Annotated in this window: 60 protein-coding genes, 1 rRNA gene and 1 riboswitch (1 of these 62 only partly in view); of the genes, 3 read left to right on the top strand and 58 right to left on the bottom strand. The window is 50.3% G+C overall.

Annotation, left to right across the window (positions count from 1 at the left end; genetic code table 11):
- From lysS to pth, 33 genes are all read right to left on the bottom strand, one after another.
- Nucleotides 1-1,205 carry the 5' portion of a lysine--tRNA ligase gene (lysS, locus tag ACE5LO_RS22130; RefSeq protein WP_375522137.1) on the bottom strand. Its footprint begins 325 nt before the window's first position, so 1,205 of the gene's 1,530 nt are visible here — the first part of the coding sequence; it begins with the start codon at nt 1,203-1,205; the stop codon falls past the left edge of the window.
- A gap of 106 nt (nt 1,206-1,311) precedes the next feature.
- Nucleotides 1,312-1,788 carry a transcription elongation factor GreA gene (gene greA / locus ACE5LO_RS22125; protein ID WP_355325948.1) on the bottom strand — a complete coding sequence of 159 codons (477 nt, stop codon included), beginning with the start codon at nt 1,786-1,788 and terminating at the stop codon, nt 1,312-1,314.
- A 220-nt stretch (nt 1,789-2,008) separates the two neighbouring features.
- Complete coding sequence (dusB, locus tag ACE5LO_RS22120; RefSeq protein WP_375522136.1) at nt 2,009-3,001, bottom strand: tRNA dihydrouridine synthase DusB; 993 nt, start codon at nt 2,999-3,001, stop codon at nt 2,009-2,011.
- 3 nt (nt 3,002-3,004) lie between these two features.
- On the bottom strand, nt 3,005-3,181 hold the full coding sequence (locus tag ACE5LO_RS22115; RefSeq protein ID WP_375522143.1) for a helix-turn-helix domain-containing protein: 177 nt from the start codon (nt 3,179-3,181) through the stop codon (nt 3,005-3,007).
- A gap of 5 nt (nt 3,182-3,186) precedes the next feature.
- Nucleotides 3,187-3,735 carry a 2-amino-4-hydroxy-6-hydroxymethyldihydropteridine diphosphokinase gene (gene folK / locus ACE5LO_RS22110; RefSeq protein WP_375522135.1) on the bottom strand — a complete coding sequence of 183 codons (549 nt, stop codon included), beginning with the start codon at nt 3,733-3,735 and terminating at the stop codon, nt 3,187-3,189.
- Nucleotides 3,736-3,746: 11 nt separating this feature from the next.
- A complete protein-coding gene (gene folB, locus ACE5LO_RS22105) occupies nt 3,747-4,109 on the bottom strand; it encodes a dihydroneopterin aldolase (protein ID WP_375357319.1) in 363 nt (120 codons plus the stop codon).
- A 73-nt stretch (nt 4,110-4,182) separates the two neighbouring features.
- Nucleotides 4,183-5,040, bottom strand: a complete 858-nt coding sequence (folP, locus tag ACE5LO_RS22100; protein ID WP_375522134.1) for a dihydropteroate synthase — start codon at nt 5,038-5,040, stop codon at nt 4,183-4,185.
- Nucleotides 5,037-5,927 carry an aminotransferase class IV gene (locus ACE5LO_RS22095; RefSeq protein ID WP_375522133.1) on the bottom strand — a complete coding sequence of 297 codons (891 nt, stop codon included), beginning with the start codon at nt 5,925-5,927 and terminating at the stop codon, nt 5,037-5,039. Before ACE5LO_RS22095 ends, folP begins: the two co-directional genes overlap by 4 nt.
- The gene (gene pabA, locus ACE5LO_RS22090) at nt 5,928-6,503 is read right to left on the bottom strand and encodes an aminodeoxychorismate/anthranilate synthase component II (RefSeq protein ID WP_375522132.1); all 576 of its coding nucleotides are present in this window, start codon (nt 6,501-6,503) and stop codon (nt 5,928-5,930) included.
- A complete protein-coding gene (locus ACE5LO_RS22085; RefSeq protein ID WP_375522131.1) occupies nt 6,500-8,077 on the bottom strand; it encodes an anthranilate synthase component I family protein in 1,578 nt (525 codons plus the stop codon). The genes pabA and ACE5LO_RS22085 overlap by 4 nt, the downstream gene beginning before the upstream one ends.
- Before the next feature lie 120 nt (nt 8,078-8,197).
- Entirely contained in the window at nt 8,198-9,136 is a 939-nt protein-coding gene (gene cysK / locus ACE5LO_RS22080; RefSeq protein WP_375522130.1) for a cysteine synthase A, read from the bottom strand.
- Nucleotides 9,137-9,298: 162 nt separating this feature from the next.
- Nucleotides 9,299-10,249: a peptidylprolyl isomerase gene (locus ACE5LO_RS22075; protein ID WP_375522129.1), complete on the bottom strand. Its 951-nt coding sequence runs from the start codon at nt 10,247-10,249 to the stop codon at nt 9,299-9,301.
- Between the two features lie 37 nt (nt 10,250-10,286).
- Complete coding sequence (gene hslO, locus ACE5LO_RS22070) at nt 10,287-11,171, bottom strand: Hsp33 family molecular chaperone HslO (RefSeq protein WP_375522128.1); 885 nt, start codon at nt 11,169-11,171, stop codon at nt 10,287-10,289.
- A 148-nt stretch (nt 11,172-11,319) separates the two neighbouring features.
- Nucleotides 11,320-12,087, bottom strand: a complete 768-nt coding sequence (locus tag ACE5LO_RS22065) for a type III pantothenate kinase (RefSeq protein WP_375357311.1) — start codon at nt 12,085-12,087, stop codon at nt 11,320-11,322.
- 170 nt (nt 12,088-12,257) lie between these two features.
- Nucleotides 12,258-14,291, bottom strand: coding sequence for an ATP-dependent zinc metalloprotease FtsH (ftsH, locus tag ACE5LO_RS22060; protein ID WP_375522127.1), 2,034 nt, complete (start codon nt 14,289-14,291; stop codon nt 12,258-12,260).
- A gap of 97 nt (nt 14,292-14,388) precedes the next feature.
- Entirely contained in the window at nt 14,389-14,928 is a 540-nt protein-coding gene (gene hpt / locus ACE5LO_RS22055; protein WP_375522126.1) for a hypoxanthine phosphoribosyltransferase, read from the bottom strand.
- A gap of 44 nt (nt 14,929-14,972) precedes the next feature.
- On the bottom strand, nt 14,973-16,439 hold the full coding sequence (gene tilS, locus ACE5LO_RS22050; RefSeq protein ID WP_375522125.1) for a tRNA lysidine(34) synthetase TilS: 1,467 nt from the start codon (nt 16,437-16,439) through the stop codon (nt 14,973-14,975).
- Between the two features lie 45 nt (nt 16,440-16,484).
- Nucleotides 16,485-17,423 (bottom strand): serine/threonine protein kinase, encoded by a 939-nt coding sequence (locus ACE5LO_RS22045; protein ID WP_375522124.1) that lies wholly within the window; start codon nt 17,421-17,423, stop codon nt 16,485-16,487.
- A complete protein-coding gene (locus ACE5LO_RS22040; RefSeq protein ID WP_375522123.1) occupies nt 17,407-18,156 on the bottom strand; it encodes a vWA domain-containing protein in 750 nt (249 codons plus the stop codon). The genes ACE5LO_RS22045 and ACE5LO_RS22040 overlap by 17 nt, the downstream gene beginning before the upstream one ends.
- A 142-nt stretch (nt 18,157-18,298) precedes the next feature.
- Nucleotides 18,299-20,800: a stage II sporulation protein E gene (spoIIE, locus tag ACE5LO_RS22035; protein WP_375522122.1), complete on the bottom strand. Its 2,502-nt coding sequence runs from the start codon at nt 20,798-20,800 to the stop codon at nt 18,299-18,301.
- 380 nt (nt 20,801-21,180) lie between these two features.
- Nucleotides 21,181-21,672 (bottom strand): S1 domain-containing RNA-binding protein, encoded by a 492-nt coding sequence (locus tag ACE5LO_RS22030; protein ID WP_375522121.1) that lies wholly within the window; start codon nt 21,670-21,672, stop codon nt 21,181-21,183.
- A 122-nt stretch (nt 21,673-21,794) separates the two neighbouring features.
- A complete protein-coding gene (locus ACE5LO_RS22025; RefSeq protein WP_375522120.1) occupies nt 21,795-22,127 on the bottom strand; it encodes an FtsB family cell division protein in 333 nt (110 codons plus the stop codon).
- A gap of 3 nt (nt 22,128-22,130) precedes the next feature.
- Nucleotides 22,131-22,709, bottom strand: coding sequence for a spore cortex biosynthesis protein YabQ (yabQ, locus tag ACE5LO_RS22020; protein WP_375522119.1), 579 nt, complete (start codon nt 22,707-22,709; stop codon nt 22,131-22,133).
- A complete protein-coding gene (gene yabP, locus ACE5LO_RS22015) occupies nt 22,706-22,990 on the bottom strand; it encodes a sporulation protein YabP (RefSeq protein WP_375357301.1) in 285 nt (94 codons plus the stop codon). Before yabP ends, yabQ begins: the two co-directional genes overlap by 4 nt.
- A gap of 150 nt (nt 22,991-23,140) precedes the next feature.
- Entirely contained in the window at nt 23,141-23,419 is a 279-nt protein-coding gene (locus ACE5LO_RS22010; RefSeq protein ID WP_375522118.1) for an RNA-binding S4 domain-containing protein, read from the bottom strand.
- Complete coding sequence (locus ACE5LO_RS22005; RefSeq protein WP_375357299.1) at nt 23,419-23,691, bottom strand: HU family DNA-binding protein; 273 nt, start codon at nt 23,689-23,691, stop codon at nt 23,419-23,421. The genes ACE5LO_RS22010 and ACE5LO_RS22005 overlap by 1 nt, the downstream gene beginning before the upstream one ends.
- A 208-nt stretch (nt 23,692-23,899) precedes the next feature.
- A complete protein-coding gene (yabN, locus tag ACE5LO_RS22000; RefSeq protein ID WP_375522117.1) occupies nt 23,900-25,399 on the bottom strand; it encodes a bifunctional methyltransferase/pyrophosphohydrolase YabN in 1,500 nt (499 codons plus the stop codon).
- 108 nt (nt 25,400-25,507) lie between these two features.
- Nucleotides 25,508-27,244, bottom strand: a complete 1,737-nt coding sequence (locus ACE5LO_RS21995; RefSeq protein ID WP_375522142.1) for a putative polysaccharide biosynthesis protein — start codon at nt 27,242-27,244, stop codon at nt 25,508-25,510.
- Between the two features lie 178 nt (nt 27,245-27,422).
- Nucleotides 27,423-27,965 (bottom strand): stage V sporulation protein T, encoded by a 543-nt coding sequence (gene spoVT / locus ACE5LO_RS21990; protein ID WP_375357297.1) that lies wholly within the window; start codon nt 27,963-27,965, stop codon nt 27,423-27,425.
- 398 nt (nt 27,966-28,363) lie between these two features.
- The gene (locus tag ACE5LO_RS21985; RefSeq protein WP_375522116.1) at nt 28,364-29,512 is read right to left on the bottom strand and encodes a peptidylprolyl isomerase; all 1,149 of its coding nucleotides are present in this window, start codon (nt 29,510-29,512) and stop codon (nt 28,364-28,366) included.
- Nucleotides 29,499-33,023, bottom strand: coding sequence for a transcription-repair coupling factor (mfd, locus tag ACE5LO_RS21980; protein ID WP_375522115.1), 3,525 nt, complete (start codon nt 33,021-33,023; stop codon nt 29,499-29,501). The genes ACE5LO_RS21985 and mfd overlap by 14 nt, the downstream gene beginning before the upstream one ends.
- A 120-nt stretch (nt 33,024-33,143) precedes the next feature.
- Complete coding sequence (gene fin / locus ACE5LO_RS21975) at nt 33,144-33,374, bottom strand: anti-sigma-F factor Fin (RefSeq protein ID WP_375522114.1); 231 nt, start codon at nt 33,372-33,374, stop codon at nt 33,144-33,146.
- Between the two features lie 95 nt (nt 33,375-33,469).
- Entirely contained in the window at nt 33,470-34,030 is a 561-nt protein-coding gene (gene pth, locus ACE5LO_RS21970; protein ID WP_375522113.1) for an aminoacyl-tRNA hydrolase, read from the bottom strand.
- Between the two features lie 107 nt (nt 34,031-34,137).
- Here pth and ACE5LO_RS21965 point away from each other — a divergent pair, with 107 nt between their 5' ends.
- The gene (locus ACE5LO_RS21965) at nt 34,138-34,341 is read left to right on the top strand and encodes a hypothetical protein (RefSeq protein ID WP_375522112.1); all 204 of its coding nucleotides are present in this window, start codon (nt 34,138-34,140) and stop codon (nt 34,339-34,341) included.
- 78 nt (nt 34,342-34,419) lie between these two features.
- Here the strand turns inward: ACE5LO_RS21965 and ACE5LO_RS21960 are convergent, their stop codons facing one another.
- From ACE5LO_RS21960 to ACE5LO_RS21900, 13 genes are all read right to left on the bottom strand, one after another.
- Entirely contained in the window at nt 34,420-35,373 is a 954-nt protein-coding gene (locus ACE5LO_RS21960; RefSeq protein WP_355325854.1) for a ribose-phosphate diphosphokinase, read from the bottom strand.
- Nucleotides 35,374-35,484: 111 nt separating this feature from the next.
- Entirely contained in the window at nt 35,485-36,882 is a 1,398-nt protein-coding gene (gene glmU, locus ACE5LO_RS21955; RefSeq protein ID WP_375522111.1) for a bifunctional UDP-N-acetylglucosamine diphosphorylase/glucosamine-1-phosphate N-acetyltransferase GlmU, read from the bottom strand.
- A gap of 314 nt (nt 36,883-37,196) precedes the next feature.
- Nucleotides 37,197-37,481 carry a septation regulator SpoVG gene (gene spoVG / locus ACE5LO_RS21950; protein ID WP_305756792.1) on the bottom strand — a complete coding sequence of 95 codons (285 nt, stop codon included), beginning with the start codon at nt 37,479-37,481 and terminating at the stop codon, nt 37,197-37,199.
- Nucleotides 37,482-37,647: 166 nt separating this feature from the next.
- On the bottom strand, nt 37,648-38,472 hold the full coding sequence (gene purR, locus ACE5LO_RS21945) for a pur operon repressor (protein ID WP_375522110.1): 825 nt from the start codon (nt 38,470-38,472) through the stop codon (nt 37,648-37,650).
- Between the two features lie 186 nt (nt 38,473-38,658).
- On the bottom strand, nt 38,659-39,513 hold the full coding sequence (ispE, locus tag ACE5LO_RS21940; protein ID WP_375522109.1) for a 4-(cytidine 5'-diphospho)-2-C-methyl-D-erythritol kinase: 855 nt from the start codon (nt 39,511-39,513) through the stop codon (nt 38,659-38,661).
- A gap of 142 nt (nt 39,514-39,655) precedes the next feature.
- Nucleotides 39,656-39,841 (bottom strand): small, acid-soluble spore protein, alpha/beta type, encoded by a 186-nt coding sequence (locus ACE5LO_RS21935; protein ID WP_375357288.1) that lies wholly within the window; start codon nt 39,839-39,841, stop codon nt 39,656-39,658.
- Nucleotides 39,842-40,001: 160 nt separating this feature from the next.
- Entirely contained in the window at nt 40,002-40,271 is a 270-nt protein-coding gene (gene veg, locus ACE5LO_RS21930; protein WP_375357287.1) for a biofilm formation stimulator Veg, read from the bottom strand.
- Between the two features lie 178 nt (nt 40,272-40,449).
- Nucleotides 40,450-41,340 (bottom strand): sporulation peptidase YabG, encoded by an 891-nt coding sequence (gene yabG, locus ACE5LO_RS21925; RefSeq protein WP_375522141.1) that lies wholly within the window; start codon nt 41,338-41,340, stop codon nt 40,450-40,452.
- 86 nt (nt 41,341-41,426) lie between these two features.
- A complete protein-coding gene (gene rsmA, locus ACE5LO_RS21920) occupies nt 41,427-42,311 on the bottom strand; it encodes a 16S rRNA (adenine(1518)-N(6)/adenine(1519)-N(6))-dimethyltransferase RsmA (protein ID WP_375522108.1) in 885 nt (294 codons plus the stop codon).
- Between the two features lie 5 nt (nt 42,312-42,316).
- Nucleotides 42,317-42,862 (bottom strand): ribonuclease M5, encoded by a 546-nt coding sequence (rnmV, locus tag ACE5LO_RS21915; RefSeq protein WP_375522107.1) that lies wholly within the window; start codon nt 42,860-42,862, stop codon nt 42,317-42,319.
- Nucleotides 42,863-43,024: 162 nt separating this feature from the next.
- Entirely contained in the window at nt 43,025-44,164 is a 1,140-nt protein-coding gene (locus ACE5LO_RS21910; protein ID WP_375522106.1) for a resuscitation-promoting factor, read from the bottom strand.
- Nucleotides 44,165-44,447: 283 nt separating this feature from the next.
- Nucleotides 44,448-44,703, bottom strand: a riboswitch (cyclic di-AMP (ydaO/yuaA leader).
- Nucleotides 44,704-44,905: 202 nt separating this feature from the next.
- Nucleotides 44,906-45,682, bottom strand: coding sequence for a TatD family hydrolase (locus ACE5LO_RS21905; protein ID WP_375522105.1), 777 nt, complete (start codon nt 45,680-45,682; stop codon nt 44,906-44,908).
- A 114-nt stretch (nt 45,683-45,796) separates the two neighbouring features.
- On the bottom strand, nt 45,797-47,077 hold the full coding sequence (locus ACE5LO_RS21900; protein WP_375522140.1) for an HD domain-containing protein: 1,281 nt from the start codon (nt 47,075-47,077) through the stop codon (nt 45,797-45,799).
- Nucleotides 47,078-47,416: 339 nt separating this feature from the next.
- On the opposite strand from ACE5LO_RS21900, the gene ACE5LO_RS21895 reads away from it, so the two are divergent.
- Nucleotides 47,417-47,671 (top strand): AbrB/MazE/SpoVT family DNA-binding domain-containing protein, encoded by a 255-nt coding sequence (locus ACE5LO_RS21895; RefSeq protein WP_018888060.1) that lies wholly within the window; start codon nt 47,417-47,419, stop codon nt 47,669-47,671.
- Nucleotides 47,672-47,798: 127 nt separating this feature from the next.
- Here the strand turns inward: ACE5LO_RS21895 and rsmI are convergent, their stop codons facing one another.
- The 10 genes from rsmI to ACE5LO_RS21845 form a co-directional block, all read right to left on the bottom strand.
- Complete coding sequence (gene rsmI / locus ACE5LO_RS21890; RefSeq protein ID WP_375522104.1) at nt 47,799-48,695, bottom strand: 16S rRNA (cytidine(1402)-2'-O)-methyltransferase; 897 nt, start codon at nt 48,693-48,695, stop codon at nt 47,799-47,801.
- A 34-nt stretch (nt 48,696-48,729) separates the two neighbouring features.
- Nucleotides 48,730-49,515, bottom strand: coding sequence for a tRNA1(Val) (adenine(37)-N6)-methyltransferase (locus ACE5LO_RS21885; RefSeq protein WP_375522103.1), 786 nt, complete (start codon nt 49,513-49,515; stop codon nt 48,730-48,732).
- Nucleotides 49,516-49,587: 72 nt separating this feature from the next.
- Complete coding sequence (locus tag ACE5LO_RS21880; RefSeq protein WP_375522139.1) at nt 49,588-49,932, bottom strand: initiation-control protein YabA; 345 nt, start codon at nt 49,930-49,932, stop codon at nt 49,588-49,590.
- A 66-nt stretch (nt 49,933-49,998) separates the two neighbouring features.
- On the bottom strand, nt 49,999-50,799 hold the full coding sequence (locus ACE5LO_RS21875; RefSeq protein WP_375522102.1) for a PSP1 domain-containing protein: 801 nt from the start codon (nt 50,797-50,799) through the stop codon (nt 49,999-50,001).
- A gap of 120 nt (nt 50,800-50,919) precedes the next feature.
- The gene (gene holB / locus ACE5LO_RS21870; RefSeq protein ID WP_375522101.1) at nt 50,920-51,915 is read right to left on the bottom strand and encodes a DNA polymerase III subunit delta'; all 996 of its coding nucleotides are present in this window, start codon (nt 51,913-51,915) and stop codon (nt 50,920-50,922) included.
- A gap of 163 nt (nt 51,916-52,078) precedes the next feature.
- Nucleotides 52,079-52,522: a YaaR family protein gene (locus tag ACE5LO_RS21865; RefSeq protein ID WP_375522100.1), complete on the bottom strand. Its 444-nt coding sequence runs from the start codon at nt 52,520-52,522 to the stop codon at nt 52,079-52,081.
- A gap of 2 nt (nt 52,523-52,524) precedes the next feature.
- A complete protein-coding gene (gene darA / locus ACE5LO_RS21860; RefSeq protein ID WP_355325804.1) occupies nt 52,525-52,854 on the bottom strand; it encodes a cyclic di-AMP receptor DarA in 330 nt (109 codons plus the stop codon).
- A gap of 79 nt (nt 52,855-52,933) precedes the next feature.
- Entirely contained in the window at nt 52,934-53,575 is a 642-nt protein-coding gene (gene tmk / locus ACE5LO_RS21855) for a dTMP kinase (protein WP_375522099.1), read from the bottom strand.
- A gap of 114 nt (nt 53,576-53,689) precedes the next feature.
- Entirely contained in the window at nt 53,690-55,198 is a 1,509-nt protein-coding gene (locus ACE5LO_RS21850; protein WP_375522098.1) for an aminotransferase class I/II-fold pyridoxal phosphate-dependent enzyme, read from the bottom strand.
- A gap of 124 nt (nt 55,199-55,322) precedes the next feature.
- Nucleotides 55,323-55,505, bottom strand: coding sequence for a sigma factor G inhibitor Gin (locus ACE5LO_RS21845; RefSeq protein ID WP_375357274.1), 183 nt, complete (start codon nt 55,503-55,505; stop codon nt 55,323-55,325).
- 240 nt (nt 55,506-55,745) lie between these two features.
- On the opposite strand from ACE5LO_RS21845, the gene ACE5LO_RS21840 reads away from it, so the two are divergent.
- Nucleotides 55,746-56,270, top strand: coding sequence for a hypothetical protein (locus ACE5LO_RS21840; RefSeq protein ID WP_375522097.1), 525 nt, complete (start codon nt 55,746-55,748; stop codon nt 56,268-56,270).
- A gap of 100 nt (nt 56,271-56,370) precedes the next feature.
- On the opposite strand, the gene ACE5LO_RS21835 is transcribed toward ACE5LO_RS21840, so the two are convergent.
- Nucleotides 56,371-56,790, bottom strand: a complete 420-nt coding sequence (locus tag ACE5LO_RS21835; protein WP_375522096.1) for a hypothetical protein — start codon at nt 56,788-56,790, stop codon at nt 56,371-56,373.
- A 197-nt stretch (nt 56,791-56,987) separates the two neighbouring features.
- Nucleotides 56,988-57,060: ribosomal RNA gene (gene rrf / locus ACE5LO_RS27940) — 5S ribosomal RNA — on the bottom strand; the annotation flags it as partial.

The raw sequence follows: 57,060 nt of genomic DNA, 5'->3' as shown, positions 1-57,060 counted from the left end.
AGCGGAGAAATTTCTACCGGATGCCCTGTCACAAAGGTCGGTTGAATCAGCGTTTCCTCTACAAATTGCTCGAAGAAGGCGTTCAGGATATGACCGAAGGTCATATGCGGCTCCACACCTCCGACTTTATGTTCCTTAGCCAGCCGGTGCGCCTCTTCGTTCGTCATTTGCACACTGAAATCAACACCTGTCACTTCCTTCACTGCATCAACCATCGATACCCGGCGCCATTGTGGAGTCAGATCAACTTCCTTGCCCTGATACATCATTTTATACGATCCAAGCACTTCTTTCGCAATGTGAGCGATCAGATTTTCCGTCAGCTTCATAATATCCTTATAGTCGGCATAGGCCTCATAAAGCTCAATCATGGTGAATTCCGGATTATGACGGGTGGAAATCCCTTCGTTCCGATATACCCGGCCGATTTCATATACCTTCTCCAAACCGCCAACGATCAAACGTTTGAGGTGCAGCTCGATGGCAATACGCATATACAACTGCATGTCCAGCGCATTGTGGTGGGTAATAAACGGCTTGGCCGCTGCCCCGCCTGCAATCGCATGTAATGTCGGTGTTTCTACCTCCAAGTATCCGAGGGAATCCAGATAACGGCGCATGGACTGAATAATCCGCGAACGGGTGATAAACGTCTTCTGCACCTCCGGATTCATGATCAAGTCCACATAACGCTGACGGTAGCGCAGCTCGACGTCCTTCAAGCCATGGTATTTCTCTGGCAAAGGATACAAAGACTTAGAGAGGACCTCCAGATCCAGCACCTTGACGGTCGTTTCGCCTGTTTTAGTTTTAAAGAGTACCCCTTTAACACCGACAATGTCACCCAGATCCAAAATGGTGAACGCTTTATATTTCTCCTCAGGAACGGTGTCTTGACGAACATAAATTTGAATTCGTCCACTCAGGTCCTGAATATGGGCAAAGCTGGCTTTCCCCATCCCACGTTTGGCCATAATGCGGCCCGCGATGCTGACTTCGATATTCTTTTCGTCAAGCTCTTCCTTGGTCAAAGCATCATACTTATTCAGAAGCTCGCCCGCTTCACCCGTTCTGATGTATTTGCGGCCGAACGGGTCAATCCCGAGCGCCCGCAGCTCGTCCAATTTGGCACGGCGAATCTGCAGGAGCTCACTTAATTCCTCGCGGCTTTCCTGCGGTTCCTGGTTCATGTTTTCATCCGACATTGTAAGCTTTCATCTCCTTCTTCTAAGTAGCGGAGCTACCCGCTATATATCCTAGAGAAAAAAGCTTCCCTAAGGAAGCTTTTTTTGTTAACTAAAGTCAGTTGCCTTATTTCTTGATATCCACGATTTTATATTGGATGACGCCTGCAGGCACATTTACGTCAACGATGGTTCCTTTTTTCTTGCCCAAAATCGCTTTACCGACGGGGCTTTCATTGGAAATTTTATTTTGAAGCGGATTGGATTCGGCGGTGCCGACAATCGTATATTCCACGATATCCCCGAACTCCAGATCTTCAACCGTAACGATTGCACCGACTCCTACAGTATCCGTGTCAATCTCATCGCTGTTAATAATGCGTGCGTTACGCAGCATTTTCTCCAACGTAATAATACGGCCTTCGATAAACGCCTGCTCATTCTTGGCATCTTCATACTCGGAGTTCTCGCTGATGTCGCCGTATCCGATGGCTATTTTGATCCGCTCCGCGACTTCGCGGCGCTTAACCGATTTCAAATTCTCAAGTTCATCTTCGAGCTTCTTGAGACCTTCCTGTGTCAGAATGACTTCTTTATCGCTCATCTCAACCGATTCTCCTGTCATGGAAAAAGTTAAATGTGCACGAGCATGCACGCTGTTTACACACTATATGCCGATCTGGAAGAATGAGAACATCCCCTCTGTTGATTGGGTGATCCACGTGCATCAAAGCAGCGCAATCAGAATTTTATACTGAAAGATTATATGGCAAGCATATGGAAAAGTCAATTAAACCCAGATGTTTGTCCATCCGATTACACAATCAGGATACAAGGATCGCCGGGTTGTCGAGCTCCGCAACGAAATTTTCCAGAATTTGCACCATTTCATCACGCCTTGTCTCTTCCATCACCATGTCTTTAATACGCGCCGAGCCCTTCAGCCCCTTGAGGTACCAGGCAAGATGCTTGCGCATTTCCCGTACTGCCACCGCTTCGCCCTTCAGTGCAACGAGACGGTCCATATGCAGGATAGCCACGCGGATTTTCTCTTCCGCTGCAGGGTCTGGCAGCAGTTCACCGGTCTCCAGGTACTGAATGGTGCGATACAGCATCCACGGATTGCCGAGGGCGCCCCGCCCGATCATAACACCGTCGCATCCGGTTTCGTCCAGCATGCGACGGGCATTCTCTGGTGTAACGACATCGCCGTTGCCAATGACCGGAATGGAGACCGATTCCTTCACCTGCTTGATGTAGCTCCAATCCGCATGACCGGTATAGAGCTGCTCACGGGTGCGCCCATGAACGCTGACAGCCTTGCCGCCCGCACGCTCCACCGCTTTGGCGTTTTCAACCACATAAATATGCTCGCTATCCCAGCCGATCCGCATTTTGACGGTGACCGGTTTATTTACGGCATCCACTACAGCAGACACCATTTCGTAAATTTTATTCGGCTCCAGAAGCCAGCGTGCGCCAGCATCACATTTGGTGACTTTGGGAACAGGGCACCCCATATTAATATCAATAATATCGGCATTGGTCTCCTGATCGACCACTTTGGCAGCTTCCACAAGCGATTCACGATCACCGCCGAAAATTTGCAGGCTGAGCGGCTTTTCCCGCTCATCCACGAACAGCATCTCACGAGTGCGCTTATTGCCATGAACGATGGCCTTGTCGCTGACCATTTCAGCGCAGACAAGACCGGTTCCGAATTCCTTGGCAATCAGGCGGAAAGCCGGGTTGCACACACCGGCCATCGGCGCAAGCACGACCTGGTTTTTCATTTCAATATCGCCGATTTTCAGCATGACTCAATACCCACTCCTTTTTACATGATCCGTATGAGGTTGAAGCTCTTGAGTGGTCACTCCCAGAGCTTGTGCAATTGTGTCTAATGTATCTTGACCGGCCACCCGGTTGCCTCGCTCTATAGATCCCAGCACTGCTAGGGAAATGCCTGTCTTGCGGGCCAGCTCCTGCTGGGTCAAGCCCTTCAGTTTCCGGAAGGCGCGGAGGCGATGCGCCAACTGCAAGTTTTCCAACGCTGTATGCCGTCCTTTCCATCCAGTTTTCTCATCGCTGACTGTACGATATCTGTGAAACCAGACAGATCGTCTTCAATCAAGATATCTGCTAAAGGGATCAGGACAAAAGCCCGCTCCTCCATTCTGGGATGGGGCAACACCAACTCAGAGGTCTGAAGCGTAACCCCCTCCATAAACAGCAAATCCAGGTCAATTGTCCGGGGACCCCAACGTACGCTCCGTACACGGCCAAGCTCCTGCTCAATAAACAGCATGTAACGAAGCAGTTCCAACGGGCTTAATGCGGTTCTTACGGCAATAGCCATATTTATAAAAGATGGCTGATCCACGTATCCCACCGGTTCCGTTTCATAGAGATCGGAGCAGCGCTGTACCTGAATATCCGGATGAGCATCCAGACGCCCAATCGCATCGAGCAGGGTATGCTCCCTGTCTCCCAAATTAGCCCCTAAAGCAATATAAGCCTCTGATGGCTCAGAGGTCGTATGAGCGTTCATGTCGTCCACCTTCACTTTCTTGTCCGATGGAGCTCCACAGTAACACCCTTGAAGTGAATATCAAAAGGCGGATGCGGCTTCGTGACTTTAACTGTCAGTGCATTGACACTAGTATAAGTGTCCAGTAGGGAAGATGCAATATGCTCTCCTAAGGCTTCAATTAATTGGAACGATTGCTTTTCCACGATTCCCTTGACCAGCTCATGCACTTCCGCATAGTTCACAGTTTTGTCCAAATTATCGTGTTCACCGGCTTCCCGCAAATCCAGGTTTAACTCCAAATCGATATAAAATCGTTGGCCCAGTTTGCGCTCTTCGGGGAACACCCCATGATACCCGTAATATTCCATGCCTTGGAGTATGATTTTATCCATAACACGCCTCCACCTTTTAAAGGTTCGATTATTTTGCACGACTGATCTTTTATTCATACATATTTTTCTATGTCTATCTTCTCTGCAGGTCGGGAGACGCATACAGCATGGCATCACACATTTGTACCGCGCGCCGGATCAGACGGACATCATGTACCCGGACGATCTGGCAGCCCTGGGCAATGCCGAAGGCAACCGTAGCGGCTGTTCCTTCTACAACGTCATCAACCGGGAGATCCAGTACGGTGCGGATAAATTTTTTGCGGGACGTCCCCAGCAACAGTGGATATCCCAGACCGCCCAGCTTGTACAGCGAGGCCATTGTCTGCAGATTCTCATTAAAATCTTTGGCAAAGCCGATGCCCGGATCCAAAATGATCTGTTCCGGCCTTACGCCGGCTTCTTCAGCGATTCGAACGCTCTCCAGCAGATCGGACTGTATGTCTGCCATTAAATCCGTGTAATCACGGTTGGTGCGGTTGTGCATCAAAATGACCGGACAACCATAGGCAGCTGCCACTCCCGCCATATCGGGATCAGCCTTGAAGCCCCATACATCATTAATGATATGGGCCCCTGCTTCGAGCGACCGGCGGGCCACTTCCGCCTTGTAGGTATCAATGGACAGCGGAATATGCGGCGCCTCGCGGCGCAGTGCCTCCACGACGGGGATCACGCGCGCCAGCTCCTCATCCAGACTGACCGGTTCATGTCCCGGGCGGGTCGATTCCCCTCCAATATCGATCAGATCAGCTCCGTCCTCCATCAGTTGCAGGGCATGCCGAACCGCCTGTTCTACCGTAGTATGCCGCCCTCCATCGGAAAAAGAGTCTGGCGTTACATTGAGAATGCCCATAATTAGCGTCGAGTCGCCCAAGGAGAGCGGAATATCCCCACACACATAGTTGCGTTTGTAGATCATTGGCTTCATACTTTAACCCCTGCTTTCTGATGGTAAACCTTGAGAAGATGCTCTGTAACCGGGCCATACTGCCCGCCCCCGACCTGCCGTCCCTCCCCGTACGGTTCAACCAGCCTCGTCACAGGTGCGATCTCCTGAACTGAGCCTGTCAAAAATACTTCATCCGCTTCCAAGAGATCATTCCAGACGTACAGTCCCTCCAAGGCATGTATTCCACTGCTGCGCGCCAGCTCAAGAACGAATTCGCGGGTAATGCCGCCCAGTGCTCCTGTCGACAGCTCCGGTGTATGCAATACTCCATCCTTGACAAAAAAGACATTGCTTACAATACCTTCGCATAAAAAACCATCAGCTGTCAGCATCAAACCCTCCGCCGGAAGGGGAGAAGCTCCCTCATATTGGGCCAGCTCACGTTTAGCCATAATATTGTTCATATAATGCAGTGATTTCAACCGCACCCCGCTCTCCGGGGTGCTGCGGCGGGTATGAAGCAAGTACAGCGCTTTGCTGCGCTTGGCAGCCGGGTCCAGAGAAAGCGGCGGCAGTGCCCGGGCAAACAGAACGTGATTCGGACGGCTATAGCCCCCGGATGGCAGGCCAAATGCCTCCTCACCCGCCGAAACCGTATACCTTATATAGGCATCCACTAACCCGTTGGCTTTCATTAGGCGGCTGATCAGCTCTGCCAGTTCTTTTTCATCGGTTTCAAATGAAATACCAAGCATTCTGCAGCCCTCGGACATTCTGCGCAAATGCCGGTCGAGCAGAAATGGCAGACCATTGTACGTACGAAAGGTCTCGAACAGGCCCATGCCGTACAAAAAGCCGTGATCACTTACGTGAACCACGGCAGCGGCGGCATCGGTCAAAACGCCGTTCATTCCGATATATTTCATTCAGGCGCCTACTTTGCGCTTCAGAAAATTGCGCAGAATTTGATGGCCGTGATCTGTAATGATAGACTCCGGATGGAACTGCACGCCTTCCACATCAAATTGTTTATGCCGCAAGCCCATAATTTCGCCTTCTGCCGTCTCGGCAGTGATCTCCAGGCAATCCGGAAGACTGCTTCTCTCCACCAGAAGTGAATGGTAGCGGGTGGCGGTAAACGGAGACGGAAGCCCTTCGAAGACCGAACTGCCTTTATGCAAAATCGGTGATGTCTTGCCATGCATCAGCCGTTCCGCCCGGATGACATTGCCGCCAAATGCCTGTCCGATGGCCTGGTGTCCAAGACATACGCCGAAGATCGGAATTTTGCCCTTAAAATGCGAGATGACATCCAGCGTAATTCCTGCCTCATTGGGCGTACATGGCCCAGGGGAGAGCAAGATATGATCCGGAGCCATATCCTCAATCCCCTGCAGATCAATTTCATCATTGCGCTTGACGGTAACTTCCTCGCCCAATTCACCCAGATACTGCACCAGGTTATACGTAAAGGAATCATAATTGTCGATCACCAATATCATGTTCCGTCATCTCCCTGTTCATGTCGCTTGCTTAAAGCGGATTCTTCTTCACTGTACTGCACAGCCTTCATGACGGCTTTGGCTTTATTGCGCGATTCCCTGTACTCCCGGTATGGATCAGAATCGATGACAATACCGGCGCCAGCTTGTATATATGACATGCCGTCCTTGACGGCGAGCGTTCTAATAATAATATTTAATTCCATATCGCCGTTATAGTCAATCCACCCTATCGATCCGGTATAGGGGCCACGGCGGACTGGCTCCAACTCTTCGATAATTTCCATCGTGCGGACCTTGGGTGCTCCTGTAATTGTTCCGCCAGGGAACATAGCCGCAACGACATCGAGAGCATTGCGTCCCTTGGCCAGCCGACCTTCCACCTGTGAAACGAGATGCATAACATGCGAATAGTATTCAATGGTCATCAGCTCGGGAACGTGAACGGTGCCATACTCGGCGATCCGCCCGATATCATTGCGCTCCAGATCGACAAGCATAATATGCTCGGCCCGCTCCTTCTCGCTGCTCAACAGCTCTTCTGCCATCGCCGCATCCTCGGCAGCCGTGCGCCCGCGCCGCCTTGTTCCCGCAATCGGCCTGGCAGCTACCCTGCCTCCGTCCAGCTTTACGAGCAGCTCGGGCGAGCCGCTGGCCAAGGTGAAATCTGGAGTCCGCAGCATTCCCATATAGGGGGACGGGTTCAACAGACGCAGCCACTCATAGATGTCTTCAGGCGCGGCTGTCAGCCTGCGCTGCTGGCGAAGCGACAGATTCACCTGAAACACATCGCCCTGACCGATATATTCCCGAATGCGTTGTACCGCCTGTTCAAATTTGTCCTGCGGAAAGACCGCTTCCCAATCCCCCAGCCCTGCATGTCCACCGGCGTCCGGGTCCTCGCTAATCCGCTGAAGACGAGTATCTCTGCGCAGCTTCCCGCTCTCTCCGTTGAACAGCTCCTTCCACAAATCCAGCATCCGTTCCGTGCGTTGTTCCGCTTCAAGGTACAGCTCGGGCAGCCGAGCTTCCTCTGGGGTGGTCGGAACCGGGATATGAACGGCACAGTAAAGCTTCCGCTCCTGATGATCATAAATCCATACCTCATCCATCCGCATCCACACATAATCCGGTAATCCGGTATCATCAGCGGCCAACACAGGGAGACGCTCCAGGGAACGGGCTACGTCGTAGGCGAGAAAGCCCGCGAAACCGCCATGGAAAAACGGAAGCTGCTCCAGACGGGGCGTTTTGAAGGGGGAAATCCATGTCCCCAGGACATGCAGAGGCTGGCCTGTCAGCCTGCCTTCCTTTCCGTCGTCCAACTCAATCCACTTCGCTTCCTCGTCCTTGCCGGTCAGAACCGCCGCAGGTCTCAACCCCAAATAGGTATAACGCCCCTCTTTCCCGCTCTCCAGCACAAAAGAATAGGGAGAAGCCGCCTGCCACGCCTTCATCCATTCCACAGGCAGCCCTTCCTGCCAATCGGTTTCCATAATCAACGGCAGCATGGTCCAGCCTTCCTGCTGCCATGCCTGCCAGTCGGTGATAGGTATGGTCATCTTTTTTGTCATTCAGATAAATCCCCTATTCTGCATTGCTTCTTGTAATATGGTATGTCCCGCTTTTGAATATCTAAAAAAATCCCCCGCCCCTGCCCTGCAGGAGTGAGGGATTTCATTAGCATTTGCTGATTATGCTTCAAAATTGTATAGAGGAGTGCTGAGATAACGTTCGCCGTTACTTGGAACAATGACAACAACACGCTTGCCCTTGCCCAATTGTTTAGCCACCTTCAAGCCTGCGAAAACAGCCGCCCCCGAGGAGATGCCGGACAGAATGCCTTCTTCCTTGGCAAGCTTGCGGGCCGTTTCAAAGGCCTCCTCATTCTCGACATGAATGATTTCATTATAGATATCCTGATTTAAAATTTCAGGGATAAAGTTCGCTCCGATACCCTGGATTTTATGCGGGCCCGGTTTGCCACCCGCCAGAATCGGGGAAGCTGCCGGCTCAACCGCTACAATTTTAACATTAGGAAATTCCTGCTTCAGTGCTTCCCCGGCACCGCTGATCGTACCGCCTGTACCGATACCTGCTACAAAGGCATCCAGCGTTCCGCCGATGGATTGAATGGCTTCCACGATCTCAGGGCCTGTAGTTTCCCGGTGGATCTTGACGTTCGCTTTATTCTTGAACTGCTCTGCGGCGAAGTAATCCGGGTTCTCCTTCAGAATCTCCTCCGCTTTCTTAACCGCACCGTTCATACCTTCAGCCCCCGGTGTCAGCACAAGCTCCGCTCCGTAAGCACGCAGCAGATTGCGGCGCTCCAGGCTCATCGTTTCAGGCATAACAATAATGGCTTTGTAACCTCTGGCTGCCGCTACCATCGCCAGACCGATGCCCGTATTGCCGCTGGTTGCCTCAATAATCGTTCCGCCCGGTTTAAGAAGACCTTCCTTCTCCGCTTCATCAACCATGCTGAGAGCGATGCGGTCCTTTACACTGGATCCAGGATTCTGATATTCCAGTTTTACATAGATTTCCGCACTGTTTTCCGGCACGATGCGGTTCAGACGGACAAGCGGTGTTCCTCCGATAAGTTCTGTAACGTTATTGACGACTTTAGGCATACTAAGTACCTCCTTGGCAGATGGCTATATTTTCACTTCTGATTTCCGAGTAAAAAGGTAGGTTTTACTAGTAATCATATCAATCCCACCCGGATTTGTCAACCATGCTTCTTGAAAAAAACATACGGCAGACCGGGATGAGACCGGCACAGCTTGTGTTCATCAAGATGACGGGAAATCAGCCGTGATCTGTGCGCCATACTTTGAACGGAGGTTCTTTTCCAGCTCCTCAAGCGGCCCTGCCTGCTGCAAGGCGAGCTCACGCCGGACCTCCTGACGGATTTCCTGCCGAGGCTCGGAATCCTCCGTTCGTATACCCTGGACATACACGATGGCATATCCATCAGGCACCTGCAGCGGCCCGGCGCTTTCGCCAGCATTTAAGCTTCTGGCTGTTTCCATGACGGTCACAGGGAGAAAGGGATCATCTTCATCTGTCCAGCCCAAAGAGCCGCCGTTATCCCTGGAGAATTGATCTGTAGAGTAAGAACGCGCGAGCTTCGCAAAATCCTCGCCTTTATCCAGACGGTCCAATATTTCTTCCGCCTCATCCTGCTTGTCCACCATGATCCAGGCCAGATCCATTTGCTTGCGGGAGCTGTATTCATCCGGATGCTCCCGGATATAGCTATCCACCTGTTGATCATCAATATGAATTCCCAGAGTCGCAATCTTCTCCAGACTGATCCTGTACATCGCTTCAAGGGTTAAATCGTCCCGGGAAAGGCCGAACTGGTTTTGCATTTCTTCATAATAGGCTTCTTCCGACACGTATCCTTCCATCTGCTTTTCCAATCTTTCCTGAATTTCTTCCTGTGTAACCCGAATGCCTTGCGATTTGGCTTCCAGAGCGATCGCTTTGCGGTTTAGCATTTCCAGAAGCATACTTTTCCCATATCTTTTTTTTAACTCTTCTGCCCATTCCTGTTCAGATATCGTGTCGTCACCGATGATGGCAGCAGCATGCGATCCCTCATCCTTGAGATCCGCATCAGTCTCGCCGTTATCCCGGTCGGGCTGCAGTCCTTTGTAACCTATTAAACCGCCCAACACCAGAACGCTGATGGTCAAGACAACGACAGCCGCCAGTAACCCCTTCTCCTGTCTTGTCATCCCAATCGCTCACTCTTCCCCGAGTTATTGTACTTCTTTACGCTTTGACTTGATCCAAAAGCCGCTGCAAATGATCTTTATCGAAACGGTAGGCCTCATTGCAAAATTGGCATACGACCTCTGCCTGTCCATCTTCAGCAATCAGTTGTTCAAGTTCATGCTGTCCCAGGCTGATCAGTGTCTTTTCTACCCGCTCTTCAGAGCACTGGCACTGAAAACGAATATCCATGCTGTCCATAATCTGAACATCAGGCAGCATCCAGCGCAGCATTTCTTCCAGATCCAAGCCCTGGTCGAGCAAGGAGGTTACCGGCGGAAGAGCGCCTACAGCGTTCTCAATCGCCGTAATTTCATCATCGTTCAGCCCTGGCAGCAGTTGAATGATAAATCCGCCCGCAACAATCACGGAATTGTCGGTATCAACCAGGACACCCAAACCTACGGCAGACGGCGTTTGTTCCGATTTTGCAAAATAATAGGTGAAATCTTCCCCAAGCTCGCCCGAAATGATAGGTATGCTGCCCCGATAAGGCTCCTTCAGCCCCAAATCCTTTGTGATGTGGATGAAGCCACTCGTACCTACAGCGCCTGCTACGTCCAGCTTGCCCACACTGTTGCTGGGCAGGTGTACATGAGGCTCTGCTACGTATCCGCGCACCTCCCCTTTGGCATTCGCATCTGCCACGATCTGACCGATGGGACCATCGCCTTTGACCTGCACCGTCAGTTTCTCTTCACCTTTCAGCATGGCTCCCATCATGGCAGCCGCCGTAACCGTCCGGCCCAGCGCGGCAGTCGTTGTAGGGTAGGTGTCGTGTCTGCGGCGCAGCTCTTCCGCAAGCTCTGTCGTGCGGATGGCAAAAGCTCTGACCCGGCCTTCCATCGCCGTTCCCCGGATCAACCGGTCCTGTAGTTTCTCCATTATGTGTTACAGCTCCTTTTTATGTGAAAAGCCATTCTGGCTTTTACGTGTTGTTATTCTTTTTCCAATTATAGACGAAAAACGCCGCCAATCCAAACCGGGCACAGGCCGGCAGGTTTGAGCGGCAGCCAACTTTCCTTCATGCACACTAATCCTGATTCCGTTCGTAGATAATTCGCAGTCCTTCCAGGGTCAGCAGCGGACAAACCTCCTGTATGGACTTCGTTTCCCCGGCGATCAATTCTGCCAGCCCGCCGGTCGCGATGACCTTCAGCCCACCCCCCATCTCCTGTCTGATCCGCTCTACAATTCCGTCCACCTGCCCGGCATAACCGAAAATAATCCCGGCCTGCATCGCATGTACGGTATTGCGGCCGATCACCTTCTTCGGCTTCTCCAGCTCAATACGCGGCAGCTTGGAGGCCCGCTGATACAACGCCTCGGTAGAAATCCCGATCCCGGGCACAATGACACCACCCAGATAATTGCTCTGGCCATCAATGCAATCAAAGGTTGTGGCCGTGCCGAAATCAACAACCACGAGTGGTCCCTTAAATTGATCCACCGCCGCCACGGCGTTTACAATCCGGTCAGCGCCTACCTCGCGCGGATTTTCATACTTAAGATTCAAGCCTGTCTTGATGCCGGGACCCACCAGAATCGGTTTTTTCCCAATATATTTTGCACACATTTGCTCCAGCACCCTTACCAGTGGAGGCACGACAGAAGAAATAATAACTCCTTCGATCTGGTTGACGGAGATGCCTTTCATGTGAAATAAATTATAGATCAGCACACCATACTCGTCCTCCGTTGCCTGTCTGGACGTACTGATCCGGTAATGTTGAAGCAGCTCACGGCCACGGTATACACCTAATACGATATTGGTATTTCCTACATCAACTACAAGAATCAATAGGGATCACCCTTCTTTCTTCCCGTTCTAACAACAGTAAACCTAAACATCCTTCAAATGTACACAACGTTACGCAGTCTGTCAATTTCTTCAGTGCGTTCATAAACCGCAAAAAAGGAGCCCCAGGTCAATGGACCTTTTGGGACTCCTCTGCACCCAGAGAACCTGGTTTATGCGTTGGTTGGTGGTGTTCCGCCGCCCGAATTACCTTGGTTGTCAGGATTTTGGCGATTAGGCAGATCATTCGGAATGCCGTTCGCATTTCCGTCTGCCTTCTCATCCTGGCTTTGAATTCGTATGCGGACATCTCCGATGCTGTCGATGGTTGGCTGCCCACTTTCAGGCTTTCCACCCTCGCCTCCATTTCCGTCCAGGGAACCCGTTTCAATCAGCTGCTTGATTTGATCCAGCTCCAATGTTTCTTGCTCAAGCAAGGTTTGGGCAATCAAATGAACCTCTTTGGAATGCTTGGTCAGCAATTCTTTGGCGCGTTCATAAGATTCCGTAATGAAACGGTTCATTTCCTGATCGATCTGGTAAGCGATCTGATCACTGTAGTTCTGTTCATGGCCGATATCACGGCCCAGGAATACCTGGCCTTGGGATGTGCCGAACTGCATCGGACCAAGCTTCTCACTCATACCGTATTCCACAATCATGCTGCGGACAATGCCTGTTGCCTGCTGGAAGTCGCTGTAAGCGCCTGTTCCGATTTCACCGATGAACAGTTCTTCCGATACACGACCGCCAAGGAGACCGGTAACCTTATCCAGCAACTCCTGCTTCGTAGTCAGCATGCGGTCTTCCTTCGGAAGCATGATCACATATCCTCCGGCACGTCCGCGCGGAATGATCGTCACTTTATGAACCATATCGGCATGTTCGAGGAAATAACCGACAATGGTATGACCCGCTTCGTGGTATGCAACGATCCGCTTCTCGCGGTCACTGATGACACGGCTGCGTTTTTCGGTACCGACGATAACACGGTCAATGGCTTCATCCACCTCGATCATGGAGATATCCTTGCGGTTGCGGCGTGCTGCAAGCAGCGCGGCCTCGTTAAGCAGGTTCTCCAAATCTGCTCCTGTAAAGCCTGTAGTTCGCTTCGCAATGACGTCCAGCTTGACGTCCTTGGTCAGCGGCTTGTTGCGCGCATGAACCTTCAGTACCGCTTCGCGTCCTTTAACATCCGGACGGTCGACGGTAATTTGACGGTCAAAACGTCCCGGACGCAGCAGGGCAGGGTCCAGGATGTCAGGGCGGTTGGTCGCAGCAACGATGATGATGCCCTCGTTCGCTCCGAATCCATCCATTTCCACAAGCAGCTGGTTCAACGTCTGTTCGCGTTCGTCATGGCCGCCGCCAAGGCCTGCGCCCCGCTGGCGTCCGACAGCGTCAATCTCGTCAATGAAAATGATACAAGGCGCGTTCTTCTTGGCGTTCTCAAACAGGTCACGCACACGTGAGGCACCGACACCGACAAACATCTCAACAAAGTCAGAGCCTGAAATACTGAAGAACGGCACGCCCGCTTCGCCGGCAACAGCTCTGGCAAGAAGCGTTTTACCGGTACCCGGAGGGCCTACAAGCAGGACACCTTTCGGAATACGTGCGCCCACCGCTGCGAATTTGCGCGGATCCTTCAGAAACTCCACCACTTCGACAAGCTCCTGCTTCTCTTCGTCTGCTCCGGCAACATCCTCGAACGTTATCTTTTTCTTCTCTTCGTTGTACAGACGGGCACGGCTCTTGCCGAAATTCATAACCTTGCCGCCGCCGCCCTGGGCCTGGTTAAACAGGAAAAAGAAGAGAAGGAACATAATGATAAGCGGAATGATAGATGTCAAAAAGGTCAGCCAGATACTCTGTCCTTCCATCGGCTTCATCACAAAACTAAAGTCGTTTTGATCACTCAAACCAATAAGTTCGTTGACCGCCGCTTCGGTAGGAGGAATATACACTGAAAAGTTTTCGGAAGTAGCATCAGCCGGCTTTTGTTTATACGTACCGGTTACGAGATAGGCATTACCGTCAAATTGAACTGTGACACTTTTGACGTTGTTGTCTTTTATTTCTTGCCGCAGCTCATCATATCTAGGGAGATCGGCAGCTTCGTTACCATTGCTGACAAAATGTACGATGCCCACCACGACTAAAAAAAGAATCAAATAAAAACCAGAATTCCGGATGAACCGATTCATCCCCTACCTCCTCTCAAGACGCTCAAGTTATTTTACCATAGCCTGTCAGGGCTTCTCAACAAACACTCCCCTGCCGGTCCTAGGACCTCAGGCCGGGTTAGTTGGTATAGATCTCCGGCTTCAAAATTCCAATAAAGGGCAGGTTGCGGTAACGCTCGCTGTAGTCCAGCCCGTAGCCGACCACAAACGCATCCGGAAGGGTGAAGCCGGTAAAGTCAGCTTCCAAATTGACTGTGCGGCGGGCCGGTTTATCAAACAATGTGACCACCGTCACCGAACTGGCATTGCGGTTCTTCAGCAGCTCGATCAAGTGGCTGAGTGTCAGCCCGCTGTCGATAATGTCTTCAACAATCAGGACATCGCGTCCTTCAACGGATTGATCCAGGTCCTTGATGATCTTGACGACGCCTGATGATTTGGTCGAATCCCCGTAGCTGGAAACAGCCATAAAATCAAGTTCAAGGGGGACAGTAATGGTTTTAACCAAATCAGCCATAAATATAAACGCGCCTTTAAGCACGCAAATGACCAGAGGGTTTCTGCCCTCATACCGTTTGCTGAGCTCGGCGCCCAGCTCCCTGATTTTATTTTGTATTTCTTCCTCGCTAATTAAAACTTCCTGAATATCATTGTGCAACTGAGTGAACCTCCTAAATGTATACTTATGAAATCCGCAACCGCTCAATCACCGGTCACCGTCCCACCTTCGGGTTGCCAAGACATATAAATAACCGAAGATGTATTTGCTTGCACGGCGGCATGAGACGAGCGCCGGACACCCGGAATCCACAATACAGGTCCGGAACCGTCACATACCAAAGGAATAAACGACCGCAGGGAAGGAGGTATCTTGTCGTCGATAAAAATATCTTTCACCTTTTTCCTGCCGTTTAATCCCATCAATTGCATCGTGTCCCCCGGTGCGCGCGTTCGTATAGTCAGCGGAAAGGTCAGAAATGCTTCATCCAGCATGGCCTCGTAAGGACCTGCGGGAATGCGGAATTCAGACGAATCTGTAAGCCTTACCCAGGAAATCACACCTCTGGCCTCGGGAAGCCGGATAAAACCACTGTCCTGAGAACCATGGATTTCATAATGAAATACAGCCAAAGCTGTCATGGTCTGCTTCCGTTCACGGGTAAAAAAACTCGCCGTATCATATTCCCTTGCCGCTACGGTCGTGCCGCCCAAATCAAGGCTCCATGTCGTCGGATGATTTTGGATCATCCCTTGCCTCACCGCTTCAATTTTGTGAAAATCCACATTTTCACTGTCCGAAGGCAGGTAGTTTAATATTAGTTTAATCAACCTCCGTTGTAAAGCGACGGTTAAATCCCGGAATGCGGCCACCCTTATCGCTGAACGGCCTCCCTCTTTGTGAACAAGCGCTTCGTAGGCCAGGTGAGCTTCAGTATCCATATGTTCGTCCTCGGCACTCATGATTTCAGCCAGACGGTTCAGGGAAGGCACCAACTGCTCATTATATTGCCCCAAAAAAGGCAGCACATCCAAACGAATGGCATTGCGCCTGTACTTTCGCTGCTCGTTGCTGCTGTCGATGGCATAGGGAAATCGCTTCTCCTCACAGGCCCGGATCAAATCCGTCTTGTACATACGAAGCATTGGCCGAATGAGTTGCACCTTTTTTTCGCGGCGTACAAAACGCATTCCGGACAACCCCCCCGGCCCGCTTCCCCGCAGCAGATGCAGGATGACGGTTTCCGCCTGGTCATCCGCATGATGTGCAAGAGCAATACTGTTCGCCCCGTAGCGCACTGCGATCTCGTGCAAAAAACGGTATCTCAGCTCACGTGCCGCCTCCTGCGGCCCTTTGCCGGTGTCCCTCATATACCGGGGAACATCCACCTGCGCCAATTCGAACGGGATGTTCAGCCCGTCCGCCAAATCCCGGACCAGCCCCGCCTCCCTATCGGATTCCTCCGGTCTGAAGCCATGATGGACATGCGCGCAAATCAGGCGCAGCGGCATATGCAGCCGCGAGATTTCCTCCATGGCATGCAAAAGAGCCACAGAATCCGGTCCACCGGAAACTGCGACTACAATGCTGTCCCCAGGAGCCCACATCATATGCTCTGCTGAGGTATTCAGCACATGTTCAATGATGCTGTGCCACGATCGTCCTTCCATTCCTAAATCCTCATTTCTGCCAATCGGTTATGTATTTCAGCGCTGTCAGCGCAGCGCCATCCAGATTGCTCCGGCAAGTAACACCAGAGAAGCTGCGAATGCGAAGCCAAGCCAGTGCGGCTTATTTTTACGCCCTGCCGCCTTCTGTCCTCCGGCTCCGGCCAGTTGCGACCAGGCCAGCGCAGCCCGCCTGGTATTCTTATGCTCACCGCGCAGGGCTGAGCTCAGCCAACCCGCGTAGGGCCGCAAGGCGCGGCTGCGGGCAACGATGCCCGTCAGCTCTGAGATGCTGCGCAGCTGCGGCAGCTTGGCGGCCGCAGCCTTCAATGCATCCCCTTCAAGGATATGAAGCGTAAGCAGGGCAAAGGAGAAAAGATCGTACTGCGGATCGGCGCTGCGGCCTCCCGCATTCCAGTACCCGCGGTCGTACCACTCCGTAAACTGCTTTACACTGTTGCCTGTTCTGGTCACTCCCCCGTAATCAATCAGCTCGGTTTCAGCGAAGGAAGCCACCATGATATTCTGAGGCTTCAAATCCCCGAACACCCAGCCGCTCTCATGAAGCTCTGCCAGCCGGTTCAGAACGCCGAGACCGGCCACGCCATACCACTGTGCGCCATGTCGCGCAATGAAAAGATGCAACGGCTCCCCTTTGACATATTTCATTACATAAAAAGGAACATCCCTGTCCTTCAATATGAAATCGTCAACCTCGTACAGATAGGACGGTACTCCGTTGGTTTGAAGTGCAGCCTGCTTCCCCTGGTTCTGCAGTGTAGTCAGCACATTGATTTCGGACTGAAGATCAAGCGCATCTTTCCCCAGCTTAAGTGCATACTGGCGGCCTTGTCTGGCATCCCTTACCAGGTATACGGTTCCGTTTGCTCCGCGTCCCAGCATCCGCTGAATCACATAGCTTCCCCGCTTCCATTTGCCCAAGATGACTGTGCCGGGTGCCAGACCAGGATCAGACGACGTAGTCACCGGATATCCTTTCTCCTTTGCCGTAAGTTTCTGCCAATCTTTGTTCTTTTTCTAGTGTAACATATCGGAAATAATCAATCACTTCCAAAATCGCAGGCCCTGTTGGCGTAGCCCCTCGCATCGGAAGCCGCCCGAACAGGGATTTTATTTTCCCCAAATCGTCCGTCCACTCCACATCGCAAACTGCGCCATCTCCATACGGCGAACCCGGAAAGTGAAAAACCGCGATACGGCTAGGTCCCGTTCTGGCCTGCAGGCTGAGCATCAAATCCCGAATTGCCTCCTCAACCGCAGGCAGCTTCGGTTTCATGCTCGCACTGGCATCAATGACAAGCGCTACGTCCAGCTCACTCGTCTCTGTCAGCTCATCAACCACTTCCACCACCCGCGCCCGGTCATCAGGTGGCAGCTCCTCGATGGTCCCCGCGCCTCCAGTGCCAAGAATGTTCTTTAACTCCTTGTTTACCGCGTGCTGAATGGTCTGAACCACGGTTTTCCGTGTCATCATCTGCATCGTGTGAGCAAGCTGGCGTGTACCGACAATGCGGCTGAAGCCACCTCCTGCCTTGGCGATGTCCTCAATCTCCCGGCTCCCCCATTCGCCGATCGTTCCGTAGTCAATAACACCGGCCACATTAACCGTAATGCCTTGCTGAAGGGCTTGAGCCGCCGCTGTCACCGGACTCGGACCGACATTGGAACATCCGTCAGTGATGATTAGCATCTGTTTCATACAGATCAGCCTCCCGTTTGAACTCGATTCTTCCTCTATGACTCTATCATTGCCTGGTTGAATCGATCTCAAACGGGAATTTCTTTATTTATGCGTCAGCTGATCACCATTTCCCGGGTAATGGACAATATGACGGTGTGGGTCAGCTTACTGTCCGTGGTCTTTCCATTCGCTGCAGGCCAGGCATATGAAGGGTTGACCATTCCGGCAGGAAATGATGGACCTGGCTGACCACCACGGTCATATCGTCGTGTACTTGGTGCTGCTGCTCCCGAAGCACCTTGTCCAGCAAGGCATCGGCCATTTCCTGCGGGGTATCATCCTCCAGCTCCAGAATCAGCCGCTTCATCCACAGTTCTTTATTTACGGCATAGCCAGGGGCATCATACACACCATCCGTCATCATGATCAGAATATCTCCCGCCTGCAGCTGAACCGTAATTAAATCAACATCAATGTCCTGAATAATGCCGATCGGAAGGTTGCTGGCGGATATCGGGATCACCTCTTTCCCCCGCTTGATGAAGCTTGGAGTGGAGCCTATTTTCATAAATGTGGTTTTCGCGGAATACTGATCTATTAAGGCCATATCCACCGTGGCATACATCTCTTCCGGCGAACGCAGCATCAGCACGGAATTGACGGATTTGATCGCAAGCCGCTCATCCATTCCGGACTGAAGCAGTTGCTCCAATATATTAAGCGCGGCACTGCTCTCCTGCCGGGCCCGCTCCCCGTTGCCCATGCCATCGCTGAGCGATACGGCAAAGCTACCATTTCCAAGCTCGACCGTACTGAAGCTGTCCCCTGACAGCAGATCCCCTTCTTTGGCCGTATAGGATACTCCCGTACTTACTTCGTACGTTTTGGCCGAGCCAAACGTTACCGTCGTAAGCCCCTGTTTTGAATGGGCGGGCGCTTCATGCAGAACGGTAATATGCTCATCCAAAATATCTGAAAGCAGAGGTGCTATAATTTTTCGGCATTCATCATATCCCTTCGTGTAAGCGTGAATAATCTCAATTTCTACTTGCCCGGCATCAAGACTGACAATTTCAATGCCGCAAATGGACAATCCGAGCTGCTCGAGCGCTTCACGGATCTGATCCTCCTGCCGGTGCATGGCGCGGTTCTCCCGCTTGATTTCCCTCGCCAGGTCGTCCATCACCTGGGAGACACCCGACAGCTGTTCTGCAACCAGCAGCCGGCTGTCATAAATCTGACGCTTCCACTGTATATTATGCTGATGCAGTCCGTACTGCTGTTTCATGACATTCAGCACCGCATCCGTCTTGGCACAGGTCCTGCTCCAATGTGCAGGCATTTCCTGCGGTTGGAGGTCAGGTTTCTCTTCGATGGAGCTCATCATTTCAGTCATATATTGATAGGTTTGCATAAATTTTTTGTCCCAACACTGCTCTCTCTTGAAGCAGGAGGCACAGGTGCTTTCGGCTACCGCGTTCATAAAATGCCCCATCTCCCCGTCCCCGGTGGCCCCCGCTCTGGCAGATACCTGCTGAAAGCTGCGCGCCAGCTGACGGAATACCTCCGAGAACTGACTGACACGTTCGGCCGTAAGGTCCCGGATCCGCTTCGCATATTCATGCTGGGAACGGGCGTGCTCCTGCGTTCCGGGAATGTACCTTCCAATGCGAAGATACAGGCTTTTGGGGGTCAGCAGAAATAGAAGGATCGCGGCACTGCTTTCCCAGGTTGAGCGCATGACATCCCCGCTGCCGTCCATGTAAATGGAGAGTATGGAGGAGCCAAGCAGCATTCCCAGCGCTACCGCAGGCTTGCGGCCGTCGCGGAGCATACCGGCCAGCAACCCGGAAAAGCCGAGCAGACTCATCTGCATTACGGCACCCATGTCGGCAAGACTCAGAATAAGGCCTGTAATGACACCGACAGACGCCCCAAGCGGCGCTCCTCCTACCAGTGCAAAAACGAGAATCAGATAACGGGAAAGAATATGATCCACCGACAGCCCCTGGAGGCTCCACCCTACCGCTCCAGTCATCATCGAGGCAAGCAGGATGATAAGACACAGAATCTCTTCATTCTTGAGCTGGCCTGTCCGCTTCGAATGTGTAAGCAGCGGAATCGCCTGAATGAACACCAGGGTAAGCATAAAGCTTAGCACAGCGTCAGTAGTCATCATCAGTACAGAGTACCAGGTAAAAGACGGACCAATCACGACACGAAACAAGTTCACCATAAACACGGAGATAAACACCATAATTGGAGTAAAGGACAGATCAAGCTTGCCATATATATTAAGCCCCCGATGAACCAGGTAAAAGAGCAGTAGCTCGCCTCCAATGACAAAAAAGGCGGGATAAGGAGCAAATAAAGTGCCAAGCAGCACGGAAGCCGCGACAGGAAGCATAAGATCCCGGCGTAAAAATGATATGACAGCAAAATAAGCGGCGGCAAAAGGAGCCAGTTCATTCAAAATGGTGGCTCTGCCAAGAAGAAACCCCATTGCAGAGAACATGAGAATCCATCTTTGTGCGTACACTGCCTGAACCGCTTTATTGGATTGTATGCGTTCTGAGAATCTGTTCAGCCAGCTTACGCGATGGCCGGCTTTACGCTTGTCCGATTTGGTTCCAGGAAATTGTACGACATTCCACTTACTCATTGTCAGGCACCCCATTCATCAATTTGATGTTTCCTATCTTACCCTGCCTTTCCGGGAAAGTTTGTCAGAACCCCACGGACGCAAATAAAAATATTCCGACAAAAAAGCAGGGTCCGCGAAACAAGGAGGAAAGCATGGCGAAGCATTGCCACCGCCGCGTTTCATCGCTCCAGGGCCTCTGCCAAACAAAACGATGGCCTCCTTCCTCTGACTCTCTTAAACTATTCATGCTAGCGATTGGCCCCATGTTTACTGGAAATGAGTTGGAAGTTGTCGGACGGTTTGGCCAGCACGACAAAAAAACCGCAGCTGCCTTTCGGCGCTGCGGTTCTTCGCTATATATTCATCGGGACACCTAGCTACAGAAGGTCATTAAGGGGTTAGACGCGTTTGGCACCTCTACCGCCGCGTTTGCCTTCCGTATTCTTCTTCAGTGAAGAAATGCGTTCCTCACTATCTTTCAGGAAGCGTGACATTTTATCCTCAAATGAAGGTTTACTTGCTGCAGGCTTAAATGGTCTGCCTCCACGATCACGGTTAAATCCGCCACGTCCTTGGCCGGAACCTCCACTGCCAAACCGGTCTCCACCACGATCCGGCCGTGGACCTCTCGGTGCCGGAGCCTCCGAAGCCGGTTTGTCTACAGCCTGCTTAATCGAAAGACCGATCTTGCCGTCCTTGTCGACATTAATGACCTTAACCGTAACAACATCATTGATCTTCAGGTGGTCGTTAACATCTTTAACGTAATTATCGGCGATTTCCGAGATGTGAACGAGACCCGTGACACCTCCAGACAAATCCACAAATGCTCCAAAATGCGTGATGCCTGTCACTTTGCCCTCTAACTTGGTGCCCACTTCAATTGCCATAGAATAAAATGATCCTCCCTTAAAAATATACAACCCGATTTTTCGCAAAAAAATCCCGCTGTGGTGATTTGATTATACAGAAAGGCGCAAATAAGGTCAACTAAGCAAATGCCTTATTCCGCTTATTCATCACCGCTGATAATAGGCGTTTCTTCAGGCAGGTAGAGGCCGTATTTGCTGCGGGCCATCTCACCGATGTATTCAGGGTCCTGTAGGCGGTTGACTTCATATTGAAGCTGCTTGTGGGATGCATCAGCCGCTTGCCGTTCCTTTTCCTTCTGGGCAAGTACCTTATTCTGTTCCGCCATGCTGACGGCCTGAGTGAAAAAGGTGATAATCGCCCAGATTGCGAACAGCAGCACGACAATCAGCCAAATCATGACCCGTCTCCGCCCGCCGGCTTGCGGATTAGACGATGAAGAGACCGATGAGTGATTTGCAGACGAGTAGCGCATGATTTACCTCCTAACGAACCAACGATCTATAATTCCTTTGACAAACCTGCCTGCACGGATAAGCCAGACGGGTGTTTTCCAACGGGAAGCAATCGGCCTTAACATCCACAGCAGCAACCGGCCGAAGGGCCTTAGCAGAATGAGGACCATTTTCCCCAAATATAATAGGAGCGTTCCGATTCCAACCATGCAGGCTAAAATGAATCGGTAAAGCCCGAACAGCGGCAGAAAAACCAAAACTCTGAATATATGATAAACAATAGCTGTAAGCTTGCGAACAATCTCTATTAACTTTACCACAATTAGTTGTACTATAGCACTTAGAGTCCAAAAATAGAGCAATGCTCCTAAAATCAGCCCTAAAAATACATAAAACCGCAATTCACCGTGATTGCTGGCATACAGCATACGGAAAATGAACACAGCCGAAAGCACCCAGTACAGCAGATCAATGAGATGAATGGACCAGCGGGTCAACCGCAAACGGTAAGACAGCACCCGGTAACTGTCAAACACCGCCCCCATGGCCGCTCCGGAGAACAGCATGTACATCAGTGTAAGCCACTGGCTGTAGGGGCTCATTTAAACAGCTTGCCCAAAAGACCTTTGCCGTTTTTGGTCTGGGATCCGGGATCCAGATAAGCAAGAGAGCTGATCAACCCTTCAATAGAGAGCAGTCCCTCTTCCAGATTAAGATTTTTGATATGCAGGTTCTGTCCGCGGATCGTCAGATGACCGAGCTCGGTTTGCAGCAGAAACTCTTCACTGTCGAAGCTTTCTACGTTTAAAACCCCGGTAAGGTCGAGCTGTTTCCGATTTTGCATCCGCAGATCATGCTGTTTCGGCTTCCCATAGTCCGTCATGGCATGTACCCCTCCTTCTGTTAGATAGCTTATGAAGCAGGGTACAAAATAGAACTGTTTTATTACGCCGGCCGAATTATGCAAAAAAGCATTCCTTCACCGGAATGAAGAAATGCTCCTTCTTGGAGTCATCGGTTGAGGATGCAGGGCTTACCACTCAAGGCCATTGTCCTTGGGAATCGGCTCTTCCTTAATCAGGGTATACATGCCTGCGGCCTCATCTTTCCGTGTCGTATCCGCAAGCTTCTCGACCCGGACCGTTACCAGCTTCTGACCAAACTGAACGGTAATCTCATCGCCCACTTTAACTGCACTGCTAGGTTTGGCTTCACGGCCGTTGACTACGACTCTTCCCTGCCCGGAAACATCCTTGGCCACCGTACGCCGTTTAATCAGCCGTGATACTTTCAGAAATTTATCTAGACGCATTAATTAACGGCTTCTTTAAGCTTGTTGCCAGCTTTGAACGCAGGCACTGTGGATTCAGGAATTTCAATGGTGTTGCCTGTTTGCGGGTTGCGTCCTGTACGGCTGGAGCGCTTGCGTGTTTCGAAAGTGCCAAAGCCGATCAGCTGAACCTTGTCTCCGCTAGCCAGAGCATCGGTGATTTCACCGATAAAGCCATTCAGTACGTTCTCCACGTCGCGCTTGCTCAGACCGCTCTTGCTGGAAATGTTGTTGATCAGATCTGTCTTGTTCATAAATTAAAAGCCTCCTAGAATTCAAAAAATAAGGTTTGCACAAGAGACATGCTTCAAAAGCATTAATCTTGTATTCTTGCTGGCCAAAGAAAATCCTGCTAAACACCATACTTTTTTTGCAATTTGCGGGTAAAAGCAGCCCATTTCTCTTATCTACAGCATGGACCGCTGCAAATATTCCCAAACATGTGATAGAGAAAATATTTTTTTAGCCGTTCCCCAGGACCTTCTTGGCCTCCTGCCAGTACAACTCCATTTCATCAACTGTGCTGTCCTGCAACCCCCGCCCCTGCTCCCGCAGGCGGTCTTCAATGTAACGGAACCGTTTCGCAAATTTGCGGTTGGTCATCGTCAGCGCTTCTTCAGGATCAGCCCCGATGAAACGGGCCGCATTGACGGATGCAAACAGCAGATCTCCCAGCTCCAAAGCCTGGTTCTCAGGGGACTGCTCTTCCCGTACCGCCTCCTGCAGCTCTTCCAGCTCCTCATGGATTTTGTCAAACACACCATCAATGCTGTCCCAGTCAAAGCCCGTTTTGGCCGCTTTCTTCTGCAGCTTGTACGCCTTCATGAGCGCCGGCAGATCACGCGGAACACCGTCCAGCGCCGATTGCTGCGCAGTCTCAATCCCCTTAAGTCGCTTCTCCTCCGCCTTCATTTGCTCCCAATTTTGCAGGGCAGCTTCCGCGTCCCCCGCTTGCTGATCCCCGAAGACATGTGGATGCCGGAAAATAAGCTTGTCATTCAATCCTGCAAGGATATCATAAACCGTGAATGTGCCAAGCTCCTCCTCCATCTGGGCATGAAGCAGGATTTGCAGGAGCAAATCGCCCAGCTCTTCCTTCATGTGGTCCGGATCGTCATCATCAATCGTTTCAAGCACCTCGTAGGTCTCTTCGATTAAGTTTTTACGAATGGACTGATGCGTCTGTTCACGATCCCACGGACAGCCCTCGGGGCTGCGCAGAATCGCCACAATCTCATGCAGACGGTCAAATGAATGCCTGCGCAGCCGCTCGTCCAAGCTCCGTGGTACGTACACCAGGGAGAGATTGCCGTAGTCTTTAACACGATCCAGCTCGTATAGCGGAACCTTATGTATGGCTTCTTCTCCCGCTACGCCCAGTGCGTGGCCCACAATGACCTCGTAATCATCGGGATAACGCTCCATCAGGCAGAGCTTCACGTCCGAGGCAGTAAAACTGTCATAGACCTGTCCGATCAGGGTGTGAAGCTGTGGCTGCAGCCAGTCCGGCTTCAGGTTACCGGCATCCAGCAGCTGAAAGCCTTCAATGGGATCAAAGCCGAGCCTGACGAACGCCTCATCCAGAAAGCTTTCCCCGCCCAGGATGCTCAAGGGAATGCCCTGCTCGTCGCACTGCTGCTTGAGCAGCCCCACGGTAGCTTCAGCCACCATCGGGTGTCCGGGCACAGCATAGACAATCTCCTGCTCCGGTTGTCCTGCCGCAGCCATACTCACCAAACGAGCGGCAATCTCCTGATACACTTCCGGGAAGGAATCCTTGGCCTCGTAAATTTCATCAAAGGATTCAGCCTGCACGCCGTACTCCTCAAGAGCAGCCAGCACCGGGTGCTCCTTTGTGCGTAAATACAGCGTATCCGCCTTCCGCAGTTTATTTAAAATACCGACTGTAAGCTGGTCCGGATCTCCCGAACCGAGACCGACCACTGTCAGGGATGCGCTCATCCTAAACCCTCCGTTTCGCGGCACGTAATCTGCCGCCTGATCATCGGCTCTACTATAACATATCGGAACTATTTACACGAATCCGGCGCTGCTTCGGCAGTCTGCTCGCTAGCTCAACAGCCGCACTTTGTGCAGCAGCTGCACCAGCGGCGGCCCGAGCTTCGGCAGGGCGGCCAGCTCCGCCTCTGTGAGCAGCCGCAGCCTGACGGCGGCAAGCATGAACACGGCGGCGCCTGCGAGCACGCCGAGCAGGCTTGCCGCCGCCGCGGACGTACGCCCGCCGTCCGCGGCTCCCAGGGCGCCGAGCACAGCGCCGGCGCCCCAGGCCGTGCCCGCCGCCGCCATAGCCATGGCGGCGAGGGCGAGCGCCGGCTTCAGCACGGCGGCGCTCCAGGTCAGGCGCAGCCCCGCCAGGCGGGCGAGCAGCGCGATGTTGAGCGCAGCCGCCAGCAGGTAGGCGGCTGCGCCCGCGATGGCGGCGCCGGTCGTGCCAAGTGAGGGCACGAGCAGCCAGTTAAGCGCCGCCTTCGCCGCCGCAGCGGCAAGCATGTGCGCCGCTGGCGCGCGCACGGCGCCCAGCCCCTGCAGGAGCGCCGCCGAGATAATGCTGACCGATCCGCCGGCTGCGGTCAGCGCCATCCAGCTCATCACCGTACTGCCGCTGTTGTCGGTGTAAAGCATAATATTAATGGGCTCGGCCAATACGGCAAGCCCAGCCGCAGACGCCAGCCCGAGCAGCCAGAACCAGCGCAGCGACAGCTCGCATTGCTTCCGGACCAGCTCGTGTTCCCCTCTGAGCTTCGCTTCCGCCAGCGAAGGAATAAAGAGCGCTGACAGCGTGGTCGCAAACATCATGACCAGCTGCACGAGCGGCAGACCACGGTTGTATACGCCGAACAAGACCATAACCCCGGCCTCATCCAGGCCTTCCCGTTTTAAAAGGCGGGGAACGGTAAAGGAATCGACCAGATTGATCAAAGGCACCGCCAGAGCGCCGAGGCATACCGGGAGCGCATAACGAAGCAGTGCGGCGATGAGCTCCCGGTTGTCCGCCGGGCGTGAACGTTCCCCGTATTCGGATTCGGCTAAACTAACCGTGATTTCTACCCGTGCGGCAGCCTTTTCTGCCAGCGTTACGGCAGGTTCCCCTCCGGAAGCCGCCGTCTGATGAACATCCGCAGCTAATCGACCAGGTCTCCTGATATGTGCTTTCCAGTAAAGCAGCATCACGACCAAACCTGCTGCACCTCCTGCCGCCGAGCCGAGAATGGCTCCCGCTGCAATCCATTCAGGCCCCCATCCCTGCCTGACCATAAATAACAGCAGCACGATCATCACCGCTACCCTGACCATTTGCTCCGTCACCTGGGAGACGGCGGTCGGCACCATATTTTGCAGCCCCTGAAAATACCCGCGCAGCGCCGACATCACGGGAACAAACAGGAAGGCGGCAGCAGCAGCCCGGATGGACGGAACAACATGCGCATTGTCAATGAGTCTCCCCAGCAGCGGAGCTCCTGTGTAGGTAAGCAGGCCGATCAGCAAACCGAAGCCCCCAAGCAGCAGCGAGGACAGCTTGATGACCCGTTGGCCTGTCTCCCTGTCCCCTGCCGTCTCATACTCTGCCACAAATTTGGAGATCGCTACGGGGAAGCCTGCTGCCGCAATGGTAATAAGTATGGTATAGAAAGGGTAAACGGTGTTATATATCCCGAATACACCGTCCCCCCCAATGTTCTGCATCGGGATTTTCTGCAAGGTGCCGATCAGCTTCGTGATCACTGCCGCCGCGCTTAAAATCAATGCGCCCTTCAGCAGTTTGCCCGCCGTATCCCTGTCTTTTATGATAACCACCCGATTCCCATCATCCATTGTGCCAACCCGAAAAGCACCCTTTTGCTTCCGAGCCGTCCGATAATTATTGATTATCTTACTATACCCGTTCCCCTGCGGCAAACAAAACTCCCGGGCGTCCGCGTGCTTTTAGCACCTCGCAGACAATCCGGGAGCGCGATTTTACTTCTTACTGTTCCATCTGCTTTCCAAGGAAAGCAGCGGCGGTTTCCGACATTTTCGTTTCCATTTCAGACATGGTTACCTGATCATCCTTATTGAAGAGGACAACGGCACCAATCGGGTCTCCTCCCGAAATAATCGGCGCTGCGACAAAGGATGAGATCTTTTCGGCATGATCTTTGGTAATTTCATAACTTCCGCTGTTGGTTTCCAGGACCGTTTTACGGTTATCCATGCAGCTCTCAATAATCGAACCGATCGATTTTTCGAGGTAATCCTTTTTGGAGCCCCCAGCCACCGCAATGAAGGTATCGCGGTCAGAAATCAACGTTATATGGCCTGTCCCCTCATACAAAGATTCTGCATACTCCTTCGCAAAGTCGCCCAATTCCCCGATCGGCGAATATTTCTTCAGGATGACTTCGCCATCCCGGTCCACAAAAATCTCCAACGGATCCCCTTCACGGATTCGTAATGTACGGCGAATTTCTTTAGGGATAACCACGCGACCAAGATCGTCAATGCGGCGAACAATACCAGTAGCTTTCATTTCACAAGTTGCCCCACTTTCTCTGGAAGATTTGTTAAAACTACTGATTCTGCGGCCATAACATCCTTTCTGAAGCCCGTTAAAGCGCCAGCCGGCCTATGCATATCAGCGTCAATGAAAGGACCCGCTTTATCCATATACCGTAAAACGGCGAGTATCATTTTACCATAAACGCCGCTGAGAATTATGGTTCCGGCCTCCTACGGAGGAAAAGGACGTGTTGCTCAAGACCATTGTTGTGATTTCTGACCATAGTATTCATCGCCTCCCATTTTCTTATTCATAAGCCGGAGATTTTTCCTTCGATAATATAATTAACCATAAAATATGATAATATACAGTTTTTATAACACAGAAAAAAGACGCCGATTTCAGCATCTTTTCCCTGGTTTCTAATTTTATTTGCCGTCTGCAGTGCCGGTGCTGTCTTCCGCGCTGCCTGATTTCTGATCTGCCGATCCGGCCGATGAATCCGTACCCGTCGCTGCTCCTTTATTGTCCGCTGCAGGTGCTTCCGGGGAAGTTGTACCTTCTTTGCTGCCATCCTTGCCCGTCTCAGCGGCAGGTACAGCCGGAAGATCAATTTTGGTAATCAGGGCATCCAGATCTTTCGTCATGAAATTCGTAACATTGTTGGAGACAATGGAACTCATCAGGCTGTCTTTCTGCTCGGCTGTCAGCTTCGCATAATCAGCTACCGTACGGGATTCCACTTTAATGATATGATATCCGTACTCAGTTTCGACCGGATTGCCAATTTCATTGATCGGCTGTGTCTTGGCGGCCTCTTTAAATGCATCAACCCACTGCCCGACTGGGGTATCCTTATACAGCCCGCCCTCCGAGGCAGAACCCGGGTCCTCCGAATATTTCTTCGCAATCTCGGCAAAGTCCGCCCCGTTCTTCAGCTTGGCTTCCACATCCTTGGCCAGCTTCAGGGTCGCTTCCTTGGTCCGTTCTTTATTGGTTTTCGGATCTGTAAAGTTAATCAGGACATGGCGGACGGTAGCCATTGTAAACTGATCCTTGTTTTTCTCGAATTCGGCTTTCAACTGCTCGTCCGTCACTTTCACCTTTTCATTTTCCGTAACGGTCATGATGTTGGTCAGGTAATTCTTCACATCATTTTCTGTCAGCTTTTGCTGATCCAGCATCGTTTTAAATTGGTCAGCCCCCACCGAGCTCTTGAACTGGTCGAATTGTTCCTGTCCGCTTTTTGCGCCGGCTGTCTTGGCAGCGTCTTCAGCTTGCCCAGCCAGATATTCATATGCGATTTCCTGCTTCACAATGGTTTCTCTGACATCTGCCGTGTCCAGCATTTGCGCGTAGTTGGGATACAGCAGCTTCATCATGCCGATCTCCCGGTTGAATTCATTCTCCGTAATTTCTCCGCCCTTATAAGTAGCCACCACCTTGCTGGTATCCTTTGGCTTCTCATCGGCGGACTGTTCGCCGTTCTTGCCGCATGCCGCGAGCAGAGATACAGTCAGCACCACCGCCAGGCTCAGCAGCAGCGTCTTCCAAGATCCGGCTTTATTTGGCAACATCCTGAAGTTCCTCCTTCGATTTAAAAGCATCCTTCAATGCTTCCAGAAATTGCTCAAGCAATTCCACAAGCTGAGCATCCTTGAGACCCCGGCCCTGGATACGGGCTGTTATTGGCGCCCCTTGTTCAAATTGTACACGTCTTTCAAACTGATTGCCAACCTGCGCCAGTTTGGAAGTTTGCACCGCCTGCTGCCGGCCTTCGTAAAAGCGGATGATGACTTCGTCCTTGCGTTTCGCAATCGATTCGATGCCATACATTTTGCCATACACTTTCATCCGGGCCACAGCCATCAGATTGCGCACCGCCTCCGGCAGGTCGCCAAACCGGTCAATAAGCTCTTCCTCAAGCTCCGCAGCTTCTTCAAAAGAGGCGATTACCGCCACTTTTTTATAAATTTCGATTTTCTGGATGCTGTCATAAATGTAATCCGCAGGGAGATAAGCGTCAAAATGAATATCGATGGATGTTTTCCAATGCTCTGCAGAAACGGTTCCTTCACCAAACATCGTGATTTTCCGCTTGTTGATCTCCTCGGCCAGCATTTGCGAATACAGGTCAAAGCCAACAGACGCAATAAACCCGTGCTGCTCGGCGCCCAACAGGTTGCCTGCGCCGCGGATGGACAAATCGCGCATTGCGATCTTGAAGCCGGAGCCCAGCTCCGTAAACTCCTTGATGGATTGCAGACGCTTCTCCGCCACCTCAGTCAATACCTTATCCCGCTGATAAGTAAAATAAGCGTAGGCAATACGATTGGAACGCCCTACTCTTCCCCGCAGCTGATACAACTGGGAAAGCCCCATCTTATCCGCGTCATGGACGATCAGCGTGTTCACGTTCGGAATATCCACGCCAGTCTCAATAATGCTGGTGCTCACGAGCACATCGTATTCACCATCCAGAAAATCAAGGATCGTCTTTTCCAGTTCGGATTCCGTCATCTGTCCATGCCCGATTCCCACCTTCGCATCAGGGACAAGCGCGTTGATTTCGGCCGCCATTTCCTGAATGCCCTGCACCCGGTTATATAAATAGTACACCTGTCCTCCGCGTGCCATTTCGCGCTCTATAGCCTCTCTGACGAGAGACTGGCTGTGTTCCACGACATAAGTCTGCACAGGAAAACGATTTTCCGGCGGTGTCTCGATGACGGACAGATCACGGACGCCCAGCATGGACATATGCAGCGTACGCGGAATCGGGGTGGCTGTCAGGGTGAGCACATCCACATTCGTTTTCAGCCTTTTCAGCTTTTCCTTATGGGTTACACCAAAGCGCTGCTCTTCATCTACAATCAGAAGTCCGATATCCTTGAACACCAGGTCCTGCGACAGCAGACGATGGGTACCGATGACGATATCAACCGTTCCCTGCTTGAGTCCTTTTGTGGTTTCATTTTGCTCCTTGCGCGAGCGGAAACGGCTTAACACCTGAATGTTGAACGGATATCCCGCAAACCGCTCGCGGAACGTCTCATAATGCTGCTGCGCCAATATGGTGGTCGGAACGAGCACAGCCACCTGCTTGCCTTCAATCGCCGCTTTAAACGCCGCCCGGATAGCTACCTCCGTTTTCCCATAGCCTACGTCTCCACACAGCAGACGGTCCATGGGACGACCCATTTCCATGTCCTTCTTAATTTCTTCAATAGCCCGAATTTGGTCCCTCGTTTCCTCATAAGGAAACATAGCTTCGAATTCCTGCTGCTCAGGCGTATCCTTCTCAAATTTGTATCCAGGCGCAGACTGGCGCTCAGCATAGAGCTTGATCAAATCGTCGGCAATATCCTGCACCGAGCTGCGGACCTTGTTCTTCACCCTCGTCCATTCATTGCCGCCCAGCTTGTAAATTTTCGGCTCCTTCTCTTCTGAGCCTACATATTTCTGAATCAGATCAATTTGTTCGATCGGCACGGACAGCTTGTCACCGCCCGCATACAAAATATGCATATAATCTTTGTGGATTCCCGCCACTTCCAGCGTGCCGATCCCCATGTATTTGCCGATCCCATGATTCTGGTGTACGACATAGTCGCCGACTTTAAGCTCCGTATAGCTCTTGATCCGTTCGGCATTGTCCATTTGCCGTCCCTGCTTGCGGGTTCTGCGCTGCTTCTGCGAGAACATTTCCCCTTCGGTAATGACGGCAAGATGAATGGATGGCAGCTCAAAACCGCTCTGCAGGCCGCCGATCATCATCGTCGGCTCGGGGATATCATAGTCCTGCAAAACTCTTCGCATGCGGTCAAGCCGCTCCTCCCCGCCCGCCAGCATAATGACCCTTGTTCCCGCCTTGGTCCATCTTTCCATCTCCGATTTCAGCACATTCATTTGACCGTGAAAATCCTGCATTCCCCTGCTGATGAAATTTAGAATATTTTGCGGCTGGGTATGAGGAACCTGGCGCAGGAATAGGGACATAAACAGCGTCTGGAAAGGACGCTGGTACAAAATTTTCTCCGAATCAGCCGATAGCACGAGCTGGGGCAGTGTCTTTCCGTTCTGCAGAAGATGCAGGTTCCACTCCGATTCATCCCGTTCAAGCTGCTTGGCCGTCTCCAGCATGCGTGCAGGCTCGTCGATGACCAGGATCGTATCCTCGGCCATGTAGTTCATAAGCGTTGTGCATTCAGGATATAAAAGTCCGATATATTTATAGATTTCATCAAAATAAACATGCTCACGCAGCATTTCGAGTTCACGCTGAATTTCTTCCTTCAACCGCAGCTTCGCCTGCCGGTCCGTCGTTTTCGCAATCTGCTCCTCCAGCAGTTGGGCCGCTGCGTCTGCTGCCTTATCCATACGGCTGTTGTCAGCAATCTGCTCTCTGCACGGGGTTACCGTAATCTCTTTTATTTTCTCCACCGAACGCTGGTCCGCAGGATCAAAGGTACGGATCGAATCAATTTCGTCATCAAACAGCTCCACACGGTAAGCCAGATCTGTCGTCATCGGGTAAAAGTCAATAATGCCGCCCCGTACGCTCAATTCCCCCCTGGACTCGACCCGCTCCACCCGCTGATAGCCCAGTTCAATCATACGCAGCAGAAACGGCTCTATCTCAATCGTTTTTCCTGTCTCCAGATGGATTTGTCCGTTAACAAAAACCCGTGGATCGGGCAAATAACGGCGCACACCCGAAAAAGGCGCAACGACGATGCCGCGAAAGCCTTGTGCGCATTTAACCAGCACCTCGATACGCTGCGACACCGTTTCAGGGCTGGATACCGCTGCTTCTGCCGCGACCAGCTCATTGGCAGGATAGAGCAGCACCCGATCAGAAGAAAGCGCTTCCTGTAAATCATCCGCGATCTTTTGGGCAGCAAACATATTATGCGTTAACACCAGAAGGGGCCGCTGCGTTTGCTCTACTACCGCAGCCATCAATACTTGGCGCGCCGAACCGGACAAACCGGAGATCAGCTGCTCCTTCATACCCGATGCGATTCCCGCCGTGATCGATCCGAGATCGGCATCCTTGGAAAATTCCTGAATAAGTGCTTGTAACAAAAAAAGGCACCCCTTTTGCTTTCTTGATTTCAAAATCCATTCTATGTGTAAACTGCAAAAGAAGCCTCAGCAACGTGCCAAGGCTCCGAAAGGCCAATGATATAGTACTAACAGCCTATATTACTGTAGCGGATTTGCCAGCAGGCTGAGCTCCGGATGGGACTTCAGCGCCTCCGTGCAATAGTCGCAGGTAATCCGAACCGTAATCTCTCCGCCTGAATTATAGGCTATTATATCCCGCCGTTCGTCGGGGGTCAAGAAATGAAAACCGAGCTTTTCCTCACTGATATGATCAGACTCGATCCGGCCAATGAAGGTCCGGCAATGCCTGCATACATAATTTACTGCCATCTATATGCCTCCCGAAAGTGGTCTATTCCTCTCAGTATGTCCCCGTCAGGCTGTGTTTAGCCCTGTTCAGGGAAATTCTTCCGGGAGGCTGTCCTTTATTTATTAAACTTGGCCATCGTTCTTTCAAACGTATTGTCCAGACTGTACTCCAAGGCGTCACACGTTTCGCTGATCATGCTCTCCAGGGCTTCCTTCTCTTTTTTCGGGAAAACGCCCAGCACATAGTCCACGATGGCGTATCCAGGCTCTGGCCTCGATATGCCCATGCGAATCCGGTTGAATTGCTGGGTTCCCGTATGCTGAATAATTGATTTGATCCCGTTGTGGCCGCCGGCGCTTCCCTGATAGCGGAGCCGGATTTTCCCGACCTCGGTATCCAAATCATCATATACGACGATTAAATCGTTTAAATCGGCTTTATAATAATCCATATAGGCGCGTACCGATTCACCCGATAAATTCATATAGGTCATGGGCTTGATCAGCACCGTTTTCACACCGCCAATAACGCCTTCACCGATCAATGCCTTGCATTTACTCTGATTTATGGTAATCCCGTGCCGTGCGGCCAGCTGATCGAGGGCCATAAAACCGACGTTATGCCTCGTTTTCTCATATTGGGGACCCGGGTTGCCGAGACCGACAATCCATTTCATCGCGGTTCACCTCGCTGTGCAATTTTCATTTTTTTGTTAAAATAATTGTAAAAATAAAAATCCCTTGCTATTGCGCTGTTCTGAAATGAGGAAGGTGAAACCGATCTATGCGTGATCAGGGAGATGTACTAATTTACGACAGCCACTTTCTGTACCACTTAAAACAGACCGTTCCTGTACAGGTGTACGATCAGACCGGTGCGCACGTCGGTATCGGGCATGTCGCCCGTTTTAATGAGCATTTCGTCGAAATTGACAATACCTTGTACAATCGGCTGCGCTTCACCTTTGTATCGTGTCCGGGATATTGAGGAAAAGGCCGGACATGCCGACAGGGGTTACTTTTTCCATGATGGAAAAGGTAACCCCTCTATGTCTTTGCCGGCAGGTTATTCTATTTCAAACAGCTTGCTGATCGACAGTTCTTCATGGACGCGAATAATAGCCTCACCCATCAAAGGTGCTACGGACAGCACTTTCAGTTTGCTTGTAGGATTAGGATGTACAATAGGAATCGTATCGGTAACAACGACTTCTTTCAACGGTGCATTCTCCAGACGCTCCATGGCCGGGCCAGACAATACCGGATGCGTACAGCATGCGTATACTTCCTTCACGCCGCCTTCCTTCAATGCATTGGCTCCCAGCACGATGGTTCCTGCCGTATCGATAATGTCGTCAATAATGATTGCTGTTTTGCCCTCAATGTTACCGATGATGTTCATAACTTCGCTGACGTTCGGCTCCGGACGGCGCTTATCAATAATCGCCAGCGGGGCATTCAGGAAATCCGCCAGCTTTCGCGCACGCACCACACCGCCGTGGTCAGGGGACACGATAACGGGATTCTCGATCTGCTTGGAGCGGAAATACTGAGCCAGAATCGGAACACCCAGCAGATGATCCACTGGAATATCAAAAAAGCCCTGAATTTGCATAGCATGCAGATCCATTGTAATGACCCGGTGGGCGCCCGCTGTCTCGATCAGATTAGCCACCAGTTTGGCGGTGATCGGGTCACGGCTGCGGGCTTTACGGTCCTGCCGCGCATATCCGTAGTACGGTATGACTACGTTTATGCTTTTGGCGGATGCCCGCTTGAGCGCATCCACCATAACCAGAAGCTCCATCAGATTGTCGTTCACCGGAAGGCAAGTGGACTGAATAATGTATACGTGACAGCCCCGCACACTCTCTGACAATTTAACCTGAATTTCACCGTCGCTGAAGGACGTCGTATGGGATTCCCCCATAGGGATTCCGATATAGTCCGCAATCTGATGGGCTAATTTCGGATTGGAGTTACAGGTGAAAATCTTGAGTTTGGAATCACAATAAGTCATTAATAGAAACCCTCCGTGCTGGTTCGTCCATAGGAACCTTATTACCGCTTCGTGGACGGCATATCCGGGAAATCCGGGTAAATCATATGAATAAGATGAATACGGTGCCTGCTAACCGTTCAGCCCGTCTTTCTTCGCTTTCGCCCGTGCCCTGATTTTGTCGGCATAGTCCGTCTTGTTCTCCTGACGGGGTCTGGCAATGGCCATATCATTTTCAGGAACATCTTTCGTAATGGTTGAACCAGCAACGACGTACGCGCCCTGGCCGATTTTGACAGGAGCAACGAGGTTTACATTGCTGCCTACGAACGCATTGTCTTCGATTTCGGTAATGGATTTATTATAACCATCATAATTGACCGTTATTGCTCCACACCCTATATTCACATGTTTACCCACTCTGGCATCGCCGATATAGCTCAAATGGGAAACTTTAGAATTATCGTCAATCGTGGCGTTTTTCACTTCCACAAAATCACCGATTTTTACGTCATTTCCAAGTTTTGTTCCCGGGCGCAAGTAGGCAAATGGGCCTACAGAGGTGTTCATACCAACTTCAGCCTCTGACAGAACGGAATATTTGATCTCGGCTCCGCTATGAATGATGGTGTCCGTCAACTCTGCATTCGGTCCAATTTTGCAGTCCTCGGCAATTTTGGTGCTGCCTGATAAAACGGTACCGGGAAAAAGGACAGTATCTGAACCGATGATGACATCGCTGTCGATATATGTCGATGACGGATCCATCACGGTCACCCCATTCAGCATATGGCGGCGTACGATACGTTCCCTCATTAAGCGCTCTGCTTCAGAGAGGGCAATCCGGTCATTAACACCAATGGATTCAGCAGGGTCATTCGTCATATAGGCTTCGATACCATCTCCATCACCACGCATGATGCCGATGACATCCGTCAGATAGTATTCCTGCTGTGCATTTTGGTTGGTGATTCGCTCCAAGGCGCTGAACAGCTTGGCATTGTCAAAGCAGTAGGTCCCTGTATTAATCTCCTGAACACGATCCTCTGCGGGAGTGCAGTCCTTCTGCTCCACAATTTTGGTTACCGAGCCCGATGCATCCCGGATTACCCGGCCGTACCCTTGAGGCTGATCAAGGTGTGCGGTCAAAATCGTGGCTGCCGCACCGCGCTCCTCATGCAAGCGGATCAGGCTTTCCAGTGTTTCTGTCGTCACAAGCGGCGTGTCTCCGCAAATCACGATCGTTGTCCCGTTCTCCTGGGCGAGCAATTCCTTTGCCATTTTTACCGCATGACCGGTTCCCAGCTGCTCCGTTTGCAAAACATACTCAGCCGCATCGCCCAAATAAGCCTGAACAGCTTCCGCCCCGTGGCCTACAACAGCAATGCTGCGGGATACACCCACTTGACGAATGGTGTCGCTGACATGTCCAACCATCGGTTTGCCACATACCGGATGCAGCACCTTATAAAGTTTGGATTTCATACGTTTTCCCTGCCCTGCGGCAAGAATCACTGCCAACCTTTTCAAAAGAATTACCCTCCTATTCTGAAAACAACCGGCATCTCTTGTTCAGCGTCGCCTGGTTTTCAGACCAGCTTTGTGCTGGACCTCCTGCTAAATAAGAATCCGCATTGATGTGCCGGATTGCTGTCGTTGTTGCCGCCCTCATCGTTGCTCGATGCCAGCGGCAACTTATTCGTCACTGCCTTGCGGCATTATTGAAATTTGCAATGGAGTTTACAACTCCATTAAGAATATATCTTATTCTAGGGAAAAAGAAAAGAGAGCCACAGTTAGTGGCTCTCTTTTCTTTAAAACCCCAATCGCGTCCCAAGTTAACCTTAAGCGCCTTCTTCAATCACTTCTTCTTCGACGGCAGCCCGTTCGTACTCAGCGAGCACGGCATCCTGAATTTTCTCACGTGTACCTGAAGAAATCGGATGAGCAATGTCGCGAAACTCTCCATCCGGAGTCCGTTTGCTTGGCATCGCTACGAACATTCCATTATTCCCGTCGATAACCCGTATGTCGTGTACGACAAACTCATTATCAATGGTAATGGAGGCTATCGCCTTCATTCTTCCTTCGGAGTTTACTCGGCGGAGTCTGACATCCGTAATTTGCATGTGTGTATCACCACCTTTTTCCATTGAGGACTTGGTGTATAATTCCACACAACAAATCAAAATCCTTCTTTTTTTGTACAATTTGTATCCTGAATTAAGGTAATTTTTTCAATACACTAAATTTTTATTGAATTCATGCGGTTTTTTCAAATATGTCAACATATTGTCAGCCGAAGTAGTTCCCAAGTTTTACTTTAATCTGCTTGCTTTTGGAGTCGACCGCTGTTAAATTCGCAAGCGATACATAATCATGCAAAAGTCTTTCCTCTGTATCGACCTCGCCTGATTCTACAAGCACCCCTACTCCTGATACCGTAGCATTAAACTCCACCAGCAAATCGACCATGCCCTGAATGGTTCCTCCCGCTTTCATGAAATCATCCACGATCAGAACCTTCGACTTCTCCGGAAGTGCTCTTCTCGAAAGCGACATCGTATGAAGGCTCTTCTGTGACCCAGATACATAATTAATACTCACAGCCGAGCCCTCTGTCACCTGATGGTCGCGGCGTACGAGAACAACAGGGAGGTTCAACTGTGCGGCTGTTGCGTAAGCTAAGGGAATCCCTTTCGTTTCCACCGTCATAACCACATCAATGGCACGATCCGCAAACGCGGTGGCAAAAATTTTCCCCGCTTCATTCATCGTGGCAGGCTGCCCGAGCAAATCGGACATGTATAAATACCCGCCCGGCAAAATCCGGTCAGGCTGCTCCAGTTGCTTGCAAAGCGATTCGGTAAATGCCAACGCGTGCTCCCTGGACAGTCTGGGAATCAGCTTTACCCCGCCGGCCGCTCCGGCCAGCGTCTGCAGCTCTCCCGTTCCGTCTTCCTCGAATACTTCCTTGATAATGGCCAAATCCTCGCTGATGGATGACTTGGCAGCCCCATAACGGTCAGCGAAATAAGTAAGGGGCACAAGTGTATGCGGCCTTGCCAGTAAAAATTGAGTCATCTCAATCAGGCGTGCGCTTCGTTTTAATTTTTTCACAGCAATTCCTCGCGATCTGTTACATCCGTACTTGTTCGTCTGCCGTGTCCAACGGGTTGTCCCGAAATTTTCGGCTGTTACGGTACTGATTGTTCAAAAACCGAATATTCACAATAAAATATACCATTTTTGTACGTATATAAACAAGGTAATCCTAAGAAAACCTACAAATCCACTTCGTTTTTCTTATGTTAAAAGCCGTACTGCATACACTTCCTTGCAGAAACCACGCAGCCCGTTGTAAATGCGCGGAATTTTTGCCTCCTTCGAGACCAGGCCGAATACAGTAGGGCCGCTGCCCGACATCAGCACACCATCCGCTCCGAGCCGTACCATGGACTCCTTCAGCCGCTGCACTTCCGGATACAGCTTCAAGGTCACATCCTCAAGCACATTGCCGAGCTCTCTGCAGACACCCGTAAACGAGTTTCCGCGTATGGCTTGTTCCATTCTTTTCGCAGACGGATGATGTGGTATTTTGTCAGCCCTTATTCTTCCGTAGACATCTGCCGTGGATACGTTGATCGGAGGCTTTGCCAGTACAACCCAGCATTGCGGCGGATTAGGCAACGGGGTCAGCACTTCTCCGCGGCCTGTAGCAAGCGCCGTACCTCCGGTTACGCAGAAGGGCACATCCGACCCCAACTCCGCGCCAAGCTCACACAGCTCTTCATCGGAAATGTCGAGCTTCCATAAACGGTTCAGGCCGCGCAGCGTTGCGGCAGCATCGCTGCTGCCTCCTGCAAGGCCTGCGGCAACGGGAATCTTTTTATCAAGATGAATATAGACACCTTTATTTACGTTATAACGGTCCTTAATCAACCGCGCAGCCTGAAAGGCCAGGTTCTTCTCATCCAGCGGTATGTAGCCTGCCTGGCTTGATATGATAATGGTGTCGCGCGGCAGCTCGGACATTTCGAGCCTGTCCGCAAGATCGACCATGGTCATGATCATTTCCACCTCATGGTATCCGTCGGGGCGTTTTTGCAGCACATCAAGCATTAAATTTATTTTAGCCGGAGCCTTCTCGTATATTCTCAAGGAGTTCACCCATCCTTACCCTTTCGCTCAAGACAATTTAACATATTATATCAAACCGAGCGTGCCAAGCATAGAAACAGGTAAAAAGCGGGGGAATCCGGCAACCTGCCAAATCCCCCCGCTTCAGGAGCATGCTGCTTTGTTACTGCCGCGGATTGCGTGAAGCTGCTTGTTCTGCAAGCTGGATTGCTCTTTTCACCATGTTGCCCGCATCCTTGGCCTTAATACCGCCCCAGCCTTCCTCACGCACGGTATCGTAAAACCCCAAATCCTTGGCAAGCTCATACTTCAGTTCCTCTGACATGACTCCTCTTCTTCTTCGGCTCATTCGTAAACCGCCTCCTTGCAAATGGAAACAGGATGAATATTCCCGTCCATAGTATGTGCCCTGGTGCGGTATCCTATCCTGAGCATACAAGCAGCAAAAAACGGCGAAGCCATGAGCCGCGCCGCTTGCGTGTGAAATTAAGCATATATGGAACGCTACATTAGTGATACTCGACAACCATCGGTCCATCGGCATCATAAACAGTAACTTCCACGGATTCTGTAAGGATGTCCGCATAACTGTAAGAAACACGCTTACAGCTTTGCTGCTCTTGGTCAAGCTTTACAATAAAAACAGAAGGGTACGTTTCTTCCAATACACCAGTTCGTTCAACGGTCTTGCGTCGACCGCCGTTAGCCTTCAGCAAAATCTTTTGCCCTACATGTGCATCGAGACTGCGTTTGATATCCAATAGCGAATTTTTAGCCATTGTTAACGACCACCTCTTTCCTGACCCATTATAATGGATTTGGTGGACATTGTCAAATCGAAGGAAATATTATAGCAGCAGACAAATTGTGTTGTCAATTTAATTTTTCATGAAAAATGATGCACAAAAAAACCCTGCAAGCAGGGCGGCACATAACCAGTTTCAATCTATACATGTGTTATATTGCGGATGGTGTCACCTTCAATGTTGAAAGATTTTCCAGTCGGGGCAGACCTATTCGATAGCTTCCCCGGGTCTCCACTCCCCCGACCCCCTGGCTTCCGCTGATCGTATGATTAAATATATCTCCCATACTTACCGTGTCCTTTATCGACGTAAAGGAGGCTTTGGCCGCAATATATACCGGATCCAGCGCATGGATCAGAATACGGCCGGGAGAACTGGCAAAATTCGCTCCTGTACGGAGCAGCGCCTCAAAATGGGACTGGCATGCCCCTGCTACAATCGTAAGCGAGTCCAGATTTCTGTCGTACTGTCTTGCCACCTGAATGGCAGAGACGAAGTTTTGTGAATTTTTATAGCTGGACAGACTGTACAAATCATAAGGCTGACGCTTTTTGAGCACACCGTCATGCCCGGTGATGACGAGAATATCGGGGCGAGCGCGCGGAAGCAGCTTCAGCAGAACGTCCGCCATGGCGGACTCATGTACATGATATCCCTCAGCCGGAACCCTGAGCTGTTCATACAGCTTCATGCTTTTATGCAGATAGTTGGCATCCCCGTCCAAATGGAGCACCTTGCCGGGCATTTCAAAATAGGATGCATTCGCGGCCTGGCTTTGGTTCAGCAGCTCATGCCCCCGTTCCGCCTGCTGCAGCCGTTCCTGCTTCAGGGAAGAGAGGGATTGATAAGCTTTAATTTGTGCCTGTTTGGTTATGCCGTTCATCGGATCGGTCGACACTTTGACCAGATCGCTCATAGGGGAGTCTGCCAGCAGCCGGAACTCTGTCCCTTTAATGATGGCATTATCGCGCCAGACTTCCTCTACGCGGAACGTCACGTCCCTGCCGTACGATTTACGAACGACCAAGTCTCCAATGATCATCAATGTGTATCACCCCTGCTTCATCGTATGGGCAATACCCCGCTTTGGTTCCGGCCGTCTGAAATCAAGCATGGCAGAACGGATGTTTATTTATAGCCTGCTTCCAGCAACAGCGTGCTCAGACGCGCGAACTCTTCGATGCTGAGCGTTTCTCCCCTTCTGGAGGGTTCAATGTCTGCGGACCGCAAAAGGGGCTCTAACGCATCCTTATTCTCTTTTGTGAAGAATCGGCTCTTCAGGTTGTTAGCAATCGTTTTGCGCCGTTGCGCGAAGGCAGACTGCACGACTTCAAAAAAATGCTTTTCGTCCGGAACCTGGACCGGTGGCTCCGGTCTTACACGCAGCCGGATAACCGCCGATTCCACATTGGGCTGCGGAATGAATACGGTGTGCGGCACAATGCAGACCAGCTCCGGCTCACTGTAATACTGCACCGCTATGCTCAAGCTGCCATAATCCTTGGAGCCTGGAGCCGCGGCCATTCGTTCAGCTACCTCCTTTTGAATCATGACGACGATATTCTCCAGAGGCAGCTTGTCCTCCAGCAGCTTCATCAAGATGGGAGTTGTGACGTAATAAGGCAGATTGGCTACCACGCTGACCTTTTCCACATCCGCAAAGTCCTCCGCGAACACTTCTTTAAGGTCCAGCTTCAGCACGTCCCCGTGACGTACGCGCACCTGGTCGTACGGTGCCATAACTTCGTCCAGAATGGGCAGAAGCCGCTGATCGATCTCCACAGCCGTTACGCACTTGGCCGAACGGGCCAGCCGCTCCGTCAGCGCTCCAATGCCCGGCCCGATCTCAAGCGCTCCCTTGGTCTCATCCAATCCGGCGGCAGCCACGATTTTTTGCAATATATTCTGGTCAACCAGAAAATTCTGTCCCAGACTCTTCTTGAACGAGAAACCGTGCCTCTGAATGATCTCCTTGGTCCGGCGGGGAGTCGCAATATCTTCAAGACCCTTCATGTCCATCACAATCCTTCGCTTTCAATTTGCTGTAATGCCGCCGCGAACTCCTCGCGGCTGATTTGGAACATCGTCAGCCGCTTATGAAGCTGCTTGCCGTTGCAATAACCGATGCCCAGGATGTTGCCTAACGTCATCCTGCGGGAGGCCGCCCGTGGATGTGTGATCATGCCCGCGTCAATAAGGTCCTCCCAATCGATCAGGGGGCGCGCATCCTCTACCGTAGTATGAACTCTGGCGAGTGCGTGACGGATCGCTTCGGGAGAAGCATTCTCCACCCCGATATCCCCTTTCCGGGTCGCTTCCGCCTCAGGAATAAATGCCTGCTTGCACCCCGGCACCCTGGAGGCAATAATCTTGCGAATCCGCTCCCCGGCGTGATCCGGATCGGTCAGGATAATGATCCCCCGCCGCTTCTGAGCCATGGCAATTTTGCGAATCGTCGTGGCATTGATGGCAGAACCGCCGGTTTCAATCGTGTCGGCCTGGACCGCCCTTTTGATGGCCACCGTATCATCCCGGCCCTCCACTACGATGACTTCCTTAATCATGAATCTATCTTCCTTCCCGATGCTCTCATCCCGAGCTTGGCATTTAGCACAAAATAAAAATAAGAAGAGGATGATCCTCCCCTTCTTAGCATGGCATCTTTATGTTCTTAATACTATCCTAACCAGCGATTGAATTACAAGCTCCAACATTTCCGCCTGCGGTTAATTCAACTCCGGTTTGACCGGACCGATGACATACACTGTCATTCCTGTTTTACGGCCAAAATTCATCGCCTGATTCAAACTCTCATAATACACATCGATTTTGTTGCCTTTTATGGCGCCGCCAGTATCCTCAGCACGACGGAAGCCAAGACCTTCAATATATACCCACCAGCCTATTGGGATGACATTAGGGTCCACGGCAATGGTGCGTCCTTCAGTAACGCGTGTGCCGGAGGATGTCCGGGTGCCTATGCCAGGCTGCTGTGCGGAGTAAGCCGTCATGGATACATTGCTTAAAACTTTTGTATATTTAAATTCTATTCCTACCCGGCTAATCGTATTGGCACCGGCCGTCTTTGCGGAACCGGAAGGTCCGATAGATGCCGCCAGTACAACAGGTTTCTTCTTCGTACCTACTGCAATAACCTTGTCAACACGATTCGTAGCAACTTCTTTGCTTACCATACGCTTTGAAATCAGTTTCCCGTCATGATACACCTTCTCAATATTCTGGACCATGACTCCATCCTTGCCGCTCACCAAGGTGCGATTATCTCCCTTGTACAAGCTTGGATCAGCCGTCTTGACGACTCTGTAAGGAATCTCTGCCTTTTGTTGAACCTTCTGCTTCGTAACACGAACAATTTTTATATCCATGTTAGAAGAGATTCTGGTATCCGGTGAGGGGGAAACCTTATCTTCCGGTGACAATTCGTAGCCCAAGGTTCGAATAGCGTCTTCTACTGTATTTTCGGTGGTGTACAGCTGTTTGGTTTCATAGCCTGCGGATACGTTCACTGGCGCAGCCCGTTTAATGACTACCCGCTCCCCATTCTGTACAGCTCCGTTCACCGGCATGGAAATCTTGTCATGGGGTGCCAGTGTAATAGAATGCTCCTCCAGAACATCCTGCAAACTTTCTCCGCGGGTCTCAACCGCTTTCGTCTGACCGTTGATGACCAGAACCACTTGTTTCTTTGTCTGCGTGTACACCAGAATAGAGATTGTGATTGTTAGTGCGATTAGAAAAATAGCGACCAATGATGCATGGCGCAATTTTTCATGCCTCCATCGCAACGCGTAAGACATGCTGGATGAGCGTGACTCATGGGTCTCCCCTTGTTGGAAAATTCCCACTTCTCCGTCCTCCTTCATAGCCTCGCCGTCTGAGAGTAATACATGATTGAAGTTGACGCGACTATACCAGATTTTCTACAAGACAAGCCTGACTGCAACCTGCCCTGCATCATGTTCCCGTCTTCGCAGCATGGCGCCCCCCTTTACTGCTTCATAACTCCGTTATGTAACAGTATGTGGGCAGATTCTCCCATATTCATAAACTAAAAAAGTCAAGAAAGAGTTAAGAGAGCTCTTTCGTGACTTCCGTCAATGACATATGCGGAAAATCCATACACGAGGTAGCTTCTCTCTTGATACGCTTACGGGGTTAGCTGTCGGATTCGGACGTAGAGAGTCGCCCTAGTTCAGGTCACCCGCTCATGGCGGCTGCCTTCACATTCACCCCTAAGACCCAGAAAAGAAATCGAACTATGACGTCCGGCATAAGCGAAGGTACATGCACACGACAATACGTCTATGTCTGTACGCTCTCCTTATGGCCTGCCACCATATCGGTTCCCCCGTTCTCCATAACAGAGATTAAGCGAGACTGGTTCATGAAATGAACTACTGAATTTGCCGCTTTACACAGCATCAATAATTCACTGAAACGATGATATCCTGTTTACATGCATGTTGTAAAGCAGCTTTCAAGTGCTTTTCTCTAAATAATCGGTTAAAATATTGTAATAATCGCGGTTTTCCCGGAACATTTTTATGTTTAGCTCTGTCTAGGATACTTTTTTAATGATTTATCTCTCATTCTCTCCGTATGTAAAATCGTTCCAGCCCATTTTTGGTGGTGATCGCCGCCAATTCCTCGACGGAAATTCCCTTGATTTGGGCAGCTGCCTCAGCCACCAATCTCACATAGGCCGACTCGTTTCGTTTGCCTCTGAAGGGATGGGGAGTCAGATAAGGGGAATCGGTTTCAATCAATAAGCGATCCAGCGGCACCTGCGCCAAAACCTCTTTCGGCTGACGCGCATTTTTGAATGTAATCGGGCCTCCAAAGGACAAATGAAATTCCATATTCAGACATAATTTAGCAATTTCCCAGCTGCCAGAGAACGAATGCATAATTCCTCCAACCTCATGCGCTTTCTCTTCACGCAAAATTTTCACGATATCCTCGTGCGCATCGCGGTTGTGAATGACAATCGGCATCCCCAGCTCCCGGGCAAGTCCGATTTGCTGGCGCAGCACCCGCTGCTGAACATCCTTCGGAGAAGTATCCCAATGGTAATCCAGTCCAATTTCCCCAATGGCTACGACCTTCTCATGCTTGCAAAGCGATGCAATCCATTCCAAGTCCCCATCCTGCATGGTGATGGCATCAACGGGATGCCATCCGACAGCAGCATAAATAAAATCATAAGTTTCAGCAAGCTCCATTGTACTGGGAATAGTCTCTCTATTAAACCCGACATTGACCATTCGTGTAACTCCCGCTTCGACGGCGTTTGATATGATTTGCTCTCTGTCTTCGTTAAATGACGGCGAATCAAGATGGGTATGCGTATCAAATAATTCCAAGGATTGTTCCTCCTTAATTGGTTTTAATTTAGATTAATTTCTTTCTTTGGCAATTTTCAATTTTTGCAATCTTCTATATCATGATGCTTAGATTAAAAACAAATGATTTGAAGGTTATTTTACAAACAATTTCTGGATGTCGGGCGGCAGCTTATCCTTAATTTGCTCCAATTTATTTTGCGGGTAATACAGATGGTATTTTCCCCGGTGAATACCGCTGATTGAGCGTACGATATCCGACACTTCAGATATTTCGCGCACACCGCCCTCCCGGCCAAGCAGCAAAATCTGATTCTCTGTCGATCCGTCCTTCCGGAATACATCATAAGGAAGGTCTGTCGGAAAATCAATTTCCAAGTCATAGTCGGGGTGAAGTCCAGCCTTCGCAAGGGCGGCCCGCAAATCGTCAATCATACTCCTATCCATAGAGTCGATTTGCACATATTTATATAGCCTGCGATCCATAAAACGCGAACACAGGTCGCTCAGAACAGGGTCCTCTTCCTGCTTCCATAAATTAAATACAGTTTGTATCAGGGATTCATCCAGCATTAAATACTGGCTGACTGTCAGATCTCCGCGGATTAAGTCGGGAAGAGGATCAAGCAGAAATCCGAAGGCATACCCCTGATTCATTAGCTCCTTGGCTCTCCGGAAAATGAGCCGCAGTATAATTTCCGAGCTGCGGGTCACCGGATGAAAATAAATTTGCCAGTACATTTGGTAACGGGACATCAGGTAGTCTTCCACAGCATGCATTCCCGAGTCCTTGACGACAATACGGCCCTTATGAGGGCGAAGCAGGCGCAGAATGCGGTCAAGGTCGATGGTGCCGTAATTAACTCCTGTCTGGTAGGCGTCCCGCAGCAGATAATCCATTCTGTCCGCATCCAGCGGACTCGTTACCAAATTGACTACGATCGGTTTATCGTAGGTTTTTGAGATCACGGCAGCGACCTTTTCCGGAAACCCGGGTTCAACCTGGCAAAGGACCGTATTGATCTCCGTGTCTCCCAAAATAATACGGCAGGTCCAATCCTCGTGATTCATGCCGAAGGCTTCTTCGATGGAATGGGAGAACGGGCCATGCCCCAAATCATGCAGCAGGGCGGCACATAAGGTGACCAGTTTTTCTTCCTTGGGCCAGTCTGTATATTCACCGCGTTCAAATTGGGAAATGATGCGGCGTGTAATCTCATATACGCCCAGGGAGTGAGAGAAACGGCTGTGTTCAGCACCATGAAAAGTTAAATAGGAAGTTCCAAGCTGACGAATCCGGCGCAGCCTCTGAAACTCAGAAGTATTAATCAAACGCCAGATGACAACATCCTGAACGTGAATGTAATTGTGGACCGGATCTTTAAACACTTTCTCTTCCGTAAGCGGCTGCTGCATCAGATTCATTTGGCCTTAGCTCCTTGAAAATAGGATATATGTAACCGATGTAAAACATAGGTATGTGTCGCAGGAATTCGACATCTTTTGTCGAATTTCGTCTTATTTTATACTATTAATGATTTCCAAATCGACATACTCATTATAATATATTTTATAATATTAATTGTTGATTCCTAGTCATATTAGCAGGTTTGATTTTGAAAATTTAGGTTTCATGCCTAACTTTTAGGTTGACTGATTTGGGAATCGTTGGTATAGTTAAATTCAGAAAACAGAAAATAATGTCGAATGATGACAATTGAAATTTTCTATATGGCGAGAGGAGCCTGATTTATTATGATGAAATCTACTGGTATTGTAAGAAAAGTTGATGAGCTTGGACGTGTCGTTATTCCGATCGAGCTGCGCCGCACACTGGGCATTGGCGAGAAGGATGCCCTGGAAATTTACGTTGACGGTGAGCGCATTATGCTCAAAAAATACGAGCCTGCCTGCATCTTTTGCGGCAATGCGGAAAACGTTACTTACTTCAAAGGTAAAATTGTTTGCAACGAATGTATTTCCGAAATCCCAACACCTGTGACAAAATAAGATTTATAGTATATAATTAAAACCAACAACCAACTGTTAATTCTAACCTTTTCATATCTCCTTTGCTGCCTTCCGCGTTGATTTCTACCGCTGGAAGGTTCTTTTTTTACATAAATTCGGACAAAATTCATTTATCCCCCAAAGTCAGCAGCTCATTATACACATCCCTTTTTGAAAGCGAGCGATCTGCAGCCGTGCGTTTCATGGCCTCTTTCCTGCTATTTCCCTCCGACTCATAATGTTCTACATGCTCTTGCAATGTTAGCTCTTTCCACCATGCTTGTCTTTCCTCAGCTTCTTCCCGGGCGCTTTTCCCTTCAACAACCAAACAATATTCTCCAAGTGGCGGATGCTCCTCCAGCCAGGCCAGACAATCCGTGACAGATCCCCTCACCCACTCCTCGTGAAGCTTTGTAAGCTCCCTGGCAAGCACGATTTGACGGGTTCCATAAGCCTCCTGAATGACGGCCAGTGTTTTGACAATCCGATGCGGAGATTCATAAAACACGAGCGTACCATGCGAGGCTTCAAAGGTATGCAAAAGGGAGAACAGTTCCTTCCGGTCCCGGGGCGGAAACCCGGCAAAGGTAAATCGTTCCGTTTTCAATCCGGAGGCAATGAGCGCTGACAGAGCGGCATTGGCTCCCGGTATAGGAACAACAGCAATTCCCGCAGCCAGCGCAAGCTGAACCAGATCAGCTCCCGGGTCCGAAATGGCTGGCAGGCCGGCATCACTGACCAGTGCCAAATTTTTTCCTTCCATTATATAACGTATCAATTCAGGCCCGCTTGCCGTCTTATTGTGCTCATGGTAACTAAAGAGCTTGTTCGGGATAATGTCGAAATGAGTAAGCAATTTGCGGGTTTGCCTCGTATCCTCGGCGGCAATGATGCTGCACTCCTGCAGTGTCTTTACAGCTCGGAAGGTCATGTCCTCCAGATTGCCGATTGGCGTACCTACGAGAAATAAAGTTCCATATTCGTTGGGCCGGTCCGAGTAGCTTTTTTGTACAGCCAATTTCATATCCAAATATCTCCTTGCCGTTTATAATTAAGCGCTACCCTTCAATGTCAGGTTTTCTTTCCGTTGGTGTCCCTGAATCCTTGCCAAAGTATATTTCCTGCATTTCAGCTGTGTATTGATTGCGCCCGTTGCCTTCGTACACGATCAGTGGCGGCAGCAGACGTACATCCGGCTTGGCATCCCGCATCGCCTCAATAAGCACCATATTGGCTTCCAGATGAGCTCGGGGGTGCACGAAGCGGATACGTTTGGGCTCCAGTCTGTGTATACGCATAAGGGATATGATCTCACCAAGCCGCTGCGGACGATGCACCATGGAAACCTTGCCCCCGGTCCGGATCAGGCGGGTACAGGCCACAATCACTTCCTCAAGCGTACAATTAAGCTCATGCCTTGCTATAGCCTGATGGGGATTAAGCTTGATATCACTGCCATTCAGCGGCATATAAGGCGGATTGACCGTTATCGCGTCATATCCCCCATGCCCTGTAACTTCAAACAGGCTTCTCAGATCCCCCTCACGGATCGTAATCCTGTCCTCCAATCCATTCATAGCTACGCTGCGGCGCGCCATATCCGCCAGACGGGGTTGAATTTCAATCCCCTCGATGACCGCCTTCGTTCTTGTCGTCAGCAGAAGAGGCACCACGCCGTTGCCTGTACATAGATCGAGTATTTTCCCTCTCATAGGTATGCCTGCAAATCTGGCCAGCAGCACGGCATCCATCGAAAAGCTGAACACTTCATCACTTTGTATAATGCGCAAATTATGAGTTAACAGATCGTCAATCCTTTCAGATTTACTCTTTTCTTCCATCATTCCGGTTTATCCATCCTTTTAAACGATATAGCTAAAGAAAAAGCCGCAGGCAAGTGCCCTACGGCTTTGTATTTATTTATTCAAAAATGACAAGCAGAACAGGCAGTCGCCCTCTGTCCGCAAATGTCCGTAATACACATTGCATATATGAAATCCTTCATGATACAGCCTTGCCAAATTATCATAGCCTTCACCCACAACCTCTCCTGCCTCCGACGCTTCAGTCTCCACATCGTTTGCAGAAAGGGGCACGGGCTGCTCTATTACCGTCTCTTCCGCTCTTGTATTATCGCGAATGAGCATTTTGCGCAGCTGTTCGTTTTCAATTGTAAGTCGCTGATTCTCTTCCAGTAATTCCTTCACTGCAAGCTTCAGCTCACCCAGATCACTATACATCTGTCCCATTTGCGTTTCCATCTCAAGAATACGCGCAAAAACACTTTGTTTGTTATCCAAGATTCCACCCCGAAGCAACCTAATGGTTTACTTGACGACAACGTCGTCCATTGGAAGTTCCTTGACCTTGCTGATCTCAAATAGCTGTACATGTACCGTACGCTGCTCTGCATTTATACCGACAACCTTGCCCTCCCCTAGAGAGGTAATGACCAGCTTGCCAACCTGCGGCAGTTCCTCCTTGGCGCTCTCATAGTTATCATGCTCGAACTTGAGGCAGCACATCAGCCTGCCGCACAAGCCGGAAATTTTGGTAGGATTCAGGGACAAGCTCTGATCCTTGGCCATCTTGATGGACACGGGTTCAAAGTCACCCAGCCAGGAGGAGCAGCATAACACACGTCCACACGGCCCTATACCGCCAAGCATCTTGGCTTCATCCCGAACGCCGATCTGCCTGAGCTCAATACGCGTACGGAAAATACTGGCTAAATCCTTTACAAGCTCACGGAAATCAACTCTTCCCTCCGCCGTAAAGTAAAAGATGATCTTATTGCGGTCAAATGTAAACTCAACGTCAACAAGCTTCATTTTAAGGCCATGGTCTTTAATTTTATTTAAACAAGTACCGAATGCTTCCTGTGCCGCTCGTTTATTCTCCTCAACAATTAGCGCATCCGCATCTCCGGCAATACGAATTACCTTCTTTAGGGGTAGCACGACGTCCGAATCATTTACTTCCTTCTTGCCTACAACCACCTTGCCATATTCGATGCCACGCGCCGTCTCTACGATCACGCAGTTATCCTGCTCCAAAGGAAGCTCCAGCGGATCGAAATAATACGTCTTACCCGCTTTTTTAAAGCGGACACCCACTACACTATACAAAAATAAACCTCCTTGTATGCCACTAGAACCTTAACTGAAGCCGTAACGTAATGGCTGCCATGGAAAGTTTAACGATGCCTTTTATTAACTGCTCCGTCACATACGAAGAGTCCGCTGTCTTTAGGCGGTAATCGTACCGCCTGAATCCGACATCCCGATCAGAAGCTGCTCCACACACAGCTGACCGTTCACATTGTAGCGGAGCTTCTTCCTGCATTCCGCCGCCAAAGCCATATACGAGACCCATTGTTCGGTGCTGCGGGTGATTGCCAGCTTGGAGATGCTCTCCAAGTGATCTATGAAAACAATGCTTTCGTGCCTTCCGTACCGGAAGTGCAGCATATCCTTGAATAGCAAATGAAACAGTTGAAAAAAAGCGTCCAGATGCTCGGAAAGTCCTGTTTTAAAAATCTTCTGTTGAGCTAGTATAATAGACGAATTTCCTCTGCTCATGGACTCCTTCACTAATTGTAACACTACATTTCTAATTTCTGCAAACCAATTCTGCTGGATAACTTCCCGGCTGGAATCCAGTCCTGAAGCAAGATGAACGGCACTTCGAACCAACGCTGCAGGATGCCCCTCCCGACTCAGCTCCTGCATTAATACTTCAGGTGACAACGGTGTAAAAGGTACACGCTGCGTTCTCGATTGAATCGTGGGAAGAAGAGCCTGTCCGTTATCCGAAATCAAAATGCCCACCGCTGGCACCTGGGGTTCTTCCAGAAATTTCAGCAGACTATTGGCTGCCTGAACGGTCATGGTATCCGCTTGGCGGATAATATAGACCTTCGGATTTTCAGCCTTGGAACGATATGAAAAAAGCCGCTGCAGCTCTCGTATCTGATCTATTTTTATGCTCGCACCATCCGGTTCTATAACATAAAGATCAGGATGGTTGCCATGCTCTATTTTTCTGCATTCCAGGCATTTTCCACAAGCGTCATCCTTGAGTTCCCTGCAAAATAAAGCTTGGGCAAAAGTAAGCGCCACCTGCATCTGCCCGCTTCCCGGCGGGCCGCTGAACAGATAGGCATGGCTTACTCTGCCAGTGCGAAGCGCATTTTGCAGCAGCCGCTTGGGCACGTCCTGTCCGGCAATGTGTTCAAAAGACATATAGTTCCTCGCTTTCCGCGAACCGATCTGTGATCCGGTATCCCGGCAAAAAATAATCTGCCGACCGACAGGCAAGCAGATTGTACTGTATCCGGTCTAAGCCGGCCGCCAAACAAATGTAAGGGGAATACCCCTAATGCAGATGACCTGGAGTACTGAACATCTAGAAGGACAGATTAATCAGCAGTCCACGAATTTCTCCAACTCCCTGCAATAGTTCAATTTTTCCCTGCTCGGTCTCTAATAATTCTTCGGCCAAACGCAATAAGATGGAGTCAACCTCGTCAATCAATTTGTAGCGTTTGCTGCGTCCGCGCCGATCCCATCCACGCGTATCCTTCATCGCTACTCCACGTCGAACCGTATCCTCCAGAAAGCGTTTGACGAGCATTTTGTAAGCCTTCAACTCACGTACGGTCATGGATCGGGCCAGCCGGTCTCCCTGCATCTGTATTTCCTTGAACCGTCGGTTCAATTCTTCTTGAGAAGCATGCTCCCCCTGATAATGCATCATATCGGAAAAGCTTTTACTCTGAACAGGCTTGGAGGTTGAGTCACCTGATGACAGACCGCTATGCAACGGACGGTAGCCTGGATTGATTTTCATAATTAGAAATGCTCGAAACGGTCAACAGGCATGACGAACACGGTAGCTCCACCGACCTGAACCTCTACAGGAAGCGGCAGATAGGAGTCGGTGGTTCCGCTCATCGGTGTCACCGGTGTAACCAGTTGTTCTCGCACCTTGCAGCTGCTGCGGATGACCTCCATTACGGCTTCAACCTGGCTGTCATCCACACCAATCATGAATGTAGTATTCCCAGCCCGCAGAAAACCGCCGGTACTGGCCAGCTTCGTCGCGCGGAAGTTCGCCTTAACCAGTCCACTGGACAGTCTGTTGCTGTCTTTATCCTGTACAATCGCAATGATCAGTTTCATCCTGTTTCCTCCTTAAATTCGTTAAAAGGAACGAATCAACCGCATTTTGTCCCTTATAGTTATAATTAAACATTGATGCTCAATAATCCTCCAGGACCCGTTGGGCAAGGATTTCTTTCATCTGTTGCAGGACCTGTTCAGGCTGCCGTGCTGCGTCAATAACAACGAAACGTTCCGGATACTGCTGAACTAAGTGCAGATAACCTTCTCTGACTTTATGGTGAAACGATATATCCTCCAAATCGAGCCGGTTCACTTCACTTCCCCGGTGGGCAGCTATTCTGGCCAACCCTAGCTCAGGTTCAATATCCAGGTAAAAGGTTAAATCAGGCTGCCAGGAATCGACGGCAAAACGGTTAATGGAGCCCACCTCTTCCATCCCCAGTCCACGTGCATAACCCTGATACACCAGACTGCTGTCTACAAAGCGGTCACACAGCACAAGTATCCCGGATTCAACGGCAGGCGCGACCTTCTCCACCAGGTGTTGTCGGCGGGCCGCTGCATATAGCAGAGCTTCAGTACGTGCGTCCATATGGGTATGTGCTTTGTCCAGAATTACGGACCGGATTTTCTCCGCTATTTCAATACCGCCCGGCTCTCTGGTTGACATATAAGGCAACCCCCGACTTTCCAGATACTTGGCCAGCCGCCCGATCATCGTTGTTTTTCCGGAACCCTCGCCTCCTTCCAATGTGATAAATCTGCCTCTGGCCCTCATATGTTCCCTGCTTTCTTTATCTTTAGGTGTGAGAAAACTCTTATTCTATGCAACATTGTAACATCATACAATTGTACTTGTTCTTATTATAGTATACATTTGTCCTGTCTTACATCAAAGATATACTCGAATCGTGTTAAGCTTCTCATCGGCCGCCCCCTGGCATTTGGCTCCCTGATCACGCAGCAGTTGAAGCCGTGCAGCAATTTCTTCTCCGATCTGTTCTCCTGGATAAAGAAGCGGAATGCCTGGAGGGTAGGGGATAATCATTTCAGCAGATACATATCCGGCACAGTCTTCAATGGGGGTTGTTTTTATATTTTTCGAGGATAGAGGAGCTAGACGAAACGGTACCGGTTTGGAGACCGCAAATGCGGGTGCAATGTTCCACGTGGAAACCCTCTTGGAGTAAGAATGTGTACCTGGAAAAGCACTGGGCATTGGCGGATTTTCATCTTGCTTATGTATATGCACTAATGCCTGCACCAGGTGATTAGCGTCCGCTTGAGTCGTGCCCAGTGTAAATAACAGGACGACATAACGCTCATCGCTCATCTCCGGTACGCATCCTTGCTCTTCAAGTCGGCGCTGTAGTTCATATCCGCTCAAGCAGCCGTAACTATCATACACAACAATCTTAAACGGGTCCTGCAGGGTATAACCTTCATTATTCGGCCCGGCTTCCGGCTGCAGGAGCTGAAACCGCGGTATCGCCCTGATCCCCTCCTTAAAGGCCTGTACGGCCAAGAGACCTTCTGTAAAAGCGTAGGGACCATTCATATGAAGATGCCGGCGTGCCAGGTCAAGCGATGCCATTAAAGGATAGGATGGACTTGAGCTCTGAATCATCGCCAATCGTTGACGGATCATTTCCCGGTTCAAGTACTTTCCTTGAATATGCAGCATCGCTCCCATGGTCATAGCGGACAGCATTTTGTGCGTAGATTGTACAACCCCGTCCGCACCGCACGATAACGCCGAAGGAGGTAAGTCAGGATGTTGACCGAAATGTGCCCCATGGGCTTCATCCACCAAAAGTGGAATACCGGCATGATGGCAAAGTTCAACGAGTGGGGCCAGCCCGGCTCCCATGCCGTAATAGTTGGGTGATGTGACAAGCAGTCCCTTTGCCTGCGGATAAGCAGCTATGGCTGCAACCACCGTCTCTACTGAAGGCAGCGTAGACAATCCGCTCACCTCGTCTACATAAGGTTCCAGAAAAACAGCATCCGCACCTGCAAGCATTAACCCGTGCAGCACCGATTTATGAACATTTCTTTGCACCAGCAAAATATCTCCCGGTGCTGTGCACACCGTCAAAATTAAAACCAAATTGCCGCTCGTGCTGCCTCCGACGAGAAAATAGCTTTCCTCAGCCCCGAAGCAATCCGCAGCCAGCTCCTGTGCCTGTTGAATTACACCTTCAGGATGATGGAGATCATCCAGTCCTGTAATCTCCGTGGCGTCAATCGTCATAACTTGTGCCAATACGCCCGCTATATCGGTATGCTCATACAAATGGCCATTTTTATGCCCAGGAACGTGAAATGATATTTTTCTTTGCTCCCTATATCGAATAAGTGCCTCCATTAACGGCGCTGACTGTTTATTGATACTGAACATCGTGCATTCCTTCCATCTGAAAATATTCGTACAGTGTACTATCTCTCATTTTAACGTATACCTTGGGGAAATCCTATTCTACTGCTGAATTCATCCAACAAAAAAAGGCCTCGGAAGGCCTTGATCAAACGTTTTTCTCCATCCAAATCTGCTTTAATTGATGAATAAAAAAATGATATTTGGCATCTGTTGCATCTGTCCGGATCATTTCCGCCTCACAAGCATCACAAATATATTCCGACAAGATTAATATACCTTCTGTCTTGTAATGCTCACAAATAATACACCGCTGCCCTTCCTCTTGCATATGGAATCCCACCTTGATTCATTTACTATCAGTATTTACTATAAGTATGGTGCAGTTTCTATTATTTTATACCTTTTCATAGCTGCAGTCATATTTGTATACCTTATTCAGAGGCGGCAAAAGAGGTGTTTGTACCTGTAGAGCATTTAAAAAAATTCATACTTTTTCCGATAATAGAAGAAAAGCGTTTCAATTTTTGGGGATATCCTGAACTAGAATGAAGGGAATGAACGGTTTCCAATGATGGAAGACAATGATGCCAAAACTACGTACTATCATTACAAGTTAATTAAAAAGGTAAACATTAACCGGCCCATGCTATGGAGCTATCTATCACTGCCTGTAATTATGCTTATTTTTCTAATGTTCGCCTTGCACTGGACGAGCCTTTTTCTTCTTGCACTTGCCCTTCCCGTGATGATGTGGACTCATTTTGTGATTATCCGTTCCTTTCTGGTTATAAAGGGCTCTCATCTTCGTAAGCGTTGGTCCTACAACTGGAGGTTGCCTTGGCAGGGATATATGCCTGAGCAATATGTCGGCTATTCAACATTCAGCGCCATACAATTTCATGTCATGTGGATCGGTTTTTGCTTCACCATCGTTTTCCTGTTCTTTTCGCCCCCGGCCTTTACCTTTTCCCTGCTGTTCTGGCACATATGGCTGGCCGTGCCGCGCTTGTGGACCCTGTATCTCCTGAAACGGGAACGCAAAGACGGTATGATCAAATTCAATAAGCAGGACGTGTCCTATTATCAACAATAATATACTTTCTAACATCTCAAAAAGAGAGCTCTTAATCAGAGCTCTCTCTTCGTGTAATTCTTCGTGTAATAGTCTGTAAGCAGAGTTCAGCACTTTTTCGTTAGTTAGTTTCAATCGTCTTCACATTGGCTGTAGGCTTCTTATCCTTCGGGACCAATACCGTGAAATAATCATCATATAACAATAGGTGAACAATCTGACCGTCCTTTAAAAACACCTTCTGACCTTCCGAGGACTGGGAAGTCTCTTCCTTCCATCCCCAGGCGGCAATCTCCTGCAAATAAGGTTCCGGGATGTTATCACTCTCTTTGATCCCCGGCAGAGTATAGCGTACATAATCTATCTCAGAGCTTTGACTCGCACGTTCTGTTTTATTTGCTTCCTTAGGTACCGGAAATGTCTTTTCGTTGGCTGCACCTTCAAACGCCGTCCATGAAGGTTCCCTGGGGCCGCAACCGGTAAGAATCACTACAGCGATACTCAATAGCATTGTAATCACAAGCCATCTATTTCGCCGCATGCTCTTCCCTCCTTCTCAGCCTGACTGAACAAATGATCTTCCTTCCAAATTTCAAAAAAAGCTACAGCCGTCTTATGTGATTAGTAAATTGAACCATAGTAAATTATAGCTGTTTTACATAGCCTTTCCGTAACAAAAATGTTACCTGCATTCAAATAAAAAAACCACCATCGTTTACGACAGTGGTTTTACATTTTGCCTGGCAACGTCCTACTCTCCCAGGACCCTTCGGTCCAAGTACCATCGGCGCTGGAGGGCTTAACGGTCGTG

This window comes from Paenibacillus medicaginis, from assembly GCF_042138635.1.
GTDB classification, from domain to species: domain Bacteria; phylum Bacillota; class Bacilli; order Paenibacillales; family Paenibacillaceae; genus Paenibacillus; species Paenibacillus medicaginis.
This window is presented reverse-complemented; position numbering and strand designations above follow the sequence as displayed.

What these genes read in the sequence shown, in the direction of transcription:
- rsmI (WP_375522104.1), bottom strand. Translation starts at nt 48,695, where the DNA reads ATGAAATTGGCTGTACAAAAAAGCTACTCGGACCGGCCCAACGAATAT.
- cysK (WP_375522130.1), bottom strand. Translation starts at nt 9,136, where the DNA reads ATGCCTAAAGTCGTCAATAACGTTACAGAACTTATCGGAGGAACACCG.
- ACE5LO_RS21880 (WP_375522139.1), bottom strand. Translation starts at nt 49,932, where the DNA reads ATGGAAACGCAAATGGGACAGATGTATAGTGATCTGGGTGAGCTGAAG.
- ACE5LO_RS22025 (WP_375522120.1), bottom strand. Translation starts at nt 22,127, where the DNA reads ATGCGCTACTCGTCTGCAAATCACTCATCGGTCTCTTCATCGTCTAAT.
- darA (WP_355325804.1), bottom strand. Translation starts at nt 52,854, where the DNA reads ATGAAACTGATCATTGCGATTGTACAGGATAAAGACAGCAACAGACTG.
- ACE5LO_RS22095 (WP_375522133.1), bottom strand. Translation starts at nt 5,927, where the DNA reads ATGAAATATATCGGAATGAACGGCGTTTTGACCGATGCCGCCGCTGCC.
- ACE5LO_RS21845 (WP_375357274.1), bottom strand. Translation starts at nt 55,505, where the DNA reads ATGCAAGAGGAAGGGCAGCGGTGTATTATTTGTGAGCATTACAAGACA.
- spoIIE (WP_375522122.1), bottom strand. Translation starts at nt 20,800, where the DNA reads ATGAGTAAGTGGAATGTCGTACAATTTCCTGGAACCAAATCGGACAAG.
- hslO (WP_375522128.1), bottom strand. Translation starts at nt 11,171, where the DNA reads ATGGAGAAACTACAGGACCGGTTGATCCGGGGAACGGCGATGGAAGGC.
- ACE5LO_RS21935 (WP_375357288.1), bottom strand. Translation starts at nt 39,841, where the DNA reads ATGAGCCGAAGAAGAAGAGGAGTCATGTCAGAGGAACTGAAGTATGAG.
- tmk (WP_375522099.1), bottom strand. Translation starts at nt 53,575, where the DNA reads ATGAGGGCCAGAGGCAGATTTATCACATTGGAAGGAGGCGAGGGTTCC.
- yabQ (WP_375522119.1), bottom strand. Translation starts at nt 22,709, where the DNA reads ATGAGCCCCTACAGCCAGTGGCTTACACTGATGTACATGCTGTTCTCC.
- fin (WP_375522114.1), bottom strand. Translation starts at nt 33,374, where the DNA reads ATGGCAGTAAATTATGTATGCAGGCATTGCCGGACCTTCATTGGCCGG.
- spoVT (WP_375357297.1), bottom strand. Translation starts at nt 27,965, where the DNA reads ATGAAAGCTACTGGTATTGTTCGCCGCATTGACGATCTTGGTCGCGTG.
- ACE5LO_RS22005 (WP_375357299.1), bottom strand. Translation starts at nt 23,691, where the DNA reads ATGAACAAGACAGATCTGATCAACAACATTTCCAGCAAGAGCGGTCTG.
- dusB (WP_375522136.1), bottom strand. Translation starts at nt 3,001, where the DNA reads ATGCTGAAAATCGGCGATATTGAAATGAAAAACCAGGTCGTGCTTGCG.
- ACE5LO_RS21965 (WP_375522112.1), top strand. Translation starts at nt 34,138, where the DNA reads ATGCGTGATCAGGGAGATGTACTAATTTACGACAGCCACTTTCTGTAC.
- ACE5LO_RS21900 (WP_375522140.1), bottom strand. Translation starts at nt 47,077, where the DNA reads ATGCAGCAGCCGCTTACGGAAGAGAAAGTGTTTAAAGATCCGGTCCAC.
- ACE5LO_RS21885 (WP_375522103.1), bottom strand. Translation starts at nt 49,515, where the DNA reads ATGATGGAAGAAAAGAGTAAATCTGAAAGGATTGACGATCTGTTAACT.
- ACE5LO_RS21850 (WP_375522098.1), bottom strand. Translation starts at nt 55,198, where the DNA reads ATGTTCAGTATCAATAAACAGTCAGCGCCGTTAATGGAGGCACTTATT.
- yabN (WP_375522117.1), bottom strand. Translation starts at nt 25,399, where the DNA reads ATGAGCGCATCCCTGACAGTGGTCGGTCTCGGTTCGGGAGATCCGGAC.
- spoVG (WP_305756792.1), bottom strand. Translation starts at nt 37,481, where the DNA reads ATGCAAATTACGGATGTCAGACTCCGCCGAGTAAACTCCGAAGGAAGA.
- greA (WP_355325948.1), bottom strand. Translation starts at nt 1,788, where the DNA reads ATGAGCGATAAAGAAGTCATTCTGACACAGGAAGGTCTCAAGAAGCTC.
- ACE5LO_RS22075 (WP_375522129.1), bottom strand. Translation starts at nt 10,249, where the DNA reads ATGACAAGACAGGAGAAGGGGTTACTGGCGGCTGTCGTTGTCTTGACC.
- ACE5LO_RS22010 (WP_375522118.1), bottom strand. Translation starts at nt 23,419, where the DNA reads ATGCGTCTAGATAAATTTCTGAAAGTATCACGGCTGATTAAACGGCGT.
- folB (WP_375357319.1), bottom strand. Translation starts at nt 4,109, where the DNA reads ATGGATAAAATCATACTCCAAGGCATGGAATATTACGGGTATCATGGG.
- rsmA (WP_375522108.1), bottom strand. Translation starts at nt 42,311, where the DNA reads ATGAAGGGTCTTGAAGATATTGCGACTCCCCGCCGGACCAAGGAGATC.
- ACE5LO_RS21865 (WP_375522100.1), bottom strand. Translation starts at nt 52,522, where the DNA reads ATGAAAATCAATCCAGGCTACCGTCCGTTGCATAGCGGTCTGTCATCA.
- pabA (WP_375522132.1), bottom strand. Translation starts at nt 6,503, where the DNA reads ATGATATTGGTGATCGACAATTATGATTCCTTTACGTATAACCTGGTG.
- ACE5LO_RS22030 (WP_375522121.1), bottom strand. Translation starts at nt 21,672, where the DNA reads ATGGCAATTGAAGTGGGCACCAAGTTAGAGGGCAAAGTGACAGGCATC.
- veg (WP_375357287.1), bottom strand. Translation starts at nt 40,271, where the DNA reads ATGGCTAAAAATTCGCTATTGGATATCAAACGCAGTCTCGATGCACAT.
- holB (WP_375522101.1), bottom strand. Translation starts at nt 51,915, where the DNA reads ATGTCTTTTGAACACATTGCCGGACAGGACGTGCCCAAGCGGCTGCTG.
- ACE5LO_RS22040 (WP_375522123.1), bottom strand. Translation starts at nt 18,156, where the DNA reads ATGAAACAGATGCTAATCATCACTGACGGATGTTCCAATGTCGGTCCG.
- ACE5LO_RS21960 (WP_355325854.1), bottom strand. Translation starts at nt 35,373, where the DNA reads ATGACTTATTGTGATTCCAAACTCAAGATTTTCACCTGTAACTCCAAT.
- folP (WP_375522134.1), bottom strand. Translation starts at nt 5,040, where the DNA reads ATGAAGCCAATGATCTACAAACGCAACTATGTGTGTGGGGATATTCCG.
- yabP (WP_375357301.1), bottom strand. Translation starts at nt 22,990, where the DNA reads ATGACGGACTATGGGAAGCCGAAACAGCATGATCTGCGGATGCAAAAT.
- tilS (WP_375522125.1), bottom strand. Translation starts at nt 16,439, where the DNA reads ATGGAAGGACGATCGTGGCACAGCATCATTGAACATGTGCTGAATACC.
- ACE5LO_RS22085 (WP_375522131.1), bottom strand. Translation starts at nt 8,077, where the DNA reads ATGACAAAAAAGATGACCATACCTATCACCGACTGGCAGGCATGGCAG.
- ftsH (WP_375522127.1), bottom strand. Translation starts at nt 14,291, where the DNA reads ATGAATCGGTTCATCCGGAATTCTGGTTTTTATTTGATTCTTTTTTTA.
- ACE5LO_RS21835 (WP_375522096.1), bottom strand. Translation starts at nt 56,790, where the DNA reads ATGCGGCGAAATAGATGGCTTGTGATTACAATGCTATTGAGTATCGCT.
- pth (WP_375522113.1), bottom strand. Translation starts at nt 34,030, where the DNA reads ATGAAATGGATTGTCGGTCTCGGCAACCCGGGTCCCCAATATGAGAAA.
- ACE5LO_RS21985 (WP_375522116.1), bottom strand. Translation starts at nt 29,512, where the DNA reads ATGTTGCCAAATAAAGCCGGATCTTGGAAGACGCTGCTGCTGAGCCTG.
- folK (WP_375522135.1), bottom strand. Translation starts at nt 3,735, where the DNA reads ATGAACGCTCATACGACCTCTGAGCCATCAGAGGCTTATATTGCTTTA.
- ACE5LO_RS21840 (WP_375522097.1), top strand. Translation starts at nt 55,746, where the DNA reads ATGATGGAAGACAATGATGCCAAAACTACGTACTATCATTACAAGTTA.
- yabG (WP_375522141.1), bottom strand. Translation starts at nt 41,340, where the DNA reads ATGATCATTGGAGACTTGGTCGTTCGTAAATCGTACGGCAGGGACGTG.
- rnmV (WP_375522107.1), bottom strand. Translation starts at nt 42,862, where the DNA reads ATGATTAAGGAAGTCATCGTAGTGGAGGGCCGGGATGATACGGTGGCC.
- ACE5LO_RS21895 (WP_018888060.1), top strand. Translation starts at nt 47,417, where the DNA reads ATGATGAAATCTACTGGTATTGTAAGAAAAGTTGATGAGCTTGGACGT.